General features: G+C 61.1%; 56 protein-coding genes, 1 tRNA gene and 3 riboswitches (1 of these 60 only partly in view). Of the genes, 32 read left to right on the forward strand and 25 right to left on the reverse strand.

What is annotated here, in order from left to right; all coding sequences use genetic code 11:
* Positions 1–1,100: 1,100 nt before the first annotated feature.
* Both IP76_RS15430 and IP76_RS15435 read right to left on the reverse strand, forming a co-directional pair.
* The gene (locus IP76_RS15430; RefSeq protein WP_054159126.1) at positions 1,101–1,307 is read right to left on the reverse strand and encodes a DUF1737 domain-containing protein; all 207 of its coding nucleotides are present in this window, start codon (positions 1,305–1,307) and stop codon (positions 1,101–1,103) included.
* A 1-nt stretch (position 1,308) separates the two neighbouring features.
* A complete protein-coding gene (locus tag IP76_RS15435; protein ID WP_054159127.1) occupies positions 1,309–2,223 on the reverse strand; it encodes a CoA ester lyase in 915 nt (304 codons plus the stop codon).
* Positions 2,224–2,333: 110 nt separating this feature from the next.
* Here IP76_RS15435 and IP76_RS15440 point away from each other — a divergent pair, with 110 nt between their 5' ends.
* The gene (locus IP76_RS15440; RefSeq protein ID WP_054159128.1) at positions 2,334–2,564 is read left to right on the forward strand and encodes a hypothetical protein; all 231 of its coding nucleotides are present in this window, start codon (positions 2,334–2,336) and stop codon (positions 2,562–2,564) included.
* A gap of 146 nt (positions 2,565–2,710) precedes the next feature.
* Complete coding sequence (leuD, locus tag IP76_RS15445; protein WP_054159129.1) at positions 2,711–3,316, forward strand: 3-isopropylmalate dehydratase small subunit; 606 nt, start codon at positions 2,711–2,713, stop codon at positions 3,314–3,316.
* Between the two features lie 150 nt (positions 3,317–3,466).
* Here leuD and IP76_RS15450 read toward each other — a convergent pair whose 3' ends face one another.
* Positions 3,467–4,012 (reverse strand): chloramphenicol phosphotransferase CPT family protein, encoded by a 546-nt coding sequence (locus IP76_RS15450; RefSeq protein WP_054159130.1) that lies wholly within the window; start codon positions 4,010–4,012, stop codon positions 3,467–3,469.
* Positions 4,013–4,143: 131 nt separating this feature from the next.
* Complete coding sequence (locus IP76_RS15455) at positions 4,144–5,076, reverse strand: pyridoxal-phosphate dependent enzyme (RefSeq protein ID WP_054159131.1); 933 nt, start codon at positions 5,074–5,076, stop codon at positions 4,144–4,146.
* 174 nt (positions 5,077–5,250) lie between these two features.
* On the opposite strand from IP76_RS15455, the gene leuB reads away from it, so the two are divergent.
* Together leuB and IP76_RS15465 are read left to right on the forward strand one after the other, a co-directional pair.
* The gene (gene leuB, locus IP76_RS15460) at positions 5,251–6,363 is read left to right on the forward strand and encodes a 3-isopropylmalate dehydrogenase (protein ID WP_054159132.1); all 1,113 of its coding nucleotides are present in this window, start codon (positions 5,251–5,253) and stop codon (positions 6,361–6,363) included.
* A gap of 340 nt (positions 6,364–6,703) precedes the next feature.
* Positions 6,704–7,573 (forward strand): RNA polymerase factor sigma-32, encoded by an 870-nt coding sequence (locus IP76_RS15465; RefSeq protein WP_054159133.1) that lies wholly within the window; start codon positions 6,704–6,706, stop codon positions 7,571–7,573.
* Positions 7,574–7,594: 21 nt separating this feature from the next.
* On the opposite strand, the gene IP76_RS15470 is transcribed toward IP76_RS15465, so the two are convergent.
* Positions 7,595–8,791 (reverse strand): MFS transporter, encoded by a 1,197-nt coding sequence (locus tag IP76_RS15470; RefSeq protein ID WP_197278357.1) that lies wholly within the window; start codon positions 8,789–8,791, stop codon positions 7,595–7,597.
* 108 nt (positions 8,792–8,899) lie between these two features.
* Here IP76_RS15470 and IP76_RS15475 point away from each other — a divergent pair, with 108 nt between their 5' ends.
* Positions 8,900–9,808, forward strand: a complete 909-nt coding sequence (locus IP76_RS15475; RefSeq protein WP_054159135.1) for a LysR family transcriptional regulator — start codon at positions 8,900–8,902, stop codon at positions 9,806–9,808.
* A 350-nt stretch (positions 9,809–10,158) separates the two neighbouring features.
* Positions 10,159–10,803 carry a glutathione S-transferase family protein gene (locus tag IP76_RS15485; RefSeq protein WP_054159137.1) on the forward strand — a complete coding sequence of 215 codons (645 nt, stop codon included), beginning with the start codon at positions 10,159–10,161 and terminating at the stop codon, positions 10,801–10,803.
* A gap of 61 nt (positions 10,804–10,864) precedes the next feature.
* Here the strand turns inward: IP76_RS15485 and IP76_RS15490 are convergent, their stop codons facing one another.
* From IP76_RS15490 to thiB, 4 genes are all read right to left on the reverse strand, one after another.
* Positions 10,865–12,391: a M48 family metalloprotease gene (locus IP76_RS15490; RefSeq protein WP_156318600.1), complete on the reverse strand. Its 1,527-nt coding sequence runs from the start codon at positions 12,389–12,391 to the stop codon at positions 10,865–10,867.
* Positions 12,392–12,610: 219 nt separating this feature from the next.
* On the reverse strand, positions 12,611–13,354 hold the full coding sequence (thiQ, locus tag IP76_RS15495; RefSeq protein WP_054159138.1) for a thiamine ABC transporter ATP-binding protein: 744 nt from the start codon (positions 13,352–13,354) through the stop codon (positions 12,611–12,613).
* A complete protein-coding gene (locus tag IP76_RS15500; RefSeq protein ID WP_054159139.1) occupies positions 13,344–15,002 on the reverse strand; it encodes a thiamine/thiamine pyrophosphate ABC transporter permease ThiP in 1,659 nt (552 codons plus the stop codon). The genes thiQ and IP76_RS15500 overlap by 11 nt, the downstream gene beginning before the upstream one ends.
* Before the next feature lie 6 nt (positions 15,003–15,008).
* Positions 15,009–16,037: a thiamine ABC transporter substrate binding subunit gene (gene thiB / locus IP76_RS15505; protein ID WP_054159140.1), complete on the reverse strand. Its 1,029-nt coding sequence runs from the start codon at positions 16,035–16,037 to the stop codon at positions 15,009–15,011.
* Positions 16,038–16,082: 45 nt separating this feature from the next.
* Positions 16,083–16,197, reverse strand: a riboswitch (TPP riboswitch).
* A gap of 122 nt (positions 16,198–16,319) precedes the next feature.
* Between thiB and IP76_RS15510 the strand changes: the two genes are divergently transcribed.
* Positions 16,320–18,140: an ABC transporter ATP-binding protein/permease gene (locus tag IP76_RS15510; RefSeq protein WP_156318601.1), complete on the forward strand. Its 1,821-nt coding sequence runs from the start codon at positions 16,320–16,322 to the stop codon at positions 18,138–18,140.
* Positions 18,137–18,310, forward strand: a complete 174-nt coding sequence (locus IP76_RS23140; protein ID WP_156318602.1) for a hypothetical protein — start codon at positions 18,137–18,139, stop codon at positions 18,308–18,310. The genes IP76_RS15510 and IP76_RS23140 overlap by 4 nt, the downstream gene beginning before the upstream one ends.
* 45 nt (positions 18,311–18,355) lie before the next feature.
* Here IP76_RS23140 and IP76_RS15515 read toward each other — a convergent pair whose 3' ends face one another.
* The 4 genes from IP76_RS15515 to IP76_RS15530 form a co-directional block, all read right to left on the reverse strand.
* Positions 18,356–20,188: an ABC-F family ATP-binding cassette domain-containing protein gene (locus IP76_RS15515; RefSeq protein ID WP_054159268.1), complete on the reverse strand. Its 1,833-nt coding sequence runs from the start codon at positions 20,186–20,188 to the stop codon at positions 18,356–18,358.
* 4 nt (positions 20,189–20,192) lie between these two features.
* The gene (locus tag IP76_RS15520) at positions 20,193–20,846 is read right to left on the reverse strand and encodes a thiamine diphosphokinase (protein WP_054159141.1); all 654 of its coding nucleotides are present in this window, start codon (positions 20,844–20,846) and stop codon (positions 20,193–20,195) included.
* 256 nt (positions 20,847–21,102) lie between these two features.
* Positions 21,103–21,240 carry a hypothetical protein gene (locus IP76_RS23315; RefSeq protein WP_197278358.1) on the reverse strand — a complete coding sequence of 46 codons (138 nt, stop codon included), beginning with the start codon at positions 21,238–21,240 and terminating at the stop codon, positions 21,103–21,105.
* Positions 21,204–21,491, reverse strand: coding sequence for a hypothetical protein (locus IP76_RS15530; protein ID WP_054159143.1), 288 nt, complete (start codon positions 21,489–21,491; stop codon positions 21,204–21,206). The genes IP76_RS23315 and IP76_RS15530 overlap by 37 nt, the downstream gene beginning before the upstream one ends.
* A gap of 412 nt (positions 21,492–21,903) precedes the next feature.
* Positions 21,904–21,981, forward strand: a riboswitch (SAM riboswitch).
* A gap of 88 nt (positions 21,982–22,069) precedes the next feature.
* Between IP76_RS15530 and metA the strand changes: the two genes are divergently transcribed.
* Together metA and IP76_RS15540 are read left to right on the forward strand one after the other, a co-directional pair.
* Entirely contained in the window at positions 22,070–22,999 is a 930-nt protein-coding gene (gene metA, locus IP76_RS15535; RefSeq protein ID WP_054159144.1) for a homoserine O-succinyltransferase, read from the forward strand.
* A gap of 130 nt (positions 23,000–23,129) precedes the next feature.
* On the forward strand, positions 23,130–24,140 hold the full coding sequence (locus IP76_RS15540) for an aldose epimerase family protein (RefSeq protein WP_054159269.1): 1,011 nt from the start codon (positions 23,130–23,132) through the stop codon (positions 24,138–24,140).
* A 124-nt stretch (positions 24,141–24,264) separates the two neighbouring features.
* On the opposite strand, the gene IP76_RS15545 is transcribed toward IP76_RS15540, so the two are convergent.
* A tRNA-Gly gene (locus IP76_RS15545) sits at positions 24,265–24,339 on the reverse strand.
* A gap of 268 nt (positions 24,340–24,607) precedes the next feature.
* Between IP76_RS15545 and IP76_RS15550 the strand changes: the two genes are divergently transcribed.
* The 4 genes from IP76_RS15550 to IP76_RS15565 all read left to right on the forward strand — a co-directional run bounded on the left by IP76_RS15550 (position 24,608) and on the right by IP76_RS15565 (position 27,155).
* Positions 24,608–25,129: a prolyl-tRNA synthetase associated domain-containing protein gene (locus tag IP76_RS15550; RefSeq protein ID WP_082352560.1), complete on the forward strand. Its 522-nt coding sequence runs from the start codon at positions 24,608–24,610 to the stop codon at positions 25,127–25,129.
* 67 nt (positions 25,130–25,196) lie between these two features.
* Complete coding sequence (trxA, locus tag IP76_RS15555; protein ID WP_054159145.1) at positions 25,197–26,183, forward strand: thioredoxin; 987 nt, start codon at positions 25,197–25,199, stop codon at positions 26,181–26,183.
* Positions 26,184–26,271: 88 nt separating this feature from the next.
* The gene (locus IP76_RS15560; RefSeq protein ID WP_054159146.1) at positions 26,272–26,949 is read left to right on the forward strand and encodes an LON peptidase substrate-binding domain-containing protein; all 678 of its coding nucleotides are present in this window, start codon (positions 26,272–26,274) and stop codon (positions 26,947–26,949) included.
* Positions 26,950–26,957: 8 nt separating this feature from the next.
* A complete protein-coding gene (locus IP76_RS15565) occupies positions 26,958–27,155 on the forward strand; it encodes a Trm112 family protein (protein ID WP_054159147.1) in 198 nt (65 codons plus the stop codon).
* A 36-nt stretch (positions 27,156–27,191) separates the two neighbouring features.
* Here the strand turns inward: IP76_RS15565 and IP76_RS15570 are convergent, their stop codons facing one another.
* Positions 27,192–28,433 carry a ubiquinone biosynthesis hydroxylase gene (locus IP76_RS15570; RefSeq protein ID WP_082352561.1) on the reverse strand — a complete coding sequence of 414 codons (1,242 nt, stop codon included), beginning with the start codon at positions 28,431–28,433 and terminating at the stop codon, positions 27,192–27,194.
* 56 nt (positions 28,434–28,489) lie between these two features.
* Between IP76_RS15570 and tesB the strand changes: the two genes are divergently transcribed.
* The 6 genes from tesB to IP76_RS15600 all read left to right on the forward strand — a co-directional run bounded on the left by tesB (position 28,490) and on the right by IP76_RS15600 (position 35,951).
* Positions 28,490–29,374, forward strand: a complete 885-nt coding sequence (tesB, locus tag IP76_RS15575) for an acyl-CoA thioesterase II (RefSeq protein WP_054159149.1) — start codon at positions 28,490–28,492, stop codon at positions 29,372–29,374.
* A gap of 227 nt (positions 29,375–29,601) precedes the next feature.
* Positions 29,602–29,940, forward strand: a complete 339-nt coding sequence (locus IP76_RS15580; protein ID WP_156318603.1) for a P-II family nitrogen regulator — start codon at positions 29,602–29,604, stop codon at positions 29,938–29,940.
* A gap of 27 nt (positions 29,941–29,967) precedes the next feature.
* Positions 29,968–31,401 (forward strand): ammonium transporter, encoded by a 1,434-nt coding sequence (locus IP76_RS15585; RefSeq protein WP_054159151.1) that lies wholly within the window; start codon positions 29,968–29,970, stop codon positions 31,399–31,401.
* Positions 31,402–31,613: 212 nt separating this feature from the next.
* Positions 31,614–34,250: a DNA translocase FtsK gene (locus tag IP76_RS15590; protein ID WP_054159152.1), complete on the forward strand. Its 2,637-nt coding sequence runs from the start codon at positions 31,614–31,616 to the stop codon at positions 34,248–34,250.
* A gap of 124 nt (positions 34,251–34,374) precedes the next feature.
* The gene (locus IP76_RS15595; protein ID WP_082352562.1) at positions 34,375–35,028 is read left to right on the forward strand and encodes an outer membrane lipoprotein carrier protein LolA; all 654 of its coding nucleotides are present in this window, start codon (positions 34,375–34,377) and stop codon (positions 35,026–35,028) included.
* 119 nt (positions 35,029–35,147) lie between these two features.
* Positions 35,148–35,951, forward strand: a complete 804-nt coding sequence (locus IP76_RS15600) for an exodeoxyribonuclease III (RefSeq protein WP_054159153.1) — start codon at positions 35,148–35,150, stop codon at positions 35,949–35,951.
* Positions 35,952–35,975: 24 nt separating this feature from the next.
* On the opposite strand, the gene IP76_RS15605 is transcribed toward IP76_RS15600, so the two are convergent.
* Complete coding sequence (locus tag IP76_RS15605; RefSeq protein ID WP_054159154.1) at positions 35,976–36,431, reverse strand: cyclic nucleotide-binding domain-containing protein; 456 nt, start codon at positions 36,429–36,431, stop codon at positions 35,976–35,978.
* Positions 36,432–36,575: 144 nt separating this feature from the next.
* A complete protein-coding gene (locus IP76_RS15610; RefSeq protein WP_054159155.1) occupies positions 36,576–37,259 on the reverse strand; it encodes a response regulator transcription factor in 684 nt (227 codons plus the stop codon).
* A gap of 124 nt (positions 37,260–37,383) precedes the next feature.
* Between IP76_RS15610 and IP76_RS15615 the strand changes: the two genes are divergently transcribed.
* The 4 genes from IP76_RS15615 (at position 37,384) to IP76_RS15630 (ending at position 40,717) form a co-directional block, all read left to right on the forward strand.
* Positions 37,384–37,941 carry a L,D-transpeptidase gene (locus tag IP76_RS15615; RefSeq protein ID WP_245281478.1) on the forward strand — a complete coding sequence of 186 codons (558 nt, stop codon included), beginning with the start codon at positions 37,384–37,386 and terminating at the stop codon, positions 37,939–37,941.
* Positions 37,942–38,101: 160 nt separating this feature from the next.
* Complete coding sequence (locus tag IP76_RS15620; RefSeq protein ID WP_054159273.1) at positions 38,102–38,932, forward strand: aldo/keto reductase; 831 nt, start codon at positions 38,102–38,104, stop codon at positions 38,930–38,932.
* Between the two features lie 125 nt (positions 38,933–39,057).
* On the forward strand, positions 39,058–39,855 hold the full coding sequence (locus IP76_RS15625) for a basic amino acid ABC transporter substrate-binding protein (protein ID WP_054159156.1): 798 nt from the start codon (positions 39,058–39,060) through the stop codon (positions 39,853–39,855).
* Between the two features lie 40 nt (positions 39,856–39,895).
* The gene (locus IP76_RS15630) at positions 39,896–40,717 is read left to right on the forward strand and encodes an amino acid ABC transporter permease (RefSeq protein WP_054159157.1); all 822 of its coding nucleotides are present in this window, start codon (positions 39,896–39,898) and stop codon (positions 40,715–40,717) included.
* 15 nt (positions 40,718–40,732) lie between these two features.
* Here IP76_RS15630 and ppk2 read toward each other — a convergent pair whose 3' ends face one another.
* Positions 40,733–41,626, reverse strand: a complete 894-nt coding sequence (gene ppk2 / locus IP76_RS15635; RefSeq protein ID WP_054159158.1) for a polyphosphate kinase 2 — start codon at positions 41,624–41,626, stop codon at positions 40,733–40,735.
* Between the two features lie 335 nt (positions 41,627–41,961).
* Between ppk2 and leuC the strand changes: the two genes are divergently transcribed.
* Complete coding sequence (gene leuC / locus IP76_RS15640; RefSeq protein ID WP_054159159.1) at positions 41,962–43,371, forward strand: 3-isopropylmalate dehydratase large subunit; 1,410 nt, start codon at positions 41,962–41,964, stop codon at positions 43,369–43,371.
* A 193-nt stretch (positions 43,372–43,564) separates the two neighbouring features.
* Positions 43,565–44,395, forward strand: a complete 831-nt coding sequence (locus tag IP76_RS15645) for an EamA family transporter (protein ID WP_054159274.1) — start codon at positions 43,565–43,567, stop codon at positions 44,393–44,395.
* Between the two features lie 109 nt (positions 44,396–44,504).
* On the opposite strand, the gene rplS is transcribed toward IP76_RS15645, so the two are convergent.
* Positions 44,505–45,041, reverse strand: a complete 537-nt coding sequence (gene rplS / locus IP76_RS15650) for a 50S ribosomal protein L19 (RefSeq protein WP_054159160.1) — start codon at positions 45,039–45,041, stop codon at positions 44,505–44,507.
* A 278-nt stretch (positions 45,042–45,319) separates the two neighbouring features.
* On the opposite strand from rplS, the gene IP76_RS15655 reads away from it, so the two are divergent.
* Positions 45,320–46,066, forward strand: coding sequence for a sulfite exporter TauE/SafE family protein (locus IP76_RS15655; RefSeq protein WP_054159161.1), 747 nt, complete (start codon positions 45,320–45,322; stop codon positions 46,064–46,066).
* On the opposite strand, the gene trmD is transcribed toward IP76_RS15655, so the two are convergent.
* The 6 genes from trmD to IP76_RS15685 form a co-directional block, all read right to left on the reverse strand.
* Positions 46,048–46,749 carry a tRNA (guanosine(37)-N1)-methyltransferase TrmD gene (trmD, locus tag IP76_RS15660; RefSeq protein WP_054159162.1) on the reverse strand — a complete coding sequence of 234 codons (702 nt, stop codon included), beginning with the start codon at positions 46,747–46,749 and terminating at the stop codon, positions 46,048–46,050. The two genes, IP76_RS15655 and trmD, sit on opposite strands and share 19 nt — an antisense overlap.
* Positions 46,750–46,755: 6 nt before the next feature.
* Complete coding sequence (gene rimM, locus IP76_RS15665; protein WP_054159163.1) at positions 46,756–47,334, reverse strand: ribosome maturation factor RimM; 579 nt, start codon at positions 47,332–47,334, stop codon at positions 46,756–46,758.
* A gap of 124 nt (positions 47,335–47,458) precedes the next feature.
* Entirely contained in the window at positions 47,459–47,833 is a 375-nt protein-coding gene (rpsP, locus tag IP76_RS15670) for a 30S ribosomal protein S16 (RefSeq protein ID WP_054159164.1), read from the reverse strand.
* Between the two features lie 64 nt (positions 47,834–47,897).
* Entirely contained in the window at positions 47,898–48,218 is a 321-nt protein-coding gene (locus IP76_RS15675; protein ID WP_054159165.1) for a chorismate mutase, read from the reverse strand.
* Between the two features lie 10 nt (positions 48,219–48,228).
* On the reverse strand, positions 48,229–49,806 hold the full coding sequence (gene ffh, locus IP76_RS15680; protein ID WP_054159166.1) for a signal recognition particle protein: 1,578 nt from the start codon (positions 49,804–49,806) through the stop codon (positions 48,229–48,231).
* 277 nt (positions 49,807–50,083) lie between these two features.
* Positions 50,084–50,668, reverse strand: a complete 585-nt coding sequence (locus IP76_RS15685) for a hypothetical protein (protein WP_054159167.1) — start codon at positions 50,666–50,668, stop codon at positions 50,084–50,086.
* A 99-nt stretch (positions 50,669–50,767) separates the two neighbouring features.
* Here IP76_RS15685 and IP76_RS15690 point away from each other — a divergent pair, with 99 nt between their 5' ends.
* The 5 genes from IP76_RS15690 to IP76_RS15710 all read left to right on the forward strand — a co-directional run.
* Entirely contained in the window at positions 50,768–51,850 is a 1,083-nt protein-coding gene (locus tag IP76_RS15690; RefSeq protein ID WP_082352563.1) for an MBL fold metallo-hydrolase, read from the forward strand.
* 76 nt (positions 51,851–51,926) lie between these two features.
* Positions 51,927–52,057: riboswitch (TPP riboswitch) on the forward strand.
* Between the two features lie 94 nt (positions 52,058–52,151).
* Entirely contained in the window at positions 52,152–53,990 is a 1,839-nt protein-coding gene (gene thiC / locus IP76_RS15695; RefSeq protein WP_054159169.1) for a phosphomethylpyrimidine synthase ThiC, read from the forward strand.
* A complete protein-coding gene (thiO, locus tag IP76_RS15700; protein ID WP_054159170.1) occupies positions 53,987–54,973 on the forward strand; it encodes a glycine oxidase ThiO in 987 nt (328 codons plus the stop codon). The genes thiC and thiO overlap by 4 nt, the downstream gene beginning before the upstream one ends.
* Positions 54,970–55,167: a sulfur carrier protein ThiS gene (thiS, locus tag IP76_RS15705; RefSeq protein ID WP_054159171.1), complete on the forward strand. Its 198-nt coding sequence runs from the start codon at positions 54,970–54,972 to the stop codon at positions 55,165–55,167. Before thiO ends, thiS begins: the two co-directional genes overlap by 4 nt.
* 1 nt (position 55,168) lies before the next feature.
* On the forward strand, positions 55,169–55,851 hold the 5' portion of the coding sequence (locus IP76_RS15710; protein ID WP_054159172.1) for a thiazole synthase. 94 nt of this gene lie beyond the right edge of the window; 683 of the gene's 777 nt are visible here — the first part of the coding sequence; it begins with the start codon at positions 55,169–55,171; its stop codon lies beyond the right edge, outside the window.

Consider the following 55,851-nt stretch of genomic DNA (forward strand, 5'->3'; position numbering starts at 1 on the left):
GGCGAGGCGGGATCGGCGCCGGGGCGATGTGCTGTCGCAGGCATAAAACCCCGGCCTGCTTGCAACGGTCTCCCTCCGGACGAGGGGGTGGAAGTGATGGCGGACGGTCGGATGCCTGACGCCGGAAACCCCCGATCGAAAGGACGTGCCTCAGAGGCACACAGACAAGGCGCCAGTGCTGTCGCAAACTCCAGACAGCGGGGCGAAACAAACGGCGGGGATTGGGGTCGGTCGCAAGACAGATCTCATCCCCCGGGCGAGGGTCCCGGTCGGATTGGTGCACCATCCGGCGGGAACCTCCCGGGCCACCGGCCAGGCTGAAGCGTCACACCCGTGATACCGACGCCGGACCCTTAGCCCGGTCAATCTTTGGGGAAACTCAAAGACCGTCGCCGCCTTGCCAGAGAGACGCATGCGAGCGGGACAAAACGCCGAACGGGGCGCCGGAAGGAGCCACATATTACTACTTAGACAGGCTGCTTCTGGCGCCCCGTCCGAGACAAGTTTCAAGCACACCCGGAGGGAGAGATCCCGACCGGCGGCGAAGCTTGGTTTTTTGACATTGATATATTTCCCCTCATTCTGAGGTGCCGGGCTTGCCTGGCCTCGAAGGGCGAGGCCACCCCGCCACCCCTCATGCCGAGGTGGGAGCGAATGCGACATCAGAAGCACGAGGCGAGCTCTGCGCCAGGTTATGAGGATGCTTCGAGGCCTGCGCTCTGCGCGTGCACCCCGGCATGAGGGCGTTGCGCAATGCGCGGAGCCCGTCTCACCTCCCCCCACTGTGGGGGAGGACGGAAAATCGAAGGCTTAGGCGAGCGCAAGCCGCCTAAACTTCAGATTTTCCTGGTGAGGGGATCGGTTCCGTTGCCACGACATAACGGCCCCTCACTTGCGATTTCTGATATTTACGCCGCTTGCGCTGGCCTCATTCATCGACATCGCTTTCTCCCCCGCTAGGGGCAGATGGACACTCCCGCCGCGCTCTGCGCGTGGACCCCCGGCATGAGGGCGTCGAGACGCGCTCACTCCGCAATCGCCCCCGCCAAGGGCGAGACGGCTCAGCGGTCTGAAGCCCATGGCATAGAGCGGCCGACGCTTTACTGTTCGCCGAGCTTCATCGCCGGGTCGTAGTCCTTGCCATGCACGGTCTTCACGACAGCCTGCCCGCAGTACATCTTGTTTTCCGCCGCATTGAAGGAGTGGCTCGGCGAGCCATGCAATTCCCAGCCCTTGTTCAGCGCGTCGGTCACGCGGTGGCAAAAGGCGGAATCGTCAGGGCCGGTGATAAAACGATAGACTTTCATCTCAAATGTCCTTTCGGGATTGGATTACGGCAAGCCGCTCGAGCAGGCGTGCGGCCTGATCCGCATGCAGGCGCTCGATCATGCGGCCATCGATATTGATGACGTTGAGCCCGGCATGGGCCGGGTCGGAGAAGGCCTCGACCACGAGCCGTGCTTCCGCCACCGCTTCGGCCGACGGGCCGAAATGCTGGTTGGCCCCAGCGATCTGCGCCGGATGGATCAGCATCTTGCCGTCAAAGCCCATCGCGGCCCCTTCGGCACACTCGGCTTCAAACGCGGCCAGGTCGCTGAAATCATTCGAGACGCTGTCGATGACGTCGAGCCCATAGGCACGGGCAGCGAGCAGCACCTGCATGAGATAGGGCACGACATAGCGCCGCGTGGGATCAGGCGGGATGCGCGTCGCCTTGCGCAGGTCGTTGAGACCGATGACGAAGGCATCGAGCCGCCCGGCGGAAGTGCGGCCGGATGACGCGATTGCGGCTGCATTCAGCACGCCGCGCGGCGTCTCGATCATCGCCCAGACCCTGAGACTTTCCGCCGCATCGCTTTCCGAGAGCACATCGACCACGCCCTGCACCTCAGTGGGGTCCTCGACCTTCGGCAGCAGCACGGCTTCCGGTGCAGCGGCAATCACCATTGCCACATCCTCGCGGTAGTGCATGCTGTCCGAACCATTCACCCGGACAATCCGCTCGCGCTTTCCGAGATCCGCTTCGCGCAGGAATTCCAAGAGCTTGCGCCGCGCCTCGGCCTTCACATCGGGCGCCACCGAATCCTCGAGATCGAAAATGATGGCATCGCAGTCGAGGCTCGCAATCTTGGCAAGCGCGCGTTCATTGACGGCCGGCACGGTCAGAACGGAGCGGCGCAGTCGGGACGGGTGGTTGAGATCGAGGGAGGACGAAAGGATCATGGCCGAGTTTTGGCAAGCTTTGGCCCCCTGCGCAAGATGACAAATCGGTGAAGGCCCCTTGCAATACAGGGTTCGAAGGATCACCTTTGCAGCGTGAAAGGACCATACTCATGCAGAATCTTCGCTCCGCCGTTCTCGCCCTTGCCGGCCTTGCCTTCGTCGGCATCGCAGCCGCTTTTGCGGTCTCGCTGACCCTGATCGTCGGAGCGCTTCTCAGCGTGACGCTCGCGGTGCGCATGCTGATGCCGCGTGCGAAGCGCCAGCCGGTTTATGCCCGCGCGAAACGCCGTGAAGACCTGCGCGTCTGGAATGACGGCAAGGGCACGATCATCGACCTCTGAGGCCGGAATGACGGCCGGAACGCCGGCCCGACATCGTCGATGACCCCGCTCCCTGCTGCCCGCCCAAGATTCTCCTTCAAATCCATGGCGATTTGCTCTATGGGCGAGACAACAGACGCTTTTTAGCCACATCGAAGGCAGGATTGATGGAAAAGTTCGTAAAGCTCACCGGCGTTGCCGCGCCGCTCCCGGTCGTCAACATCGACACGGACATGATCATCCCGAAGGATTACCTGAAGACCATCAAGCGCACCGGTCTCGGCGCTGGTCTCTTTGCCGAAGCCCGCTTCAAGGAAGATGGTTCGGAAAATCCGGATTTCGTTCTCAACAAGCCCGCCTATCGCAGCGCCCAGATCCTGGTCGCCGGCGACAATTTCGGCTGCGGCTCCTCGCGTGAACATGCGCCCTGGGCATTGCTGGACTTCGGCATCCGCTGCGTGATCTCCACGTCCTTTGCCGACATCTTTTACAACAACTGCTTCAAGAACGGCATCCTGCCGATCATCGTCAGCCCGGAAAACCTGGACAAGCTGATGGATGACGCCAGCCGCGGCTCGAATGCAGTCCTGACGGTTGACCTGGAATCCCAGGAAATCACCGGTCCGGACGGCGGCAAGATCACCTTCGAAATCGACGCTTTCAAGCGCCACTGCATGCTGAACGGCCTCGACGACATCGGCCTGACGCTGGAAAAAGCCTCGAGCATCACGACTTTCGAAACAGCCAACGCTGCACAGCGCCCCTGGGCGTGAGCGGCGGCAATGCTTGCATAAGGCCGGTCTGTCGTCTTCGGCCTTCACTTGGCACATAAAGCCGCCTGCAGCGCTAACGTTGCGGCGGTTTTTTTGTGTGATCAGACTGCACCGCATATGCCGGGCGGTGCGCGTGAACGGATACTGACCTCAAGCTGGCTTCAGTTCGACGAAACTTGAGGAGCGCCCGGCATTCCTCCATGCGACAAGTAGCTTTTCGACATTTGCCTCAGCGCCGTCCTCGGATTGCAAGTCGATGTCGTATATCTTCCCGACATGTATCGTCTCAAAATCCCGCTTGGAACTGCCCACCGGCCTGTCACCCCGCGAGGCTTCGCGCGCAATCAAAAGTTCGAGCGGGCAGTGAACAGCAACAAAAAAGACGTCGTGCTCTGCCAAAAGGCTGGCTAGTGCTTCTAGCCATCCGTTCGTATCGAGAATGTGCTCAAGAATAAGATCATTACCCGCATCCAGATAAGCCTTCAACGATCCGTGAAATCCATCGAAAAAGGCCGCCCGGGCATCAGCCCAGCGGAAATCACCATTCTTGAAGCGTTCCGTTGGAAGTACGCCAGCGTCACGCAGGTGATCGATCGATATATGCCAGAACGGTTTCTCGATGCGTTTTTGCAGTGCTCTCGCAATCGTTGATTTGCCGCTACTCGACGCTCCATGCAGAAAAATCACTTGTGCCATTCAATAGCCTCCCGGTTTGCGGCGGTGCGCTCGCGACTATTTGGGGCCGCAAACCAGCCATGCCGTCGCCAAGAATTAACGTGCGAAGAACCTTATCTTATTCAGCCCGCAGCCCGGCTTTTCTTTTGACGTCAGCAATACTGAGCCCGCCAGTTCTCCAGCATGGCAAGCGAAACGCCAATCCCGCCACAGACTTCGATCAGCGGCGCCTTGAACCGGGAGAGAAGCCCGGCATGCACATCTGCAACAGCAAGGGCTGCACCACAGGCCGGCTCCACCAGCACCCGATGCGCGTCGGCAAACTTCAGGCAGGCCCGGACGGCCTCGGCATCGGTCACGGTCACGCTTTCGATCGGATGATGATCGACCAGATCGAAAACATGGCGCGCCACCTGTCGCGCGCCAAGCGAATTGGCGATCGAGGTAATGGCCGGCAAGGTAACCCACGCCTTTGCGGCAATCGCGGCATTGAGCGAAGCCGCCCCTTCCGTCTCGACCGCGATCACCGGGATGGTCGAAAGCCCGTTGCGCTGCAAGCCTTCGACGATGCCGGCAAGCAACCCGCCACCGCCGACGCTGGTCACCACGCAGTCAAACTCGGCGCCCGCCCTGACCACTTCATCGATCAGCGTTGCATGGCCCTGCCACAGCAGCGGATGATCGTAAGGATGCACATAGGCGGCATTTTGCGCCGCCGCGAGCGAGACCGCATGGGCATTGGCCTCATCGAAGACCCTGCCATGCACCAGCACCTCGGCGCCGGTCGCCGCGATCCGGGCCCGCACCTCGGACGAGGTGGTTTCCGGCACGACAATCGTCACTGGCACCCCGAGGGAACGCCCGGCAAAGGCCGCGGCAATGCCGGCATTGCCGCCAGAGGCACAGAAGATTTGCCGGGCACCCTTCGCCACCTCATGCTGGCAGAGAAGACCGACGCCACGCAGCTTGAAGCTGCCGGACGGCTGCAGCGCATCGAGCTTCAGCCAGAGCGGCAGGCCGCTTTTGCTGTAGGTGGCAGAGGTCCGCAGGAGCGGCGTTTCAATGTGGAGCGGGGTAAGAGACATGGGGCGCGCATTCCGGTGGCAGGGACGATACTTCTGGACGTCCAGGCCTGTGCGGTCAACCACGCCTCTTGCCGAGCGAAACCCCGCAAACCGTACCGTTTCCGGCCCATCTCGCTTGAAAAGCCCAAACGCCCCGCGTAAGACACCGCAACTTTGAACGAGTGGAGGGTTTCCATGACTGCGCGCAATCTTCTCCTGCTGCCCGGCGACGGCATCGGCCCGGAGGCCATGGCCGAAGTCCGCAAGATCATCGCCTATATGAACGCCGAACACGGCGCTGGCTTCGTTACCGATGAAGGCCTGGTTGGCGGTTCCGCTTACGACGCGCATGGCGCAGCGATCTCGGAAGAAGACATGGCCAAGGCGCTTGCCGCCGATGCCGTTCTCTTCGGTGCCGTCGGCGGCCCGAAGTGGGATGACGTTCCGTACGAAGTCCGTCCTGAGGCCGGACTTCTGCGCCTCCGCAAAGATCTGGAACTCTTCGCCAACCTGCGGCCCGCGATCTGCTATCCGGCACTGGCCAATGCTTCGTCGCTCAAGCCGGAACTGGTCGAAGGCCTCGACATCCTGATCGTCCGCGAACTGACCGGCGGCGTCTATTTCGGCGAGCCGAAGACCATCACCGACCTCGGCAACGGCCAGAAACGCGCCGTCGACACCCAGGTTTATGACACCTACGAGATCGAGCGGATCTCGGCTGTCGCTTTCGAACTGGCCCGCACCCGCGGCAACCGCGTCTGCTCGATGGAAAAGCGCAACGTCATGAAGTCGGGCGTGTTGTGGAACCAGGTCGTGACCGCGACCCACAAGGAGAAGTTCTCCGACGTGACGCTGGAGCACATGCTGGCGGATGCCGGCGGCATGCAGCTCGTGCGCGCCCCGAAGCAGTTCGACGTGATCGTCACCGACAACCTGTTCGGCGACATGCTGTCGGACGTCGCCGCCATGCTGACCGGTTCGCTCGGCATGCTGCCGTCGGCCTCGCTCGGCGCACCTGATGGCAAGACCGGCAAGCGCAAGGCGCTCTACGAGCCCGTGCACGGCTCGGCCCCGGACATTGCCGGCAAGGGCATCGCCAACCCGATCGCCATGATCGCCTCGTTCGCCATGTGCCTGCGCTACTCCTTCGCCATGGTGAAGGAAGCCGACACGCTGGAAAAGGCGATCGCCAACGTGCTCGACCAGGGCATCCGCACCGGCGACATCATGGCCGAGGGCTGCCGCCAGGTCGGCACCGTCGAGATGGGCGACGCGATCCTCGCCGAGTTCAAGGCGCTGTCCGCCTGATCCGGTCAAACTGACAGGGGTCGACGGGCCCTCAAACGAACATGCAATGGCGCGGGGCAACCCGCGCCGTTCTGCATTCTGGCGTCCAGCCACGGCGGTGGACCTGCCTCTTTAAATCACGTCTTCGTGAGAACATGCTTTTAAACGTCCAGAGGTCACCGACCGGCAAACCGTCGGGCGAGAGCCTGCGTAATGCAAAGCGGAATTGATGAGGAAAATGGAACAAAAGGTGGCGCGAGCCCAGCCCGGTGGAACCGGAAGGGCGCTCGACCGTTGAGACTTCAATTGACGGATATAGGGCCCGTCGACGCGCGATCCACCCCGACCAGGAGAGATTCCGATGAAAGCCATGTCCGCCGACCGACACATTATCAGATACGCCATGGCGCAGCCCTACCTGGAGCGCGAGGAAGAACTCGACCTTGCGATCCGCTGGAAAGAGAATGATGACCAGGCTGCACGAAACCGCATCGCCCAGGCGCATATGCGCCTCGTCATTGCCATGGCCTCGAAGTTTCGCGGCTTCGGATTGCCACTCAATGATCTGATCCAGGAAGGATATATCGGCCTTCTGGAAGCAGCCGCCCGCTTCGATCCCGGCCGCGAAGTGCGGTTCTCGACCTATGCCGGCTGGTGGATCCGCGCCTCGATGCAGGATTATATCTTGCGCAACTGGTCGATTGTCCGTGGCGGTACAAGCTCAAGCCAGAAGGCACTGTTCTTCAACCTGCGCCGCCTGCGCGCCAAACTTGCTCAGGGTGACAACCGCCTTTCAGATCAGGCGATCCACCAGGAAATCGCCTCGGCCCTTGGTGTCAGCCTTTCCGACGTGCAGTCGATGGACGCGCGCCTTTCCGGCAATGATGCATCCCTGCAAACCCCGGTCGCCGGACGGCATGGCGAGGGCACGGAGCAGCTCGACATGCTGGAAAGTGGCGAAGCCCTGCCGGACGAACAGGTGACCTCGATCATTGACGGCGAACGCTGGACCGGTTGGCTGCGGGACGCCATGAATGGCCTCAACGAGCGTGAGAGCCGCATCATCAAAGCTCGCCGCCTGACGGAAGATGGAGCAACACTAGAAGAGCTCGGTATGGAGCTTGGCATCTCCAAGGAGCGTGTCCGCCAGATCGAGACACGGGCCCTGGAAAAGCTCAAGGTCGCACTCACCGACAAGGCGCCAGCATCGGCCCGTTACGAGATGGCGTGACGGCGGCTGACAGAGCCGCTATCACCTATCGCCCGACGGCCAAAGTCGGCGGATGATCATCGCGAGAGCTGCCGCAGAGATTGCAATCGCGGCGGCAACATAACCGACAAAAGCGAGATCCCAGTGCTTGATGGTCGCGCCGCCTATCAGCGCGCCAAGACCGATACCCGCATTTGCCATTGAAACATTGAGTGTTCCGGCAAGCGCCTGCGAGTGACTTGCCGCCTTCATGACCCTCACCTGGCAAATCGGATAGAGTGCGGTGTTGGCGATGCCCCATGCCCCCAGAGCCAGCATGAGAAGCCCGTGTGACGAGGCAAGATAGGGTGTTGCAGCCATCCCGGCAGCCAGAATCAGGGACGCAACACCAGTGGCGACAAGCGGGCCCCGCCCGACGAAATGACCACCAAGCCAATTGCCAACCATGCCCAGCAGCCCGAAACCCATCAACCACCAGCCGACTTGGGAAGGCGGGACCATCGCGACACGCTCGAGCACATCGGCCAGATAGGTATAGGCGGTGAACATGGCGGTGAACACCACGACGGAAAGGGCAATATTGGCGAGAAAGAAGGGATCTCTCAGGATAAGGGCCTGAGCCAGGGCGCTGACCTTTTTCGGCTGGACGATGATGGGCATGAAAAATGCGAGCAAGACGGCCATCATCAGTGACATGCCTGCCAGTAGCCAGAAAGTACCGCGCCAATCGATCGCGTCGGATGCCAGGGTGCCGATCGGTATCCCCAGGACCATCGCGGCGGCAATGCCCATATAGACTTGGGAAATAGCCTTGCTCGCATGCTTCGCACCGACAAGTTCTGCGGCGCTCTCGCTCGCTGTTCCCCAGAAGACAGGCAGTGCCAATGCTGGAACGAACCGAGCCAGCCCCAGAACCCAGATGTTCGGCGCCAAAGCGGCAAGCGCGTTCGACACGGCAAAAACGCCAAGAATGAAGATGAACAGTCGCCGGCGTTCCAGATGCGACAGCATTGCGGTCAGGAACGGGCCGGCAATCATGACAGTGAATGCAAACAGTGTCACGAGTTGCCCGGCTGTCGAGACCGAGACACCAAGATCGCGAGACAGCGAAGGCAGAAGCCCCACGATTATGAACTCGGTTGTCACGATGACAAATGCCGAAATGGTCAGCAACAAGACGGACAGACGCTGGCTCCGAGGCTTGATGAGCGTCGTCATAGACGGTGTATCGATTGTCACGAGAGGGCTCCGGTTGATCAGCCCGCAGCAGTAATATGGACGCCACTTCTCGTCACGCGGCAATAATTCCTATATTGCTGGAAAAAATTTCCATAATTGGCGAACGCAATGATCCCAACAGAACGGTTGAAAGGCATCGAGGCCTTTGTTCAGGCAGCGCAAACAGGAAGCTTCACTGCCGCCGCCGAGAAGCTAAACCTGACGAACTCCGCAATTGGCAAAAGTGTTGGGCGGCTGGAGGCACGGCTTGGCCGCAAGCTGTTCGAGCGCACGACACGAAGGCTTGTCCTGACGGATGCCGGAGCTGCATTCCATGCCGTTTGCGTGCGCGTTCTGGCGGATTTGGCGGATGCAGAAGCCATTCTCGCCGCAGGAGACACCGAACTTGCCGGCAGACTGCGGATAGATGTTCCAGTCGCCTTTGGCCATATGCAGGTCATGCCATTGATCCTGAACCTCGCACAACGCTTCCCCAAGCTGAAGCCTGAAATCAGCTTCACCGACCGCTTCGTCGATATCATCGAGGACCGCATCGACATTGCAGTCAGGATCAGCGCTCCCCAGGCCTGGCCGGACGCGCTCGGCTCGCGCTATCTTGGTCGAGAGCGCCTGATCATTTGCGCAGCGCCGGATTTCATCGAACGACATGGTCTCCCGACATCCGGCGATGATATTTCGCGATATGACAGCGTGATCTACGGAAGAAGCGACGGAAGCACGATCCCATGGCAACTGGTTCGACAGGATGGCCAGGTCGAGAGCCGAGCCATGAATGGGCGTATTCTGGTTGGAAGTGCAGAGGCGCAGCTCGCTGCCGTGCGTGCCGGCTTCGGCATTGCACAGCTCGCGACCTGGCTGGCCCATGACGATCTGGCCGCAGGCAGGCTGGTCGAGGTGTTTCCCGACATGGCCACCGACGGCCTGCCTCTGCATCTGATCTGGCCCCGAAGCCGGCACCTGAGTGCCAAGGTCGATGCAGCGCTCGCGGCACTCAGCGAAGGCCTGAGAATACGGTAGAGGCGGGAGATCAGGCCTGCACCGCTTGGCGGGGGCAGTCTTGCCCCGAGCGACACTTCGCTGCGAAACTCAGCGTGCCGGACGGCATGGCGAAGCGGCGGAAGAGCTCGATATGCTTAAAGAAGCGAGGCCCTGGCTGATTGGCTGCGAACACTGGACGGGCGGCATGAGAGACATGATGAAGGACCTCGACGAGCATTGGGGCACTATCCTGAGGCCAACTGCGGCATTTGCTCAAATGCCCCGATCGCGAGGCAGCGCTGGCAAACATCCGATCATTGGAAATCCAATTCATTGAACGGCGAAAGTCTGCGTGGTAGTGCAACTTTGAAGTGAGATCGGAGGGTGCCATGATATCCAGCCAAGCGACATATCATCTATACGGCGCGTCCGGTTGGGGATCCGTACTGGTGGAAGCGGCGCTGGTCCGCGCAAAACTTCCGTTTACGGTCGAGGATGTGACTGGCTTTGATACGCCGGGTGAAGCGCGGGACCGCCTGCTGGCTGTCAATCCTCTCGCACAGATACCCGTTCTTGTTCTGCCCGATGGAACGGCGATGGCCGAGAGTGCTGCCATTCTGCTCCATATCTCCGAAACCTGCCCCCAGGCAGGGCTTGCCCCCGCGGTCGGCGATCCAATGCGACCCGTGTTCCTGCATCGACTTGTGTGGCTTGTCGCTGCGGTCTACGCGACGTTCACCTATGCGGACTACCCTGAACGGTGGGCACCCAGCGCGCCAGAGGAGTTCAGGGATCGCGTGATGAACCGCCGCAAGGATTTATGGCGGCAGTGGGAACGGCAGGTCAGCGCGTCACCCTGGGCACTCGGTGAAAACTTCTCGGCCCTCGACATCTGCATTTGTGCCATGAGCCACTGGCGCCCGGGGCGTGACTGGATGAAACAGGAATGCCCGAAGCTCGCGACCATCGCGCTGAAAGTTGACGCGGAACCCGATCTACGCCCGGTCTGGCAGAGAAACTTCGGGAACGACTGAGCCATTGACGGGGCTGCAATCGTTGAACAGCCACTAAGGCCAGAGCGCCAACAAAAGTCGCTCACTCAGTGATGATCTTCACCCGCATGCCCGGCGCCACTGTCGAGGCCGGACCAAGTGCATTGATCAGGCGGAAAAGCTCGAGCTTGCGGTCGGTGCCCATCATCCGGGCCGACATGGTGCCGACATTATCTGACGGGCCGACGGTGACGACACGGACGCGCAGTGGCTTCAGCGAGCTTGCCTCCTGCGGTGTGATCCGGCGGAAGCTGGAGCGCAGCTGCGAGGCTGTCGGAGTCAGCTGCGGGCTGCTCTTAGGCACGGCGGTCAGGAAGCGAAAGATCTGCGGGCCGATGCGGATGACCGTAATGTCGAAATCCCAGCGATCGGCCGAGGCCCGCGCAGTTGCGGCCTCTAGACCGTTGACATTGATCGCCTGGATCGTGTCCGGCAGAAGACCGGTCACCCAGCCGCTGGAAATGTAATTGGCCAGCGTCATCTTCTTGTTGTCAGCCACGCCATCGAAGCGGATTGCAACATCGCCGGGACCCGTTGCCAGGACCGCCTCGACCTTGTTGTCGATGACGAAACCGGCCGGGACATCGAAGCGGATGCCAAGCTTGCCATGCAGGAAGGTCTGCCCGCGCACATAGCCCTCGTCCGGGCTGTCGCCATAGAGCAGGCCATCGATGCCATTCAGGTAATAGTCGCGACCCGTCTCGCCGTGGCTGCCTTCCGGCCCGAAGGCACGGGCATGACGCTTGGCGAATTCGACGCGCTGCGGCGCATTCGGGTGGCTCGACAGGAAGTCCAGGCTCTGGTCGGCATCAGGATCGACCGAGGTGAACTGGCTGTATTTGGCCATGGAATCGAGGAAACGGGCAGCGGCATAGGGATCGTAGCCCGCCTCACCCAGCGTTCTGACGCCGATCACGTCGGCCTGCAATTCCTGCTGACGCGAGAAGGCAGCCAGACGCAGCTTGCCGCGGGCAAGTGCCTGCTTGCCGGCGAGATCGCTGGACAGGACCTCCGCCACAACCCGGCTGGCAATCACTTCCGCCTCTTCGCGGCGCTGACGCTCGATGCCGTGGTTTGCCGTGACATGCGCCATTTCATGGCTGAGCACGGCTGCCACTTCCGACGCGTCATTCGCAAGCGCCAGAAGGCCGCGCGTGACATAGAGATACCCCCCCGGCAGCGCAAAGGCGTTGATCGCGGGGGAATTCAAAATGGTGATGCGGTAGGACTGGTTCGGATTTTCCGACACGGCCGTCAAAGCACCGGCAATGCGGGCGACAAGCCGCTCGGTCTTGGCGTCGGAATATTCACCGCCATAGGAGGCAACGATGCGGGGATGCTCGCGGGCCCCCATCTGCGCGCGCGGATCGCCCTTTTGCACTTCATCGACGATCTGCGGATTGCTCGATGGCGCGACAGAGGGCTCATAGGCCTGCTCGAAAACAGACTGGCAAGAGGACAGCACAAGGCCGGCAGAGACGAGCACTGCAACGCTCGATGCCAGCCGCAAGGGGCGGCGCTGCCGTCCCTTTTCGGCAGCCATCACGCTGATCCGGCTCAAAAACTGCATCCTGCCCCTTCACCCTTGCCCGAAAGACCCATGCAAGGATCCACTCGCCTTACCACGCACTGCCCGGCGAGAATCGTTCCGGACCGAATCCCTCACATTTTCCATAAAGCGAAAATGATCTGGGCTCCAGTCGGTAGATAGTGCCGCGCCTCGCTTCTACCAAGCCCAGCCGAGCCGGACTTTTTCCATTCCGGCGCATGCCAGCCCCGAACGACCAAATTAAGGCGAAAGACCCTCTGCCCGACCGTCGCCAACGAACTGTCGCACGGCTTCGACATCCGTGCGCATAAAGAATTCCGCAGATGGTACCGACAACAGCACGCGACCGTTTTCGATGAAGACGACATGTTTGGCAAGCCGTTCGATGTCTCGCGGATCATGGGTGACGAGCAGCAGCGTGGCTCTGGTTTCGGCCTGGAGATCGGCGATGAGTTCGACCATCGAACGGCGCAGGCCCGGATCAAGCGCCGCGAGCGGCTCATCGAGCAACAGGACGGGACGATGCCGCACCAGAGCCCGGGCAATGGCGGCGCGCTGTCGCTCACCGCCCGAAAGAGAGCCCGGCAATCGATGGTCGTAACCCCCAAGCCCAACCCGCTCAAGCGCATGCCAGATGGCTTCACGGTCCGCAGGCGACAACCTCAGTCCCGGATGAATGCCGAGCCCGATATTGGTGAAGAGATCGAGATGCGCGAAGAGGTTGTTGTCCTGGAAGACAAGGGAAACCGGACGCTCGGCCGGCGTCAGCCGCGTGACATCCTGCCCGTCGATCCGCACTGCACCGCTTTCCGGCTGCTCGAAGCCAGAGACAAGATTGAGCAGCGTCGACTTTCCCGAGCCGGATGGGCCGACAATGGCCGTAACCGCACCGCGCTCGAAACCACAGTCGAAATCGAAGTGGCTGGTGCCAAGCGTCAGGGTCACATGATCGAGTGTAACGGCGGCAGCGGTTTCAAGCGGCATCAACACGCTCCCTTGCAGTCGAACCCGGCGCGCCAAGCAGAGCCAAAAGCAGGCAGATCAGGCCAAGGATCAGCGCCAGCCCGTCGGCATCGTGGCTGCGATAGCTGCCCATGCTGGCATGGATCAGCGTTGGCAGCGTGGAAATATTCTCCGATCCGAACAAGGCCACAGCACCCAGGTCGCCGAGCGACAGGGCCATGGCGAAGGTCAGCGCGGCAAACAGCGGCCGGCGCAAAACCGGCCAGTCGATCAGCCGGAGGCGCTGCCACACGGAGAGGCCGAGGCTTTCGACAAGCCGGGCCGTGCGCTCGCGGTGGTCACGATAGGCCGGTTCCAGAACGCGCGTGGCAAAGGGCAGCGCCATCAGGCCATTGATGCCCGTCACGACGAAAGGGGCAAAAAGCGCGACATCCCCATACGGCCGCAGCATCAGGAACCAGCCGGTGGCGAGTACCGTCGTCGGCACGAGCAGAACCAGCGAAGAGACGCCGGCGAGGCCGAGAGAAAAAGCCTGCGTGACGGGCGCGGCAGACATTGTCCGATCGTGGCGGCCGGTCAACTGGCTGCGCGCCGCGACCACAGCATAGGCGCCAAGGGTGGCCAGAAGCCCGGCCGCGACCGCAACGATGAGACTGGTCAGTGCCGCCTGCTGAAACGCCGATTGCTGCATGAGGCGCCACAGATCGGATCGAAGCCCGGAGACCACGACCTGTCCGAGCGGCAGGATAAGGAAGAGGGCGCTCACGGCAAGCAGCAGCCCATCGGCTGTGCGAACCAGCGCAGCGCGTCCGTCGAAACGGGGAAAGCGGCGGCCGCTTGCCTGGCCCGCATCGCTGGCGCTTGGAAGAAGGCTCAAGGTCAGGAGCACGACAGCGGTCACGAGGATCTGCATCACGGCCAGCGAGACGGCGCGCTCCGGATTGAAGTCGAAGCGCAGGGCCTGATAGATCGCGACCTCGATCGTGGTCGCTGCCGGTCCTCCGCCGAAGATCAGAACAAGCGTGAAACTGGTGACGCAGAGCATGAAGATGAGGCCGGCCGCCCCCGGAATGACGCGAGCAAGCACCGGCCATTCGATGAACCGGAAGGTCGAGAGCGGCGAAAAGCCGAGGCTGGCGCCCATGCGCCAATATTCCGCCGGTACCCGCTCCAGCGCAGACAGCAGGAGCCGGGTGGCTAGTGGCAGGTTGAAGAAGACATGGGCGACCAGAATGCCGCCAAGACCATAGATCGAGAGTGACTGAGAGACGCCGAGGCCGACAAGCGCCGTGTTGACGATGCCATTGCGGCCGAAAATGCCGATCAGGCCAAGCGCGCCGATCAGAACGGGCAGCCCCATGGGCACGGCCATCAGCCGGATGAGCCAGACCCGACCCGGAAAGGATGGCTGGCGGGCAAGCGCACTGGCCACCAGGACAGCCAGGCCGACAGAGAGAAATGTCGAGAGCGCTGCCTGCCAGAGCGTAAACTGCAGGAGTGCCAGGATCACCGGATCGCCAAAGATGTTGAGCACGCCGGATCCTGTGCGCCCCGACAGCAGGGAAAAAAGTGCCGTGCCAACGAAACCGCCAATCGCCAGCAGAACGAACAGGCCGCCCACGAATGCGGGCAGCCTGTCACGCCAGGACTGATGGAGCGGTCTCGCCATCGACGCTCAGTTCAGCGTCATGGCCTTGAGCCACTCATCGATCCAGGCCTGACGATGCTCCGCCACCTCTTCGGGTGACTTCAGGAACGTGACCTCGGGTGTGACCAGCTTGCCAAAGGCCTCCGGCAGCGGATCGGTGGTGGCGGCAGCCGGCATCATCCAGTTGTTGGTCGGAATCGTGTCCTGGAAGGCAGGCGTCAGGGTGAAGGCGAGGAACTGACGGGCAAGCTCCTTTTCCGGCGCATTCTTCATCAGGCCGGCAACCTCGATCTGGATATAGTGCCCTTCAGAGAAGGCAGCGGCCTGATAGCGATCGGTTTCTTCCGCCACCATGTGATAGGCGGGGGACGTCGTGTAGGACAGAACCATCGGCGCCTCGCCCTTGGTGAACAGACCATAGGCTTCCGACCAGCCGGGAGTGACGGTCAGGACACGGTTCTTCAGCTTGGCCCATGCGGCCGGCGCTTCGTCGCCATAGACAGCCTTGACCCAGAGCAGCAGACCGAGACCCGGTGTCGAGGTGCGCGGATCCTGGATCACGATCTTCTCCGCCGGGTCGCCCTCGACAAGCTCCTTCAGGCTTTTCGGCGGGTTCTTGACGGTCTGCGTATCGTAGATGATGGCAAAATGCCCGTAGTCATAGGGGATGAAGGTATCATCCTTGAACCCGTCGCCCGGCAGGGTCAGGGCGGATGTATCGAGTCCATGCGCCTCGAACAGGCCGGTCTGCTTGGCCTCCGCCACCAGATTGGTATCGAGACCGAGCACGACATCAGCCTTTGAGGTCTCACCTTCGAGCTTCAACCGGGTGAGGAGGGCCACGCCATCGGCAACGCCGACGAAGTTGACCGTGCAGCCGCACGTCTTTTCGAAGGCTTCCTTGACCTTGGGGCCTGGACCCCATTCGGAAACGAAGCTCTCATAGGTATAAACGGTCAGCGTCTTTTCGGCCGCAAGCGCGGACGTGCCGAAGCCGAGACCAAGGATCGCGGCGGCCAGGCCGTGCAGGAACATGGATGTAATCTGGGGTCGCATGGCGCCCTCCTCCTTCAATATCGTTGCTGTCGGGATAGGGCGCCTGATCTCGTCGCGTCTAATCCCTCCGCCGGTGTTAACCGGATCAGGTTCCGCGGGTTGGCAAGACTGCCTCTCAGCCAAGGATCCAGATGGACCGAAGGCACCCCGTTAGAGCACTCAAGCAAATAGCGCGGCACTTGGCCGAGTGCAAGATGGGGACATTTCGCCCCAGGACGCCAAACGTCAGGAAATTGGCAAGTGCTGCGTGCTAGACCGGGGTGAAAGACGGGAATTGCACGCATGATGTCTCAGCAGTCGAAGACCAAGAACGATCCGAAGCGTGTCATTGCGGAGGTCGAGGCCAGTTTCAGCCGCCAGCTGCGCATAGCTCTCGACAGCTTCTGGAAATCGTCTGTCCGAAACCGCATCATCGCCTTTGCCGCTGCTCTCGTGGCCGTCATCCTTGCCACCGTCTACGGCACGGTGCTGATGAACCAGTGGAACGCCCCCTTCTTCAACGCGCTGGAAAAGCGCGACTTCACAGCCTTCATCAATGAACTCCAGACCTTTGCGATGATTGCCGGCGGGCTGCTCGTGTTGAACGTCGTACAGGCCTGGCTCAACCAGATGACGTCGCTCTATATGCGCGAAGGCCTGTCGCGCGACGTCGTCGATCAGTGGCTGACCGGCGCCCGTGCCTATCGTCTGTCGATCTCGAGCCCGCTCGGGGTGAACCCCGATCAGCGCCTGCACGAAGATGCCCGCAAGCTGGCGGAGATGACGACGTCACTGGCCATCGGCCTGTTCAACGCCACCATCATGCTGGTCAGCTTTATCGGCGTTCTCTGGGGACTTTCGAGCGAATTCACCTTCCACATCGGAGGAACCAGCTTCCAGATTCCGGGCTACATGGTCTGGGGCGCCATTCTCTACGCGCTTGCCGCCTCGCTGCTGAGCCAACTCGTCGGCCGCTCGCTCTCCAAGCTCAACGCAAACCGCTACGCCCGGGAAGCCGATCTGCGATTTTCGCTGATGCGGGCTAATGAGAACCTGGAGGCAATTGCTCTTTCCCGCGGCGAGGAAACCGAGCGACGGCATATCCACCAGGCGCTGGACGGCGTTCTCGGCACGCTTCGCCAGCTTGCCCTGTCGCTGACCAATCTCACCTGGGTCACCGCCGGCTTCGGCTGGCTGGCGATCATCGTGCCGATCCTGATTGCGTCACCGGCCTATTTCGCCGGAACGATCACCTTTGGTGGTCTGATGATGGCGGCAGCGGCCTTCACCCAGGTCTATTCGGCGCTTCGCTGGTATGTCGACAATTTCGGCGCGATCGCAGACTGGCGTGCTGCCCTGGAACGCGTCACGGTTCTGCGGGCCGCACTCACCAGCATGGAAGACAGCCATGGCGGGCCGGGCCGATTGACACTGGATCGCAGCGCGGATGGGCGTCTGAGGCTGGAGGACCTGGAGATCCATACCCGCAACGGCGATACCTATGAAAGCGCCTTCCGGCTGAAGGAAAGCGCCGTGGTGATCGAACCAGGTGACCGCGTGATGGTGAATGGCGACCAGGGCGTGAACCGGAGACTGTTGTTCAATGCCATGGCCGGCCTCTGGCCCTTTGGCGGCGGCAGGATTGCGCTGCCCGGCGACAACGCCATCGTCTTCATGCCGCAGGCGGGATACCTGCCGGAAGGGCGATTGCGCAGCCTGCTTGCCTATCCAGCCTCCTCGGCCAGTTTTGACGAAGCGGCAATGAAGGACGCACTCACCCGCGTTGGCCTTGGCGATTTTGCCAAAAGGCTCGACGAACGGGCGCGTTGGGACCGCCTTTTCGACAAGGATCAGCAAATGTCCCTGGCTTTCGCCAGCATTCTCCTGCGCAAGCCGCGCTGGCTTGTGCTGCAGGATGTTCTGGAAGGGCTGGAGCCGGAAACCGAAAGCCGGCTGACAAACATGCTGAAAGACATGCAAGGCACGACTCTGATCTATCTTGGCCGTTCCATGGCTTTTGCAACAGCGACGGGAGCCAGAGCCGTGCATCTGGAGAAGTTGCCGTCGACCACCGCAGCCTTATCAAAAAGCGACGAGGTGATCGCACCGCAGGAGAAAAAATGAGCGTGTGGCTCTTCTTCCTCTGGGCAGGCGGCACCTGGCTGATCAATGCCAAATATAAGCTTTACGACCGTAAAACAAACTGGTGGGCTGTGTCTACGAAGCAGAACGGGCCAGGCTTCGTCCTGTTAATGCTGCTGTGGGCGGTGCTGATCGCCCTCAGCTTCTTCTGAGCTGAGGCGATCCCTGCTTGAGGCCTGGCAAGCGAGAGGGGAGCCTTACCCCTCCAGCTCCTCGCGCAGCATTTCGAGCTCCAGCCATTCCTCTTCCATACGGGTGATATCGGCCCGCAGCTTTTCGAGCTCGGCAGCGAGCTTGTTGAAAGTTGCGGGGTCCTTGGTGAAGAGCTTGGGATCGGCCATCTTTGCCTCACGGGCAGCGATTTCCGTCTCGGCCTTCTCCATCTCCTTCGGCAGATTTTCGAGTGCGAACTTCTGCTTGAAGGACAGCTTACCCTTGGTTTTTCCGCCACCATCGGCAGGCTTTCCGCCGGAGGCTTCCTGCGCCTTGGCGCGCTCGGCCTTCTCCACCCGCTTACGTTCATCCTCCACGCCCTTGCGTTGGGCAAGCATGTCGGAATAACCGCCGGCATATTCGATCCAGCGACCATCGGGATTTTCCGGATTGGCCGGCGCAATGGTCGAGGTCACGGTGCGGTCAAGGAAATCGCGGTCATGGCTGACGAGGATGACGGTGCCGGAATAGCCGGCGACAATTTCCTGCAACAGATCGAGCGTCTCGATATCGAGGTCGTTGGTCGGTTCGTCGAGGATGAGGAGGTTCGAGGGCTTCGCCATCATCCGGGCCAGCATCAGGCGGGCACGTTCGCCGCCGGAGAGATTGCGGATCGGCGTGCGGGCCTGTTCGGGCGCGAACAGGAAGTCCTTCATATAGCCGGTAACGTGCTTCTGCTCGCCATTGACCAAAAGGTTTTCGCCACGCCCATCGGTCAGGTAATGCGCAAGCGTGTCCTCGGGGTTGAGGTCCTCACGCTTCTGGTCGAGCACGGCAATTTCGAGATTGGTGCCGAGCTTGACCACGCCCTCATCCGGGGCAAGCTGGCCGGTCAGCATCTTCAGAAGCGTCGTCTTGCCGGCACCGTTCGGACCAATCAGACCGATGCAGTCGCCGCGATGGACCCGGATCGAAAAGGGCGCAACAATCGGGCGGTCGCCATAGGTCTTGACGATCTTGTCAGCCTCGATGACCAGCTTGCCGCTTTCCTTGCCTTCGGTAATAGCGGCCGAAATCGTGCCCGTTGGGCCCTTGTGGCCGCGATATTGCGAGCGCAGATCCTGCAGATTGCCGAGGCGGCGCATATTGCGCTTGCGCCGCGCGGTCACGCCGTAGCGCAGCCAGTGCTCCTCGCGCTCGATCTGGCGGCCAAGCTTGTGCTGCTCGATCTCTTCCTCTTCGAGCACCTGATCACGCCATTCTTCGAAATGGCCAAAGCCACGGTTGAGGCGCCGCGACAGGCCGCGGTCAAGCCAGACGGTGGCGGTCGAGATCTTCTCCAGGAAACGTCGGTCATGGCTGATCAGAACAAGCGCGCTGCGGCTCTTGGAAAGCTCGCCTTCCAGCCATTCGATCGTCGGCAGATCCAGATGGTTGGTCGGCTCGTCGAGCATCAGGATATCAGGCTCAGGCGCCAAGACGCGGGCAAGCGCCGCACGGCGCGCTTCGCCACCGGAAAGCTGCTTCGGATCTTCCTGGCCTGTGAGGCCGAGATGCTCGAGCAGATAGGTCACGCGGTACGGATCGTCACTCGGTCCAAGCCCGGATTCGGCATAGGCCTGGACGGTAGAATAACCGTCGAAATCCGGTGCCTGCTCCAGATAGCGGATCGTCGAGGACGGATGGCGAAAGACCTCACCCGACTGCGCCTCGACCAGACCGGCTGCAATTTTCATCAGCGTGGACTTGCCCGAACCATTGCGGCCAACAAGGCAGATCCGGTCACCCGGTTCGACCTGCAGGCCGGCGCCGTCGAGCAGCGGCGTGCCGCCGAAGGAAAGCTTGATATCATCGAGTTTCAGAATGGGAGGCGCCAAGGCTTCAGGCTCCGGATAAATCATAGGGACGGGCGAGCAGGATGGCCCGACCGCGAGTGAGCGAGACGGAGATAGATCCGTCGGCGATGTTGGATATCGTGCGCGAGGACCCGAAGGCGAGGGAAAAATTCCTGAGCGGGTAGCGCGCATTGCGAATCGTCAGGCCGGTCAGCGCCGTGAAACCGAGCACGGAGAAAAGCGCGCCCTTGGGCAGTTCAAGCGCAAGCTCGCTTTCCTCGACAAAGGGATAGGCTTCTTCCTCGCCCGAGGTCAGCACCACCTCAAAACCGTCTTCGACGAGGCCGAGTGCATTGAGATAGTGCTGGAGGGCATGGTCCGACCGGTCGCCGCCGAGGGCCCCGACGAAGATCAGCCGTGTCGCGCCGCGCGCAATCGCCTCGGCAACGGCGATCTCGCCGTCCGTTGCCGCCTTGGCGGCGGGATAGCTGCGCCGCTCCACCCTGGCATAATGGGCAATCAGCGATGCATCGCTGCTGTCGAAATCCCCCACCCACAATTCCGGCGTCACCCCGAGCACCTCGGCATGGCGCATACCACCGTCGGCGGCAATCACGCGACTGCCGGCCGTCAACGCCTTGAGGCGCTCCGTGACGGTGAGCGTGCCACCGAGAAGGATGGTGAAGGAGGATGTGGTCATGGCAAGCCCTTAGCGCATCTTGGAGGGGAAGGGAAAGCGCTTCCGCATCGGGAAGCGGCCCTCCTATGCAGGCCCTGGCTGTCGCGAAGCCTGCGATGCGATCATGGAAGACCGACTGCCGTGCGCGAAGCTGGCAGATCTTCATGCAAAAGGGGAAATCCGACGGATGGAAAGAGACTGCCGCGAGAAGAGCGGGGCCGCGAAAGGCAGCCTCCGCCTCATCAACCGGCGCTCCTCACGCCAGCATCTGGTGTGATCAGCGCTTCTTCGGCGTTGCCGCCTCTGCACTCTTGATCTGCGTGCTGAAGGTGGAGACTGGCGCAGCCGACGGCTTTGCCTTGTCCTGCTTCGGCTTTCTTACTTCGCGGTTCGAACGCTGCTGGCCTTTAGCCATGATGTCTGCTCCTTCTTCAATGTGGATGTGGCAGGGGCGCGGGCGGATGCCTTGCTGCGGCTCGGATCGATATCGATTTCGGCAACGCAACGATCGAAGGTCTCCCCGTCGAAACGCACGCGGTATTGTCGGCTTCCACCTGTTTCCGGCAGGGTGGCGAGCACTTTGCAGGCACCACCTGCACGGGCGAGACGGACAGGACCGTCCTTCAGGACGATCATGTCGCCAATGGCGTATTTATGCTTGCTCATGGGTCTCCTCCGGGTCCGGCCGCGGTCACGATAAACTTCCGGCGGGCACGGGGCCGGCCGGATCAGATTTTTCCGTCGATTGATAAAGAGCCCGACTGTCGGTGCACCAAAAGCGCTGGCACAGGTTGTCGGATGGCAAAGTCTGGTAGAAGGCGAAGGTCGGTTGTGTCCGGCACCCGGGGATCCATCCTCGCAGGGATAGGGCGCTCACAATCGGACACATGAAGAAGAACGTTAGAAACAGCCTGTCAGATCCGGTTGGAAATACAAGCTTTATCTCGCATTTTAACCTGGGAGCGGCGAGATCACGCAGGGGCCAATGCGACCTGCATCGAGCGAAGGCGCAACTTCGCCATGACGGCTCGACCGCATAGCTCCCCATTGATTCGCCGCCTCGACAGGCGTAAATAGAATAAGGTTCCGTGGTGATTTGGCCGGCCGGCTTGCAGCCACGTAAAATAAGTCGCTAAAGGGCCGAGGGAGTTATCAAGACTTTCCGAGGACCGGTAGCGATCTGCGCTGCCGGTATTTTTGTTTCCGCGGCTGTGTCCGCCGTGACAAGGAAAGTCGAGAGTAACATGCCGATCAGGATTCCAGACACGCTGCCCGCCTTCGAAACCCTCGTGAATGAGGGCGTGCGGGTCATGACCGAGACCATGGCTGTCCGCCAGGACATCCGCCCGCTGCAGATCGGCCTGCTGAACCTCATGCCGAACAAGATCAAGACGGAGGTCCAGTTTGCCCGCCTGATCGGGGCATCGCCCCTGCAGGTCGACCTGACCCTGGTGCGCGTCGGTGGCCACAAGGCAAAGAATACCCCCGAAGAGCATCTTTTCTCGTTCTACCAGACCTGGGACGAAGTTAAGGACCGCAAGTTCGACGGTTTCATCATTACGGGCGCCCCGGTCGAAACACTGCCCTTCGAGGAGGTCACCTACTGGCCGGAACTCGCGGAGATCCTCGACTGGACCGAGACCAATGTGCATTCAACGATGAATGTCTGCTGGGGTGCCATGGCGGCGATCCACCATTTCCACAAAGTGCCGAAGCATGCGCTGAAGGAAAAGGCGTTCGGCGTCTATCGTCACCGCAACCTGGCGCCCTCGTCGGTCTATCTGAACGGCTTTTCCGACGACTTTCAGGTGCCGGTGTCGCGCTGGACCGAGGTTCGCCGCAAGGACATCGAACAGGTCAAGGACCTCAACATTCTGCTGGAATCAGACGAAATGGGTGTCTGCCTCGTCCAGGAGAAGCGGGCAAACCGCCTCTATATGTTCAACCACATCGAATATGATTCGACATCGCTGGGGGACGAGTACTTTCGCGACAAGGTGGCCGGCATCCCGATCAAGCTGCCGCACAATTATTTCCCGCACAATGACGACACGCTGACGCCGCTCAATCGCTGGCGCGGCCATGCCCATTTGCTGTTCGGCAACTGGATCAACGAGATCTACCAGATGACGCCTTATGACCTTGCCGAGATCGGCAAGGACCTTCAAGGTTGACGGTGGTCAGCGACCGCAACCGGAAGCGTTGAGGTCGCGATGCGGGCAATGCGCTCGTCTGCGGGTGGACCGAGACGGCAGCGAGGAAATCGGCACGCGTGCCGGAGATGAAAGACAAAGCGAGGAAGACATGACAAGGCAGGTATTCGGCGTGATGCCGACGGGCGAGGCTGTCGAGCAGGTGGTGCTCTCGGGCGGTGGGTTGACGGCATCGATCCTCACCTTCGGCGCCGTTTTGCAGGATCTTCGCCTTGAGGGTCATGACGCACCGCTGGTGCTCGGTTTCGAGGACCTCGCCGGCTATCTCGACCATTCGCCCTATTTCGGCGCGACACCCGGCCGCTGCGCCAACCGCATCGGCAATGGTCGCTTCTCGCTTGAAGGCACAGACTACCAGCTGGAACTCAATGAAAAAGGCGTCACGCACCTGCATGGCGGCTCCGACGGCATGGGCCGGCGGAACTGGACGATCCTCGAAACCACAGCTGATAGCGTGACCATGGAGATCGAGGATCCCGATGGCCGCGCCGGCTATCCCGGCACCACCCGCACGCGCGCGACCTTCGCCCTGAAGCCGGGCGGCATCTTCTCGGTGATCTATGAGACCGTGACCGACAAGCCGACCATCGCCAATGTCTGCCACCATGCCTATTTCAATCTTGACGGCAGGCTCGATATCCTCGGCCACGACCTGATGATTGCCGCCGATCACTACACCCCCGTCGACGAGCGCCTGATCCCGACCGGCGAGATCAAGTCCGTCGAGAACACGGCCTTCGATTTTCGCGAGATGCGGCCGATTCGCCTTGACGTGGACGGACAGCAATTCGGCTACGATCACAATTTCTGCTTTTCGAGCACCCGGATGGACAAACGCAGCGTGGCCCTTGCCCGCAGCGTCAATTCCGGCTTGACCATGGAAATCGCCACGACCGAACCGGGCGTGCAATTTTATGCCGGCGGCAAGGTCTCGCCTGCCGTGCCGGGATTGGAAGGCCGCCGTTACGGCGCCTTTGCCGGCTTCTGCATGGAGACGCAGATCTGGCCGGACGCGATCAACAAGCCGAACTTCCCGAACGCCGTGCTGCGGCCAGGCGAGATCCTGCGCCAGGAAACAGACTATATATTCTCGAAGAGCTGAGGATCGATATTGCCGGTTGCGGGTGTTGCCTGCAGCCGGCCTCGGTCAAACCCCGTAAGGGGCCGATAATGGCGGCTTCCCGGCGGTGCCGGTTTCATGCCTATCAGTCTTTGGAAGAAGAAAATGGAGCGGGTGAAGCGATTCGAACGCTCGACCCCAACCTTGGCAAGGTTGTGCTCTACCCCTGAGCTACACCCGCTCACAACCGCGATCCTGGGGTAGTGTCTGGATCGTGGGCCGTCCGTCTTGCGGCGACGGGCGGTATATGGCCCAACCGATTTTCAAATGCAACAGGGAAATTACAGTTCGAGGCGAAAAATTTTGAAAATGATCGCCGAGCCGGCGCAAACCACGGAAAATACGGGCTTTTTTGCCGTAAACGAGATTGCCAGATGTCGGCGTCCAGCCTATTTCTGGCATCAGTTCCGGCTAGACCAGTCAAATCGAGCCCGAAAAGAGGATTCTCCATGACCACCGAAATCGCTACCGCAGCACCAAAGACCGCTGAAGACCTTTTTCGCTTCCTCGACGGGCTCGGCATCGCGCACAAGACGAAATACCACCCGCCGGTGTTCACGGTGGCGGAATCCGTATCGCTGCGCGACGAGATCCCTGGCGGCCATACAAAGAACCTCTTCGTCAAGGACAAGAAGGACAACTACTTCCTTCTGACGGTGGAGGAGAATGCAGCCGTGGACCTAAAGACAGTCCACACGATCATTGGTGCCGCGAGCAAGGTATCCTTCGGCAAGCCAGAAAAGCTTCTGGAATATCTCGGCGTTGTACCGGGATCCGTGACGGCCTTCGGCGCAATCAACGACAGCGGAAACAACGTCACCTTCGTGCTTGACGCCGACCTGATGCAACACGAAGTGATCAACGGCCACCCGCTTTCCAACGACGCCACCACCTCGATCGGACGCGACGATCTGCTTCGCTTCATGGAAGCAACTGGCCACACGCCGCTTGTCTTGAAAGTAACGGGCTGACATACGATTTTAAGAGGATCTGCCGGCCTGAAGCGGGTGCTGGCAAACAAGGCGGGAGACGCGCGAGATGAGCGATTACGGAAACCCATACGGCGGATATGGAAACCAGACGATGACGGCCAGCGCCCAGCTGGGCGGCGCGCCGGCGCAACCGCAATCGCCGGCGCCGACGGCGGCCGAGCTGATCAAGGACACGACGACAGCGAACTTCGCCAAAGACGTGATGGAGGAATCGCGTAAACAGCCCGTTCTCGTCGATTTCTGGGCTCCTTGGTGCGGCCCCTGCCGGCAATTGACCCCGATCATCGAAAAGGCCGTTGCCGAAGCAGGCGGACGCGTCAAGCTCGTGAAGATGAACATCGACGATCACCCGGCGATCCCAGGGCAGCTTGGCATCCAGTCGATCCCGGCTGTTGTCGCCTTCGTGGATGGACGTCCGGCCGATGGCTTCATGGGCGCGTTGCCGGAGAGCCAGGTCAAGGCCTTCATCGACAAGATCGCAGGCCCCGCAGGTGCCGACCAGGCCGCAGAGATCGCAGCCGTCCTGGAAGAGGCCGCAATCCTGCTCGGCAATGGCGACATCGATCATGCAGCGCAGCTCTTCGCCGCAGTCATCCAGGCCGACCCTGACAATGGCAAGGCGCTTGCCGGCATGGCGGAATGCATGATTGTCGCCAACCAGCATCAGCGCGCCCGCGAATTGCTGAGCAACCTGCCGGCAGAAGTGGCAGCAGCCCCCGAGATCCAGGCACAGAACAAGCGGCTCGACCAGATTGAGGAAGCGCGCAAGCTTGGTGACCCGGTGGCGCTCGAACACACGCTCTCGCTGAACCCCGATGACCATGTCGCTCGAATGAACCTTGCAAAGATTCGCAATGTCGAGGGTCGCCGTGACGAAGCCGCCGAGCATTTGCTGCTGATCATGAAACGCGACAGGACATTCGAGGACGACGGCGCGCGAAAGCAGCTTTTGCAGTTCTTCGAGGTCTGGGGACCCAAGGAGCCGGCAACGATCATGGCACGTCGGAAGCTGTCTTCGATCCTCTTTTCATGAGGGGCTGCCGGACTTGAGTTTTATCCGGCGCGATCCACATAAGTGGGAAGTGGGCAGGCTTCTGCGCCTGCGAACGGGATGAACATCGATGCAAGTTGGAAATGCCAGATACCTGACTGGGGAAGACCTGCCGGACAAGCTGCCGGTCTTCCCGATCTCCGGCGTATTGCTCCTGCCGGGCGGCCAGCTGCCGCTCAACGTGTTTGAGCCACGCTACCTTGCCATGCTCGACGACGCACTGGCCGGAAATCGGCTGATCGGCATGATCCAGCCGGGAATGACCGAAGTACAGTCGGACATCCTGCCCGAGCGCACATCGCTCTCCCCTGTCGGCTGTATCGGGCGCATCACATCCTTTAGCGAGACAGGTGACGGTCGCTATATCGTTTCGCTGGCTGGCGTCTGCCGCTTTCGCCTGCTCAACGAGGTGAACAGCGGCAAACCCTACCGCAGTTTCTCAATTGCCCCGTTCATCTCCGATCTGACAAGCAGCGACGAAGAGACACAGGTGGACCGGGCCGGTCTTCTTGCGGCGTTTCGCGCCTATCTGGAGGCGAACAAGCTGGAAGCCGATTGGGAGAGCGTGGAGCGGGCCTCCAACATCACCCTGGTCAATTCGCTCTCGATGATGTCGCCTTTTGGTCCTGCGGAAAAGCAGGCCTTGCTGGAGGCGCCAGACCTGAAGACCCGCGCAGAAACACTGATTGCCATCACCGAGATCATCCTTGCCCGTACCTTCGGCGATGCCGACACGATGCTCCAATAGGCGACGTCATGGCTGACAACCCGGCAAGCATGGTCGACATCAAGATGCTCGAACTGCTGGTATGTCCGCTCACCCGCGGTAGCCTGAAGCTTGATCGCGAGAAGAACGAACTCGTTTCAGAAAAGGCGCGACTGGCTTATCCGATCCGTGACGGCATTCCGATCATGCTGGTTTCGGAGGCGCGCAAGCTCGAAATGCCCATTTGAGACGGGTGGGCCCGACTCACCCGCTTCCTGGCAGTCTCAGATCGACTGCCCGGCCAGAAGCCGCGGTGCATTCCCGGCAGACGTTCCGGCCGCCTCCCGAATGAAGTAGCCCTTGAGCGCTGGAATGCGATCAACGACGCCGAGCCCGAAGTCGCGCAGGACCCGGATCGGGGTAATGTCGTTGGAAAACAAGCGATTGAGCACGTCGGTGGTGACACCCATCCGGAACGTGTCGAACCGACGCCATGTCTGGTAACGCTCGAGCACATTGACCGAGCCAATGTCGAGGCCGAGCCTGTCGGCATCGACGACGGTTTCCGCAAGCGCCGCAACATCCTTGAAACCAAGATTGAGCCCTTGGCCGGAAATCGGATGAATGCCATGCGCCGCATCGCCCGCCAGCGCCAGACGCGGCGCGATGAAGGCACGGGCCAGGGTCAGACCAAGCGGAAAGGCGCGGCGATCCGCAGTCGCCCGGATCTGGCCAAGCTTATGGCCGAAACGCCGCTCCAGCTCTGCCTCGAAAAGGAGGTCGTCGGATGCGACGAGACGATCGGCATCCGCCGTGCGCTCCGTCCAGACAAGCGAGGAGCGATTGCCCTTGAGCGGCAAGATGGCGAACGGGCCGGCTGGAAGGAAATGCTCTTCCGCGACCCCATCATGCGGGCGTTCGTGCTCGACGGTGGTGACGATACCTGACTGACCATATTGCCAGGTAACGGTCTTGATCCCCGCGAGATCACGCAGTTTCGAGCGCACGCCATCACAGGCGACCACGAGGCGGCTCGAGACAATGCTGCCATCCGAAAGCGTCAGCTCGGCAGAGGGGCCGATGTCGCGGAACCCGGTCGCGCGCAGACCGTGGCGGATTGAAATGCCGCGCTCGGCGCAGGCGTCGCGCAAGGCGGCCACCATGCTGACATTGGGGATCATATGGGCGAAGGGGCGTCCATCCTCGACCGACCCGTCGAAGGTGAGGAAGACCGGACGCACCGGATCCGACGCTTTCGAATCAGTGACGATCATCCGGTTGATCGGCTGAGCGTCCGGCTCGATCCGGCCCCACAGGCCAAAGACATCGAGCATCTTCGTGGCAGCGGAAATAATTGCCGACGCACGCGGATCCTTTTTCCACGCCTCTTCCGGCGCAGCCTCGATCACCTCGATGGTGAGATGGGGCGCCGCCTGCTTGATCGCAACCGCGACAGAGAGACCGACATAACCACCGCCGACAACCAGCACATCCAGCATGGAGGGTTCCTTTGCACTTGTAGACATTCCTCACCCTATATAGATCAGGCTTCCACCAGTGCCTACACGCGGAGCCATGCATTATGTCGCAGCCACACGGACAGACCAAGGCCATGCAGGACCTGATCGATCGGCTCGATCTGGAAAAGCTGGAGGAAAACCTGTTTCGTGGCAGCAGCCCGCAAAATGGCTGGCAGCGCGTGTTCGGTGGCCTCGTAATTGCCCAGGCGCTGATGGCGGCGCAGCGTTGTGTCGAGGCTGACCGCATCGTTCATTCCCTGCATGCCTATTTTATGCGGCCCGGCGATCCGTCCATCCCGATCGTCTACCAGGTTGAACGCATCCGTGATGGTGCATCCTTCACCACGCGGCGCGTCGTCGCCATCCAGCACGGCAAGGCGATCTTTTCCATGTCGGCCTCCTTCCAGGTTGAGGAACCGGGCTTCGACCATCAGATCGGCCTGCCGAAGGTACCAGACCCTGAGACGCTGATGGGCGAGAAGGAGTTCCGCGAGGTCTTTCTGGCCAAGGCACCGGAGACGGTGAAGAAATACTGGGGCCGTGAGCGACCAATCGAGATTCGGCCCGTGTCGCTCACGCACTATCTCTCGGATGAGAAGCTCGACCCGGTGGCCCATATATGGGTTAAAGCCGCAGGGCTGGTGCCTGACGAACGGCACTATCAGTCAGCGATCTTGGCCTATCTTTCCGACATGACGCTGCTCGACACATCGCTTTATGCTCATGGCACATCCATATTCGACCCCGCGCTGCAAGTGGCAAGCCTGGACCACGCCATGTGGTTCCATCGCCCCTGCCGCCTGGATGACTGGCTCCTCTACACGCAGGACAGCCCCAGTGCCGCAGGTGCCCGCGGGATGACCCGCGGCAGCATTTTTTCGCGCGATGGCAGCCTCATTGCTTCCGTTGCGCAGGAAGGCCTGATCCGCAAACGGGCAAATGATTAAAAAAACATCATTGCGGCGAAAATGCGCACTATTTGTGCGCTTAATGGGCATTCATTTGCCCGTTTTATGGATACTCCAGACATAATCTTTATAATTCAATAACTTATGTAGCGCGTCGAATCTGGCACGCCTTTTGAATGTCTAACTTCGGTCGCTGAGCGAAACTTCCCGCTGGCGTCAAGGAGAGTCGGCCTTAAGCCGAGGACAAGCAAAGGATGGGAAACCAGATGAAAATTGTGATGGCTATCATTAAGCCGTTCAAGCTGGACGAGGTACGCGAGGCCCTGACGGCTGTGGGGATCCAGGGTCTGACCGTAACCGAGGTCAAGGGCTATGGCCGCCAGAAGGGACATACCGAAATCTACCGTGGCACCGAATATGCGGTGAGCTTTCTGCCGAAGCTGAAAATCGAGATCGCTGTATCGTCCGAACTGGCCGACAAGGCCGTCGAAGCCATCGCAGCTGCCGCGAAGACCGGCCAGATCGGCGACGGCAAGATCTTTGTCTATGCGATCGATCAGGCCGTGCGTATCCGCACCGGCGAAACCAATACCGAAGCTCTGTAAGAACGGCTGTTAGGGGAGTTGTTACTGATGTCACTTGCCAAGTTTAACACCAATCTCGTGCGCTTGGGCGCCGCATCGGCAGCCGTGCTGGCGCCGGTCGTCGCATTCGCCCAGGAAGCTGCACCAGCCGTTGCGGATGCAGCCGCCGCAGCAGCACCAGCCATGACAGTCGACAAGGGTGATACCACCTGGATGCTCGTTTCGGCCCTGCTGGTCCTCTTGATGACCGTGCCGGGCCTCGGCCTGTTCTACGGCGGCCTTGTCCGCGCCAAGAACATGCTGTCCGTGCTCATGCAGGTTACCACCATCGCTGCACTCGCCATGATCCTCTGGGTCGTCTACGGCTACTCGCTTGCCTTCACCAATGGCGGCGGCCTGAACTCCTATGTCGGCGGCTTCTCCAAGATGTTCCTGGCCGGCGTGGATGTCACGACCATGGCCGAGAGCTTCTCCAAGGGCGTTGCTATTCCGGAACTGGTCTTCGTCTGCTTCCAGATGACCTTTGCCGCCATCACCCCCGGCCTTATCATCGGCGCCTTCGCAGAACGCGTTAAGTTCTCGGCCGTCATCCTCTTCTCGGCTCTGTGGCTCACCTTCGTCTACTTCCCGATCGCCCATATGGTCTGGTTCTGGGGCGGCCCGAGCGCCTATGCCGATCCGTCGGGCCTGATCTTCGGCTTTGGCGCCATCGACTTCGCAGGCGGCACCGTCGTCCACATCAATGCCGGCATTGCAGGTCTCATTGGTGCAATCATGGTCGGCAAGCGTACCGGCTACGGCAAGGACATGATGGCTCCGCACTCGATGACCATGACGCTGATCGGCGCAGGCCTTCTGTGGGTAGGCTGGTTCGGCTTCAACGCCGGCTCGAACCTCGAAGCCAATGGTTATGCCGCACTCGCCATGATCAACACCTTCCTAGCAACCGCCGCAGCACTTCTGTCCTGGTCGCTGGTTGAAACCTTCGCCCGCGGCAAGGCCTCCATGCTCGGCGCCGTATCGGGCGCTGTTGCCGGCCTCGTCGTCGTTACCCCGGCTGCAGGCTTCGCCGGCCCGATGGGCGCGATCGTCATGGGCCTCATTGTCTCCCCGGTCTGCTACTTCTTCTGCTCGACCGTGAAGAACAAGTTCGGCTACGACGACACGGCTGACGTCTTCGGCATCCACGGCGTGGGTGGCATCGTCGGCGCGCTGCTGACCGGCGTCTTCGTCAACCCGGCCCTCGGCGGCGCCGGCATCGTCGATTACTCGACGGCCGACTTCGCAGCGACCTATGCCGGCACGGCAGCCCAGGTCTTCAACCAGCTGAAGGCTGTCGTCGTTACCATCCTGTGGTGCGGCATCATCTCGGCGATCCTCTACAAAATCGTCGACGTGGTCATCGGTCTGCGTGCGCCGATCGAAGCCGAGCGCGAAGGTCTCGATCTCGCCTCGCACGGCGAAGCCGCCTACCACAACTGATCACCGGCAAGATCTGCCGTTCAAATACGCAACAACGCCCGGATCGAAAGGTCCGGGCGCTTTGCTTTGTTTGGCGCACCTTCGTCACCCGGAGGCCACAGCGCATGGTTAAACGGCCATTAACCATGCCTCATGTAGGGTCTGCGCCACATCATGGCCAGATTCGGCCCCTGACATCCTCGCCAGGACCACCGGAAAGCAAGGCAGAGACAATGACACGAGGCAACGCCGCCATCGAGGATCAACCGACCCGTTTCGTGCTGACGACATTCGTCTGGCGGCAATTCCTCGCCTTGACCGGCTTCGGTCTGTTTCTGTTGCTCGTGGCCGCCGTCGCTGCCCTTGCGACATGGAACGTGTCCGACCCCAGCCTGTCCTATGCAACAGAAAATGCACCGACCAACATCATGGGGCTGAGCGGAGCCGTCTTTGCCGACCTGATGATGCAGTTCTTCGGCCTTGGCAGCCTGCTCGCGCTCCTGCCCGTGCTGGCATGGTCCTTTGCTCTGATCGGCGCACGGCGTTTCTCGCGCGTCCCAGCCAGGCTCTCGGCATGGCTTGTCGGTGCGCTGGTCAGCGCGGCCATGATCGGCTGCTTCCCGCCACCCGCAACATGGCCGCTGTCCAGCGGAACCGGCGGCGTGCTCGGCGACCTGATCCTGCGTTTCCCGGCCCTTTTCATCGGCGCCTACCCAACATCCACTTTTGCCATGGTTCTGGGCGGCATACTGGCGGTGCCTGCGATCTGGCTACTTCTCTTTGCCGCCAGCATCATCGGAAAGGCTCCAGCCGAGCCCGCCGAGCGCATTGAGCAGAAGCCCGCCGCGACGGCAACACAGACAAAGACTGTCGCGCGCGCCGCAGATGACGAGAGCGACGATGAAGAAAGCGAGGGTGCGATTGCCCTTGCCATCGGCGCCGCCACCCACAACTGGTATACGACCCGCGCCCGCATCCGCCGTCTCTTTGGCCTGAAGCCGAAGGATCGCAACCATCGCGACTTCGAACAGCCCTATGACTTCAACGATGATGAATTCAGCCTCCTGAACGAGCCAACCCGCGCCAAGTCCGTGCCATTCAGCGCCCGCGTCGAGCCCTCCCTGGACGGCCCGGCCCCTGGGCGCTCGATCGTGGCGGCTCCCTCCCTGCAGGGATCCAATTTCGACGACGACTTCGATCTTGACGACATGCCAAGGCCGGCGGGCATTCTTTCGGATGACGACGGCCGCGCAGCCCCATCCCGCAAACTTGGCGCTTCTGGCCGGGTGGCACCTTCGGCATCGCGTGCGAAACCCGGCCCCCGCGCTGACATTGGCAGCGCGCGCGTCGGGACGGACGGTTTCCAACTGCCCTCGATCCAGCTTCTGGCCGAACCCCGCGCCGTCACCCGCGATGCAACCCTTTCGGCGGAAGCCCTTGAGCACAATGCCCGCCTGCTGGAAGGCGTGCTCGACGATTTCGGTGTCAAGGGTGAGATCATCCACGTCCGCCCCGGGCCTGTCGTCACCCTCTACGAACTGGAACCGGCACCGGGCATCAAGTCGTCCCGCGTTATCGGCCTCGCCGATGACATTGCCCGCTCGATGAGCGCAATTGCCGCCCGCGTCGCTGTCGTTCCCGGCCGCAATGCAATCGGCATCGAACTTCCCAACCAGAAGCGCGAGACGGTCTATCTGCGTGAATTGATCGGCTCCAAGGATTTCGACAGCAACAAGGCGAAGCTCGCCATGGCGCTGGGCAAAACGATCGGCGGCGAACCGGTGACGGCCGACCTGGCCAAAATGCCCCATCTTCTCGTCGCCGGCACCACCGGCTCGGGTAAGTCAGTGGCGATCAACACCATGATCCTGTCGCTCCTCTACAAGATGACGCCGGAGCAGTGCCGCCTGATCATGATCGACCCGAAGATGCTGGAACTGTCTGTCTATGACGGCATCCCGCATCTGCTCTCGCCTGTTGTCACGGACCCCAAGAAAGCCGTCGTCGCGCTGAAATGGACCGTGCGCGAGATGGAAGAGCGCTACAAGAAGATGTCGAAGATCGGCGTGCGCAATATCGACGGTTTCAACACGCGCGTCGCCCAGGCCCTGGAAAAGGGTGAGGTTCTGACGCGCACCGTGCAGACCGGCTTCGATCGGCAATCCGGCGAGGCGGTCTACGAGACGGAAGAATTCGACCTGCAGCCCCTCCCCTACATCGTCGTGATCATCGACGAAATGGCAGACCTGATGATGGTGGCCGGCAAGGATATCGAAGGGGCCGTCCAACGCCTCGCGCAGATGGCGCGTGCGGCCGGCATTCATGTGATCATGGCAACCCAGCGCCCCTCGGTGGACGTCATCACCGGCACAATCAAGGCCAACTTCCCGACACGCATTTCCTTCCAGGTCACTTCCAAGATCGACAGCCGCACGATCCTGGGCGAGCAGGGAGCAGAACAGCTGCTTGGCATGGGCGACATGCTCTATATGGCGGGCGGCGGGCGCATCCAGCGCGTCCACGGCCCCTTCGTCTCCGACCAGGAAGTCGAAGAGATCGTGGCATACCTGAAGACGCAAGGGTCGCCGCAATATCTCGAAGCGATCACCATTGACGACGAGGACGGTGAAGAGGGTGGCGGTCCGGCCGGAACCTCCAATCTGGGCGAGTCCGACGATCCGTACGATCAGGCAGTGGCGATCGTTCTGCGCGATGGAAAGGCCTCAACGTCCTATGTTCAGCGCCGCCTCGGCATCGGCTATAACCGCGCCGCCTCGCTGATCGAGCGCATGGAAAAGGAAGGGATCATCGGCCCCGCCAACCACGCCGGCAAACGCGAAATCCTCGTGCCCACGGAAAACGACATGTGAGGGCGCGATTTTTCCCCGATGGAACAAGGCGGGCCCCGGACGAGTTGCCGCAGCAATGACGGCAATATGGCCATGAAGCCGCCGCGTTTTTGGGGGAAACCCTCAGCAATTCAAGGAGTACCACATGACACACAAGACTGATGCCCGGACGCCGGTGCTGGCCAGCCGCCGCCAGTTCGTGCTGGGTACCGCCGCCTTCATGGCCTGCGCTGCCCTGCCGCTGCCGGCTTTCGCGGCGACCACAGAGGCCGCTCAGCAAATCGCCGACCATTTCTCCGGCGTGAAAACGATGACGGGCGAGTTCGTTCAATTCGGCCCACGCGGCGAACAGACGGGCGGCAAGTTCTTCATCGAGCGACCGGGCAAGTTGCGCTTCAACTATGAAAAGCCATCGCCGATGCGGGTGATTTCAGACGGCAAGAACGTCGTCATCGGCAATTCCAAGCTGAAGACCTGGGACATCTATCCGCTCAGCAAGACACCGCTCAGCCTGCTGCTGGCCGACCGCATCGATCTGGGCAACAAGCTGGTGCGCGATGTAAAGCAGGAAGCGGATCTGACAACCATTGTCCTCGGCGACCGCACGATCTTCGGCGACTCCACCATCACACTGATGTTCGACCCGAAGAGCTTCGAACTGCGCCAGTGGACAATCACCGATGTCCAGAAGAAGGATACATCGGTCATGATCTTCAACGTCCAGAGCGGCGTTCAATTCGATCCGAGCGTCTTCGAGATCCCCTATGCCGAAGTGCACGGACAGAAGCGCGGCGGCTGATTGATCAGCGGCCAGCCCTGATCTGTGGAGAAAGGCGGCATGACCTCGGGGTCTGCCGCCTTTTCCTGTTCAGGGCCCATCAAATCCCCTAGAACCGCCGAGGCATCGGGGATTTTCACATGACGCTTTCCATCACCACCTGGAATATCAACTCGGTCCGGCTTCGCCTGCCGATCGTGAAAGACCTCCTGGCGCGCGTGAACCCGGACATCCTGTGCCTGCAGGAAATCAAGTGCCAGAATGACCAGTTTCCGATGGAGGACATCCAGGCCCTCGGCTATTCCAACATCGTCATCCATGGCCAGAAGGGCTATCACGGCGTGGCGATCTGCTCGAAGCTGCCGCTCGCCGAAGATCACCGCCAGGACTATTGCGGGGTTGGCGACAGCCGCCACATATCGGCAGTCTTTTCCTGGAACGGGCGGCGCATACGCCTGCACAATTTCTACGTTCCGGCCGGCGGCGACGAGCCCAATCGCGAGATCAATCCGAAGTTCGGCCACAAGCTGGATTTCGTCGAGGAGATGAAGGCGCTTTCGGCCGATGCAGAGCCCGGCACAGGCGCGATCCTTGTTGGCGACCTCAACATTGCACCGCTGGAGCACGACGTCTGGTCGCACAAGCAGATGCTGAAGATCATCAGCCATACACCTGTCGAAACCGAAGGCCTGACCGAAGTGATGCGCCAAGGCAATTGGGTCGACCTGATGCGCCAGCATGTGCCGGCCTCGGAAAAGCTCTACACTTGGTGGAGCTACAGAGCCAAGGATTGGGAAGCCGCCGATCGCGGCCGTCGCCTCGACCATATCTGGTCATCACGCGATCTGGCACCGCTCTTGTCGCGCGTCGATGTGCTGAAGGAAGCCCGGGGCTGGCAGCAACCCTCGGACCACGTGCCCGTCACGGCCCACTTCAAGGATTGATAGCAGGCGATATATAGCCAACGATCAATCAAATCGCGAGCCGAGCGCTGCAGCACCCTCGATGAGTTCGCCCAGTGTCTGCTTGATCCGGTCCTGAACCAGACGGGCCATGGGCGGATATTCCTCAAGCAGGCGATGAAAGATGGCGCGGGTCAGGCGCAGCACATCGGTTTCCGTGGCAGCGATGGCCGTGTACTTGCGCTCGACCATTGTCACAAGCGCCAGTTCCGACAGCATGACGCCAGGACCCGCAGAGGCCTGCTTGTAGGGCTGGTTCCCACGGCCCATCACGTAAAGGTCCAGCCTGCCGCGGGCGACGACATAGGCGCAGTCAGCCGGCGCTTTCTCGCGAAACAGCGCTTCACCTGGCCCCACCACGCGATGTTCCGCGCCAAAGGCGATGAGCTTGACCTGGTCCTTTTCCAGCGACGAAAAGAGCGGCAGCGCCGAAAGCAGCTCGATATCCTCGCTCAATGCCATGATGGACCCTCTTTTGCGCTCGTCGCGGCTGGCGTCATGCGCATGCCGGCTGCCCTTGAGCGACAGTCCTAACGCAAAACGGGGAGAGAAACGACCCTCGGTCGCATCTCATCCCCGTCTCAGTCGAAAGCCTGCCGGAACGGCTCAGGGAACGATCTTGTAGCCGCCGTTTTCCGTCACCAGGATTTCCGCATTCGAAGGATCGCGTTCGATCTTCTGGCGCAGGCGGTAGACATGGGTTTCGAGCGTATGCGTCGTCACGCCGGAATTGTAACCCCAGACCTCTTCGAGCAGCACATCGCGCGTGACCACCTTCTGGCCTGCCCGATAGAGATAACGGATAATCGCCGACTCCTTCTCCGTCAGCCGGATCTTTTTGCCCTCTTCGGTGGTCAGAAGCTTCTGGCTGGGCTTGAAGGTGTAGGGGCCGACGCCGAACGTGGCGTCTTCGCTCTGTTCGAACTGGCGCAGCTGGGCGCGAATACGTGCAAGCAACACGGCGAAACGGAACGGCTTGGTGACATAGTCATTCGCACCCGCCTCAAGGCCGAGAATCGTATCGGAATCGGTATCATGACCGGTCAGCATGATCACCGGCGCCTTGAAGCCGCCTTTGCGCAAGAGTTTCACGGCCTCGCGACCATCCATATCTGGCAGGCCGACATCCATGATCAGAAGATCGATCTGGCCTGTCTTCACGGCCTGCATGGCCGTGGTCGCCGTGCTTTCCTGGATCAGCGAAAACTCGTCGTAGAGCGAAAGCTGCTCGACGAGGATCTGCCTCAGGTCGTCGTCGTCATCCACGAGCAGAATGGTCCGCGTCGTCATCCATCATCCTTCCAGCTGACCTGTCGCCCGAGGTCTTGTTGCCCGGACGTGCGACATGTAAGTCTTCGCCCGGTCGTTTGAAGTGCTATGAATACAACATTCTTCACGAACAAGGCAAAAAGTCGTGAGCCAAACGCGGCAGACAAAGAAGAAACCCGGATCCAGACTGAAGCAGCTGCTGGTGCGGACCGCGCCCGGCAATCGCAGCCAGGGAATATTGCAGGCAGGCCCATTGCGCATTCGTACAGCATTGGGCCGCAGCGGCACCACGAGCCGCAAGCGCGAAGGCGACGGCGCAACCCCCATCGGCAGCATGCGCTTGCTCTATGGCTACCGGAAAGGACGCGGGACGGGTACTGCCAGAACAACACTGCCGGTGTCGGAAATGCGGGCCGATATGCTCTGGTGCGACGCGTCCCGCCATCCGGCCTACAATCGCCCCGTCCGTGCACCTTTTTCCGCAAGTCACGAACAGCTGTTGCGAGCGGACGAACTCTATGACCTTGTCATCGTCATGGACTGGAACATCCGCATGCGCAAACGCGGCTGCGGTTCGGCGATCTTCTTTCACATCGCCCGGACGGGCTACACACCCACTGAAGGCTGCGTCGCGATCCGTCCACGCGACATGCAGCGCCTACTGCCTTATCTGGGAACAGACACGCGACTTCAGGTTCTTTGACCGAAGCTTCAGCGGAATTGCGGACGCGCTGTCTTTTCATCGAAGACCGGCAGCCTAAGTAAGGCTATGGCCGCGCAGCAGAATTGCAGCGCCCTCACATGACCATTCCGCAATGCGCCCGGCCTCGGCCGCAGCTCAAGAATTCCGGGAGTTTCCACCCATGTCCGAACAGCTCTACATCGCCCTCAACGACGGCAACCGTATTCCCCAGGTGGGCCTCGGTGTGTGGCAGACACCGAATGACGGAGCCGCCCCTGCGGTTAAGGCCGCGCTCGATGCCGGTTATCGCCATGTTGACACGGCAGCCGTCTATGAAAACGAAGAAGGCGTTGGCGAAGGGATCCGCCGGTCTGGTCTTGCCCGAAGCGAGATCTTTCTCACCACCAAGCTCTGGAACACCGATCAGGGCTATGACCAGACGTTAAAGGCCTTTGAAGCGAGCCTGAAGAGGCTCGGCACCGACTATGTCGACCTTTACCTCATCCACTGGCCATCCGCCCATCGCGGCCTTTTCCTCGAAACCTGGAAAGCCTTCATCAAGCTGAAGGAAGAGGGTCGGGTGAAATCGATTGGCGTGTCCAACTTCTATCCCGAGCATCTGGAAAAGATCATCGGCGAGACGGGGGTGGTGCCTGTCATCAACCAGATTGAATTGCATCCTGATTTCCAGCAGCGCGAAGCGCGCGCCTTCCACGAGAAGCACAGGATCGCCACGCAATCCTGGAGCCCGCTTGGTCAGGGCAAGCTGCTTGATCACCCGGTGATCGGCAAGATCGCAGCGCGTCTTGACCGCACGCCGGCACAGGTGATCATCCGCTGGCATATCGACAACGGCCTCGTGGTCATCCCGAAATCGGTCACGCCGTCGCGCATTACCGAGAATTTCAACGTCTTCGACTTCAAGCTCTCGGCGGATGATCTCGAAGCCCTTGATGGGCTCGACACGTCAAGTGCACGGATCGGCCCCGACCCCAAGACCGCATCCTTCTGACGACCGGACCGGGGCCTCGGCACCGTGCCTTGGCCCCCTCCCCTGCATCACGACCAGAGCGCGCCTCCCTTGCCAGTACCGAACGAGATGTGACAGTGTGCACTGCCATATTTCGGGAGATCTTCATGCTGTTTCGCCGCACCATCCTCGCTGGTCTGTCGACCCTCGCGCTCTTGCCCTTCGCCGCCGTTGCCCAAGGCCTGCCGGACCTCGGCGGCAAGAACATTGTCGTGGTGACGGAAAATGCCTACCCGCCGCTGCAATTCGTAGACCCCAAGTCGGGCGAACAGATCGGCTGGGAATATGATGCGATGAACGAGATCGCCAAGCGGCTGAATGCCAAGATCGAGTACCAGAACACATCGTGGGATGCGATGATTCAGGCCGTCTCGGACGGCCAGTACAACATTGGCATGACCGGCATCACCATCAAGGAAGACCGCAAGGAAAAGGTCGACTTCTCCGACCCCTACATGCGCTCCGAGCAGTTCATGCTGGTGCGCGGCGACGAAAGCCGCTTTACCGACGCAAAGAGCCTTGGCGCATTCACCGACGGTCTTGTTGGCGCACAGCCCGGCACAACGCCATTCTACACGGCCGTTTATGAAATCCTTGATGGCAATGAGCAGAACCCACGCATCAAGCTGTTTGAGACCTTCGGTGCAACCGTTCAGGCGCTGAAGACCGGGGACGTGGACGTCGTTCTGACCGATGGTACGGCCGGCAAGGGCTATGTCGATACCTCGAATGGCGGCCTGAAGCTGATCGGCGGGCCGCTCGGTTCCGAGGACTTCGGCTTCATCTTCCCCAAGGGCTCCGATCTTGTTGCACCGGTCAACGCAGCCATCGCCGCGATGAAGGCGGACGGTACGTTCGATGCGCTGAACAAGAAGTGGTTCCTCGACTACAAGATGGGCCAATGAGATTCGCACAGGCCTGCGATCTCAGGGGCGGCATACCATCATGACATTCCAGACCCTGCCTGAGGGCAATCAGAAGGGCGACCGGCCATGGTGGCTGGTCGCCTTCGTCGTGCTGGCACTTGCCCTCGGCATCGTCATTTTCGTCAGTGAGCTTTATGCCCAGGTCTTTACCACCGTGGCGAAGGGCCTCGGCGTCACCGTCTTCGTGACCCTTGTCGGCTTTGCGCTGGCATCCAGCCTCGGCCTTGGCATCGCCCTTCTCGGCATGGCGGACAGTGTTGTGCTCCGCCAGGTTGCCCGCTTCTATGTCGAAGTGGTGCGCGGCATCCCGATCCTCGTTCTCTTGTTTTACATCGCCTTTGTCGGCGCGCCGGCCTTCGTCGCGCTCTATAATCTCATAACCACACCCCTGGTGTCCGCTGGCATTGCCGAGCCGATGGTGGTTCGCGACATCTCGCTGATGTGGCGCGCGATCATTGCCTTGACGATTGGTTATTCGGCCTTCATCGCCGAGATTTTCCGGGCCGGCATCCAGTCGATCGATAAAGGGCAGATCGAAGCGGCCAAGGCGCTCGGCCTTTCCCGCACGCAACGCTTTCGCCTGATTGTGCTGCCGCAGGCAATCCGGGTTGTCTTCCCGCCGCTATCGAACGACTTCGTCGCCATGGTGAAGGACTCGTCCCTCGTCTCGGTGCTTGGCGTGGCCGACATCACCCAGATGGCCAAGGTCTACGCCTCAGGCTCGTTCCGTTTTTTCGAAACCTATTCGATTGTGGCCTATGTCTACCTTGTACTGACCATCGGCCTGTCGCTCCTGCTACGCGGTTTCGAGAAACGCATGCGGTCCCGAAACCCGCACTAAGCCGACAGACCTCACTCAATATCTCTCCGGGACATACATCTCCTCAGGGACCGGGTGGCGGATATAATCCGCCCCGCGGACGCGAGCCGGCAACTCGATCGTTTCCTTCGGCACATGCTCGTAAGGGATCTGCGACAGGAGATGGGCGATCATGTTGAGCCGCGCCTTCTTCTTGTCGACGGCCTGTACCACCCACCAGGGGGCCTCGGGGATATGCGTGCGCTCCAGCATCTCTTCCTTGGCGCGGGTATAGTCTTCCCAATGGACGCGGCTTTCGAGATCCATGGGTGACAATTTCCACTGCTTCAAGGGATCGTTGATGCGCATCTGGAAGCGGAATTCCTGCTCCTCGTCGGTGATCGAGAACCAGTACTTCACGAGGATGATGCCGGAACGCACGAGCATGCGCTCAAATTCCGGTACGGAGCGAAAGAATTCCTCCAGTTCGTCGGGCGTGCAGAAACCCATGACCCGTTCGACACCGGCACGGTTGTACCAGGAGCGGTCGAACAGCACCATTTCGCCAGCTGTCGGCAGGTGCTGGACATAGCGCTGGAAATACCACTGGCTGCGCTCACGCTCGGTTGGCGCCGGAAGCGCCACGACCCGGCAGACGCGGGGGTTAAGACGCTGGGTGACGCGCTTGATGGCGCCGCCCTTGCCGGCGGAATCGCGGCCTTCGAAGAGCACGATCATCTTCAGCTTCTTGTACTGCACCCAATCCTGCAGCCGAACCAATTCATGCTGAAGACGAAACAGTTCGCGGAAGTAGATCCGGCGATCAATCGTCGGCTCGGACAGCCCGTCGGCAACCAGCTCGTCCAGCCGGTCTTCCTCCATCTGCTGCTCCAGCTCCTCGTCGAAGCTGTCGATGATCTCGTTCTTGATGCGATTGATCTCGTCATTCATGGCAGGCGGCGTTCCCAAACTATGCTTAAGCTCAACACGATGAAGCATGTTTGCGCGAATTCCATATGACAATTGTTTGTCATATGCCGGCAGCGGCCCGATTGCCGGAAAAACGGAGATCTGATAGAAAGCGTCTCATGGGATCGAAATTCGGATGCCTCGCGAACCAGTTTATCGTGCTGCAGGACCACAAGCGTCTGCCGGCACGGTTTTTTGCGCGCATCCAAGGGGCGCTTGCGAGCCTTCGCGGCTGAGCTCCTGCGACCGCATAAGCGGCGCCGATAAGACCTCACATAACAAAAATCCTGTTACCTCAGTCTGGATGGAACTCACCCATGAGCGCACCCCGCACCCTTTACGACAAGATCTGGGACGACCACGTTGTCGACCGCCAGGACGATGGCACCTGTCTTCTCTACATCGACCGTCACCTCGTGCATGAAGTGACGAGCCCGCAGGCCTTTGAAGGTTTGCGCATGGCCGGCCGCAAGGTTCGCGCGCCGCAGAAGACGCTGGCCGTTGTCGACCACAACGTGCCGACTTCGCCGGATCGCCATCTCGGCATCAAGAACGAGGAAAGCCGCATCCAGGTTGAAGCGCTCGCCAACAACGCTGCCGAATTCGGTGTCGAATATTATTCGGCTTCCGACAAGCGTCAGGGCATCGTGCACATCGTTGGCCCGGAACAGGGCTTCACCCTGCCCGGCATGACCATCGTTTGCGGTGACAGCCACACGTCGACGCATGGCGCCTTCGGTGCGCTGGCGCATGGCATCGGCACGTCCGAGGTCGAGCACGTGCTCGCCACCCAGACGCTGATCCAGCAGAAGGCCAAGAACATGCTGGTCCGCGTCGACGGCCAGCTGCCGGAAGGCGTGACCGCGAAGGACATCATCCTCGCCATCATCGGCGAGATCGGCACCGCAGGCGGCACGGGCCACGTCATCGAATTTGCCGGCGAAGCCATCCGCGCGCTGTCGATGGAAGGCCGCATGACCATCTGCAACATGACGATCGAAGGCGGCGCCCGCGCTGGCCTGATCGCGCCTGACGAAAAGACCTTCGAGTACATCAAGGGCAAGCCGCGCGCGCCGAAGGGCGAAGCACTGGAACAGGCGATCGCATACTGGAAGACACTGCAGACCGACGAAGGCGCACATTTCGATCGCGTCGTCGTGCTCGATGCGGCCAAGCTCCCGCCGATTGTCTCCTGGGGCTCTTCGCCGGAAGACGTCATCTCGGTTCAGGGCGTCGTGCCGAACCCGGATGACATTGCCGACGAAAACAAGCGCAGCTCGAAGTGGCGGGCACTTGATTACATGGGCCTGAAGCCAGGCACCAAGATCACTGACATCGCAATCGACCGCGTCTTCATCGGCTCCTGCACCAATGGGCGCATCGAAGACCTGCGCGAAGTCGCCAAGGTCGTGGAAGGCAAGAAAGTCGCATCCACCGTGTCGGCGATGATCGTTCCGGGCTCCGGCCTGGTCAAGGAACAGGCGGAAGCCGAGGGCCTCGACAAGATCTTCAAGGCAGCGGGCTTTGACTGGCGCGAGCCGGGCTGCTCCATGTGCCTTGCGATGAACGACGACCGCCTGAAGCCGGGCGAGCGCTGCGCCTCGACCTCGAACCGCAACTTCGAAGGCCGCCAGGGCTTCAAGGGCCGCACGCACCTTGTATCGCCCGCCATGGCCGCCGCTGCTGCTGTTGCAGGTCACTTCGTCGATATCCGCGACTGGCAGTAAGCCAATCCACTATCGAAGATAATTTTGGACCGCCCGCTCTCAAGCGGGCGGTTTCTTTTTGCCCGTCTTTGCGCCGTTGATTGCAAAGACCCGCGAAGCAGCTATCGTGCGGCGTCATAAAACTGTCATCCGTCACGCCGAGATCCTGAATGCCCCTCACCTCCATGCTTTCCTTGACCCATGGGCTGTGGGCGTGAGCGCCCTTGCCGTCGGCCTGGCGCTGCTCGCCGCCATACTTCACGCCAGCTGGAATGCCTTCCTGCGCACCGGAGCAGACCGACTGTGGTCGATTACCGTGATGAGTCTGGCCGGAAGCATCATCACGCTGCCATTTCTCTTCGCCGTGCCGCTGCCAGGCCCTGCTGCATGGCCCTACATCCTTCTCTCTTCCTGCCTGCAGGTCGGCTACAGCCTGTTTCTGGTCGCCGCTTATCGCCATGGAGAACTGGGCCAGGTCTACCCGATCGTGCGCGGCACGGTTCCCCTGCTGGTCACGCTTGGCGGTCTTCTGTTGTTTGGCGAAGTACTCGGCACCTGGCAGAGTCTGGGAGTACTGATGATCGCGGCCGGCATCATGAGCCTGTCGCTTGGCAAGACACGCGCGGCCACCTCGTCGATCCTCTTTGCGCTGACAACCGGCCTGATCATCGCTTGCTACTCGACAGTGGATTCGCGCGGCGTGAAGCTGGTGGATGAGCCCGCAGCTTATGCCTTATGGGTTCTGTTCATCTTCGGCCTGATGATCACACTTGCCTATGTAGTGAAGCGGCGCGGCCTTGTCGTCGATCCGAGATCTCCGGTGACCTGGAAAGCCGTCGGTGGCGGTGTGCTCGCCATGCTCGCCTATGGCCTCGTCGTGGTGGCCTATGCCTACGCGCCGGCCGGCCTGGTGACAGCCGTGCGCGAGACAAGCGTGGTTTTCGCCGTCCTGATCGGCGCGCTGGTGCTCGGTGAACAGTTGACGCTGCGGCGCGTACTTGCCTGCCTCATCGTTGCCGGTGGGGCAATCTGCATCAGCCTCTGAGAAAGGCATCGAACACAATCAATCTCACGGTATAACGCCCCAACGAAAAAAGGCCCCGCAAGCGGAGCCTTTGATCTTGATCTGCAGTCCGGCGAAAGCCGGGACCGGCTTATTCGGCCGAGGTCTCGGCAGCAGCTGCGGCTTCAGCGGCAGCGGCCTTTTCAGCGGCTTCGGCTGCTGCCTTTTCGGCGGCGAGAGCCTGTGCTGCTGCAACCTTTTCAGCTTCGATGCGTGCCTTTTCTTCGGCAACAGCAGCGCGCTCAGCGTCGTTGAGCTTGCGGGCGCGGGTGCCGGTGTTTTCGACGATACGAGCCGACTTGCCGCGACGATCGCGCAGGTAGTAGAGCTTGGCGCGACGGACCTTACCGCGGCGAACGATTTCGACGCCTTCGACCAGCGGCGAGTAGACCGGGAATACGCGCTCGACGCCTTCGCCGTAGGAGATCTTGCGAACCGTGAAGCTCTCGTTGATGCCGGCGCCCGAACGAGCGATGCATACGCCTTCATAGGCCTGTACGCGGGTACGGTTGCCTTCCTTGACGGTGACGTTCACACGGACGGTGTCGCCCGGGGAAAAGTCAGGAAGCTTGCGCTTGGCTTCGATCTTGGCGGCCTGTTCGGCTTCCAGCTGCTGAATGATGTTCATGTCTAACCTCAATTTCTTCTGAAACGGCCAGAGCGCTCAACGATCATCCTTCGGCCTCAGCCTCCGGATCTTGCCTCGAAAGGCGGGAGCGGATACGCGGTTCTTTGTTTTGGCAGACGGGCGAAACGCCCATTTCCGAGCCGGCCATTACAGCAATTGCTGGCTCTTGTCACCCCTTTGGCTTGAAAATTTGAAGCGGAGCGACACAGCCAAGCGCCTTGCGAGCTATCCTTTTCGCTTTTAAGACTTCGCCGCAAAGACGCACGGGGAAAATTCTGATGTCCATCGCCATGATTCTGCTGCTGATCGGGTCCGGCTTCGTGTCCGGCGCCGTGAACGCAATTGCCGGCGGCGGCACGTTCCTGACCTTTGGAGCGCTGACACTCGCCGGCTTGCCGCCGATCAGCGCCAATGCCACCTCGTCGATTACCCAGTTCCCGGGCTACATCACCTCAACACTCGCCTACCGCAACGAATTCAAGGACATGTGGCGCGGGGCGATTGTCCTGGCGCTGGTATCGGCCGTTGGTGCTGTCGGTGGCGCCCTGTTCCTGATCTCTCTGTCCAACCCCGCCTTTCGCTCCATGGTGCCCTGGCTGCTGCTCGGTGCTACCGCAATCTTCGCGGCCGGCCCCAAGCTGCGACCGAAAACCAAGGGAGAAACTCATCCCGCAAGCCCCCTCGGTCTGGCGCTGCAGGGTGCCACCTCCTTCTATGGCGGCTTCTTCGGCGCAGGCATGGGCATCATGATGCTGGCATCGCTGGGGCTTGCGAGCGGTGGCGACTATCATCGCCTGAATGCGCTGAAGAACTTCCTGTCGATCGTGATCGCCGCGGTCGCAATCATCATCTTCGCAAGCGCCGGCGCCATTTCCTGGCTGCATGCGGTGATCATGATCCCGGCTGTGGCGCTGGGCGGCTACGCAGGCGTTGCCATGGCAAAGAAGGTCCCGCAGAGCATCATGCGCTGGCTGGTGGTCGCAGCTGGCCTTGGGCTGGCCGTCTACTACTTCGTAACGGGCTGAGCTTTCGCGCCAACAAGAAGATCGGGACGACGCTGCCGCGTCAGCTTCAAGGCCTCGTCACGACGCCATTTCTCGATGGCTGCATGGTTTCCGGAGGTGAGGATCTCCGGAATCTCCTGGCCCTCGAAGACCTGCGGCCGCGTATAGTGCGGATGCTCAAGCAGGCCGCCCTCGAAACTTTCGTGCACGCCCGACAACTGGTTCCCCATCACGCCTGGCAGGATACGGACAACGGCATCGAGCAAGGTCAACGCGGCCGGCTCGCCGCCAGAGAGGATATAGTCGCCGATCGACACTTCTTCGAGCCGACGCGCATCGATGACACGCTGGTCGACACCTTCGAAACGGCCGCAGACAATGACCACACCTTCGCCCGAGGCAATCTCCCGAACACGGTCCTGCGTCAGCGGACGGCCTCGCGGGCTCATCAATAGGCGCGGCCTTCCATCGTCGGCTATCGAATCAATCGCACGCGCCAAAACGTCCGGCTTGAGAACCATGCCCGCTCCGCCGCCTGACGGCGTGTCGTCGACGCTGCGATGCTTGTCGAGAGCAAAATCACGGATCTGAACCGCATCGATAGACCAGTCGCCGCGCTCAAGTGCACGACCCGCCAGTGCCTGACCCAGATGGCCGGGAAACATGTCCGGATAAAGCGTGAGAATGGATGCTTTAAAAGACATCGGCGATCAGCGTTGACCATTCGGCCGGGGCGTGCCGCCGCCTGCCCCGTAAGGATCGGGTTCGCCATCGTCTTTCAGGCCAGCTGCAATCGGGTCGACCAGCAAACGTCCGCCCTCGAGGTCGATCTCGAGCACAGCCGCTTCGGTGAAAGGAATGAGCACCGGTCGTTTGCCCGGACCTTTCAGCTCAAGCAGATCGCCAGCGCCGAAATCATAGACGGCGGTGACTGCACCATAGTGATTGTTCTCGGCGTCATAGACGTCGAGGCCTTCCAGATCGGCATAGTAGAATTCGTCGTCATCGAGATCGTCATCCGGCAGTGCGTCACGGTCGACGAAAAGTTCCAGGCCATTCAGGGCTTCGGCCGCGTTCCGGTCGTTGATGCCCCGGAAACGAACGATGGCGACGGTCTTGCCGTCGCGGATCTCGAGGATCTCGAACTTGCGGCCATCCACGCTGTACAGGAAGCCGTAGTCGGCGAGACCCAGCATGTCTTCGGTGAACGACTTGACCCGCACTTCGCCGCGCAAGCCCTGTGCTGCGCCGATCACGGCCATGAGTATGGGGTTGTCGAGCTTGCTCATCAGTTGGGAGGTCCTGCGGGCTATATGACGGTTCCCTATCCTTTTAGGCGGAACCGACCGGAAAGAAAACGCAAAAACGGGCGGTGACAGAAGCCACCGCCCGTCTCATGCGGCATTGAGCCGATTATTCTGCGGAGCCTTCGGCAGCAGCGGCTGCAGCGTCAGCAGCCTTCTGAGCCTTCTCGGCAGCGCGCTCCTGGGCCTTCTTGCCTGGCTTTGCCTTGTCCGGGTTGCTGCGAACAGCGCGCTCGGCGATACCGGCTTCAGCCATGAAGCGCAGAACGCGGTCAGTCGGCTGGGCACCCTTGGCAACCCATTCCTTGATGCTCTCGACATTCAGCTCAACGCGCTTCTCGTTGTCCTTGCCGAGCATCGGGTTCCACGAGCCGACCTTGTCCAGGAAACGGCCGTCACGCGGCGAGCGGGCGTCGGCAACGACGATCTGGTAGTAAGGACGCTTCTTGGAACCGCCACGGGCGAGACGAATCTTGAGGGACATGTGTAACTCCTTGAGGTTTTGGACGGGGAGCCGCAGCGCACCCGCTTTCTTGTTGAGGCCGCCGTCAGACGGTCTTTTCGATGGCACCGCCATGTTCGGCGGCAATGGCTTCATGATGCCGGATGACTTCCTTGATGATGAAGTTCAGGAACTTCTCGGCGAAATCCGGATCCAGATGGGCGTCCTGAGCCAGGCGGCGCAGGCGTTCAATCTGGTATTCTTCGCGTGCCGGGTCCGCCGGCGGCAATTCGTGGTTGGCCTTGAGAACACCAACCGCCTTGGTACAGCGGAACCGTTCGGCCAGCATGTGAACAAGGGCCGCGTCGATATTGTCGATCGACTGGCGGTATCCCGCGAGCTGCTGCTTGATGGCTGGATCGATCACCTCAGCGCCCTCACTTCTTCTTCGGCAGGCCGGGAAGGCCGGGGAAACCACCACCAAGGCCCGGCAGCTTCGCACCGCCGAGGCCAGGAAGCCCGCCCAATCCACCTGTGCCACCCATGCCAGGCAGAGAGCCGGGCTTGATGCCGGCGGCTTCCGCCTGCTTGGCGAGCGCCTCAAGCTGTTTCGGATCCATTTTCGAGAGATCCGGCATGCCCATGCCGCCCATGCCACCGAGGCCCATCTTGCCGGCAAGGCCGCCCATCATCTGCTTCATCATGCCGCCGCCCTTCTTGCCGCCCATGGCCTTCATCATGTCGGCCATGCCGCGATGCATCTTGAGCAGCTTGTTGATTTCGGCGGCATCCGTGCCAGAACCGGCAGCGATGCGCTTCTTGCGGGAATGCTTTAGAAGATCGGGATTGGCACGCTCAGCCTTGGTCATCGAGGAGATGATGGCGAGCTGGCGATCAAAGACCTTGTCGCTCATGCCGGAGGCGGCAAGCTTCTCCTTCATGCCGGACATACCCGGCATCATGCCCATGATACCGCCCATGCCGCCAAGCGACTTCATCTGCTTGAGCTGTTCGGCCATGTCATTGAGGTCGAATTTGCCCTTGGCCATCTTCTCGGCCATCGCGCGGGCTTTTTCGACATCGATAGTCTCGGCAGCCTTCTCGACCAGCGAGACAATGTCGCCCATGCCGAGGATACGATCCGCGATACGGCGCGGATGGAACTCGTCGAGTTCCGACATCTTCTCGCCGACACCGATCAGCTTGATTGGCTTGCCGGTCACGGCACGCATGGAAAGGGCAGCACCACCACGGCCATCGCCGTCCATGCGGGTGAGCACGAGACCGGTAATGCCGACGCGCTGGTCGAAATTGCGGGCGAGATTGACGGCATCCTGACCGGTCAGCGAGTCCGCGACGAGCAGGATTTCATGCGGCTTCGAACGGGCCTTGATCTCGGCCATCTCGATCATCAGCGGCTCGTCGATATGCGTACGGCCGGCAGTATCGAGAATGACCACGTCATGACCGCCAAGCTTGGCAGCCTGCACGGCGCGCGCGGCGATATCGGTCGGCGACTGGCCGGCGATGACGGGCAGCGTATCGATGCCGGTCTGCACGCCAAGCTGGCGAAGCTGTTCCTGGGCGGCCGGTCGACGCGTGTCGAGCGAGGCCATCAGGACCTTCTTCTTCTCGCGCTCGGTCAACCGCTTGGCAATCTTGCCTGACGTCGTGGTCTTACCCGAACCCTGCAAACCGACCATCATGATGACGACGGGCGCTGCGGCATGCAGATCGATCGTCACACCCTCGGAACCGAGCATCTCGACGAGTTCGTCATGGACGATCTTGACGACCATCTGGCCGGGCTTGATCGACTTGAGAACAGCGGCACCGACAGCCTTTTCGCGCACCTTGTCGGTGAAGCTGCGAACCACTTCAAGCGCGACGTCAGCTTCAAGAAGAGCCCGACGCACCTCGCGCAGGGCAGCGGAGACATCCGCTTCCGACAGCGCGCCACGGCCGGTCAGTCCATTCAGGATGGAACCAAGGCGGTCCTGGAGGTTTTCAAACATCGGCTCTTCCTTGCATGGTTTCGGGATACCCAAAACCTCGGTCTTCTCGACGCCGAAAACAAGACGCAAAGCCAAAAAGCACCCGAGGGCGCATCGCGCTGTCGGGTGTTGACCTCCGGGATCTCTTTATACCTTTACGGGTCCCGGTCGGTGGCTTGGAGTGCTTGTCTCGTCGCAGATTGCGGGGATAAACAGGAAAAACCGCCGAAAGTCAACGCAAATTGCGAAATGCAACCCGGATCGACACCCACAGCGCCGCGCAGAGGACTGCCGCAACTTAAGGAGCTGGGTAGCGAGCCGAATATTCGGCCTTGCGGCGTGCCAGCGTTTCATTCCAGTTACGGATGGCTGCGCCATCTCCAGCGAGCGCTTGCTCCCGGAGTTTCTGCACCCAGTATCCGGCATCCTCGCTGAATTCGTAGACGGTCAATCCGTGCTCGGCGAGCACCGCCTGGGGATCAAAGCCTGGAGAGGATGCCGCAGCCTCCAGATGGCCCTGAACGCGGGCATAATCGTCGAAAGTCACCAATTTGCGCTCCCGCGCGATCGAGCCGGTTGTCTCGGCAAAAAGGGCGGCATCCGCCCTGGAGAAGGCTTCGCCATAGCGCGATGTGAGCTTCAGGTCCTTATCTTCACGCAGTGCTTCGAGGAAGCGCTCGTTGACCTCCTCGAACATCTGGTCATCGACCGACAAGCTCTGCAGCACCTGCTTGCGATCTTGATTGTTCGCGAGCCGCGCCGAGGCTTCCGCCCAGGCCTCGAAAGATACGCCATGCACCGGCGGGGGAATGTCGTCGGCAGCGGCAAGGGAAGGAGCGGCGACGAACATTATGGCAAGCAACAGACTTGAAAAGATCTTCATCGGTTCTCAAATGGCTCTGGGCAAAACAACGGCATTGGCAATGGATACCGCGCGGGAGCGCGACTTGAAGGGCCATACGTCACATTCTATGAAACGACGATGAAGAGACGTCAGTTTTTCAAATGGACGGGGATGGGTCTGGCGTTGCTGGGCGGCGGTCTCGCGGCAGGGAGAGCCATGGCGGGCAATCGCTATTATTCTGGACCGCTCTCGGACCACTTCGACGGTAAGGTCTTTTTCAATCCCGGCGGCGAGGAACCTCGCGGCTTCACCGATCTGTTGCGCTGGCAATTCGAAGGCGGGCGCATTGCATGGCCGAAGTCCGCAATGGCGGCCTCTCTTCCGGCAACGAAACCCGAGCAGCGCGTCGATGGCACCCGCCTTGTCGTCACGATGGTCGGCCATGCGACCCTGCTCATCCAGACGGCTGGGCTAAACATCCTGACGGACCCGGTCTGGTCGGAGCGCGCGAGCCCCGTATCCTTCGCCGGACCAAAACGCGCCACCCCACCTGGCATCGCCTTCGAGGACCTGCCGCCGATCGACATCGTCATCGTCACGCACAATCATTACGACCACCTCGATGTGGCGACCTTGAAACGGTTGGGTCAGGGGCATGATGCACGCATTATCACGCCTCTCGGCAATGACACGATCATTCATGCCGAACACCCGTTTACCGGCACTTCGGTAATGGACTGGGGTGATCGCCTAGATCTCGGCAACGGACTGGTGGTCCATTGCGAGCCCTGCCATCATTGGTCGGCACGCGGCATGGGCGACCGGCGCATGGCGCTTTGGGCGGCCTTCCTCATCGAAACGCCGGGCGGAAAGATCTACCATATCGGTGATACCGGTTATGCCGGGGGTCAGCACTACCGCGAGATCCGCGAGAAGCATGGCGATATTCGCCTCGCCATCCTGCCGATCGGCGCCTACGAGCCGCGATGGTTCATGAAGGCGCAGCACCAGAATCCGCAAGAAGCAATCGAGGGGTTTCACCTGAGCGGCGCCCAGTTCGGCATCGGCCATCACTTCGGCACCTTCCAGCTGACCAATGAGGGCATCGACGATCCGCCGAAGGCACTTACGACCGCAATGGCTGCAAAGGGTATCGGCACGGATCGCTTCAAAGGCCTGCGGCCTGGCCAGCAATTCGATGTGCGGATGCGGATTGCCTGACACGGGCCATTGGCACGAGAATTCTCCGGCAGCGCAATCGGCGATTGACACGCCGCATCGTTTTGATGAGACTTCACGCATTCACCAGGGGTGTCCCGTCAAGGGGCTGAGATTTCGCTACGCCAAACCGCAAGGGACAAGCAGCGCGATGACCCGTTGAACCTGATCCAGTTCATACTGGCGTAGGGACGGTGCGAGCGCTTGCGAAAACGACGATTCGGACATCCCGAATCCCGTGGCGTCTTTCCATCATTCCGGCTGACATGACTGGGTCTCCAACCTCAACACTTGGAGCTCCACGATGAACATTGCCCCCCAATTCAAAAAACCCGAAGTGACAACCGGGCCGCTTCCGGCCTCGACCAAGATCTTCCTTGAAGGCGAAATCTACCCGGCGATTCGTGTGCCGATGCGCCAGATCGCGCTGCATCCGACCTCCGGCGAGCCACCGGTGACGGTCTATGATTCCTCCGGCCCCTATACCGATTCGACCGCAGAGATCGCCATTGACCGCGGCCTGCCGCGCCACCGCCTCACCTATCTGGCGGCGAGCGGCGACCTGGAAACCTATGACGGCCGATCCTTGAAACCGGAGGACAACGGCCTCGTTTCCGACGAGAAGAAGACGCCCGAGTTTCCCGTGAAACATCGACCGCTCCGCGCTCGGAACGGCAAGGCCGTAACCCAGCTTGCCTATGCCCGGGCCGGCATCATCACCCCCGAAATGGAATTCGTCGCGATCCGCGAAAATCTCGGCCGCAAGGCGCTGAAGGAGGCACTTGTTCGAGATGGAGAGAGCTTTGGCGCCGAAATCCCCGACTATGTGACCCCGGAATTCGTCCGCCAGGAAGTGGCGTCCGGCCGGGCGATCATTCCCGCCAACATCAACCATCCCGAACTCGAGCCGATGGCAATCGGCCGAAACTTCGTGGTCAAGATCAACGCCAATATCGGCAACTCGGCAGTGACCTCCTCCATGGCCGAGGAGGTGGAGAAGATGGTCTGGGCGATCCGCTGGGGTGCCGATACGGTCATGGATCTCTCGACCGGGCGCAACATTCACAACATCCGCGACTGGATCATCCGCAATGCGCCAGTCCCGATCGGCACCGTGCCGCTCTATCAGGCGCTGGAAAAAGTCGGTGGCATTGCCGAGGATCTGACCTGGGAGGTTTATCGCGACACGCTGATCGAGCAGGCCGAACAGGGCGTCGACTATTTCACCATCCACGCCGGCGTGCGGCTGCATTACATCCCGCTCACCGTCAACCGCGTCACCGGCATCGTTTCGCGCGGTGGTTCGATCATGGCCAAGTGGTGTCTGCATCATCACAAGGAGAGCTTCCTCTACGAGCATTTCGAGGAAATCTGCGATATCTGCCGGGCATACGATATCTCCTTCTCACTGGGCGACGGCCTGCGCCCGGGCTCGATTGCCGATGCCAATGATGCAGCCCAGTTTGCCGAACTGGAGACGCTGGGAGAGCTGACCAAGATTGCCTGGGAGAAAGACTGCCAGGTGATGATCGAGGGGCCCGGCCATGTTCCCATGCACAAGATCAAGGAGAACATGGACAAGCAGCTGAAGACTTGCGGCGAGGCCCCCTTCTACACGCTGGGGCCACTGACGACGGATATTGCGCCAGGTTACGACCACATCACCTCCGGCATCGGGGCTGCCATGATCGGCTGGTTCGGCACGGCCATGCTCTGCTACGTCACGCCGAAGGAACATCTGGGCCTGCCGGACCGCGACGACGTGAAGACTGGCGTCATCACCTACAAGATTGCAGCCCATGCCGCCGATCTCGCCAAAGGGCATCCGGCCTCTCGCCTGCGCGACGACGCGCTCAGCCGCGCCCGGTTCGAATTCCGCTGGGAGGATCAGTTCAACCTCTCGCTCGACCCGGACACCGCACGATCCATGCATGACGAGACCCTGCCCAAGGAGGCACACAAGGTCGCCCATTTCTGCTCGATGTGCGGGCCAAAATTCTGCTCCATGCGGATTTCGCATGACATCCGCGCGGAAGCCCAGAAGGAGGGCCTGGCCGCCATGGCCGAGAAATACCGCGCAGGCGGCGACCTCTACATGACGGGCGACGAGATGGCGGCCCTTGATACGGGAGAGCGGCCATGACGGTTCGGGTCAACGGCGCTGGCGTCGCAGGCCTTGCTGTGGCGCTCGAACTGGCACGAAAGGGCATCGACGTGGAGGTGGTCGAGATGCGCGGCGAGTGCGGCCTTGGGGCCTCGCACTGGGCGGGCGGCATGCTTGCCCCCTATTGCGAGCGGGAAGCCGCCGAGGAGACCGTGCTGACATCAGGGCTTTCGGCCGCCGACTGGTGGGAGGAGGCCGTACCCGACCTCGTCTCCCGCCGGGGCACGCTGGTGGTCGCCAATCCCCGCGACCTGCCGGACCTCAGGCGCTTTGCGGCACGGACACGAGGTTATCGCTGGCTGGATCGGGCCGGCATCGCGGCGCTCGAACCAGGCCTCGCAGGCCGTTTCGAGACAGCCCTCTTCTTTCAACAGGAGGCCCATCTCGATCCCAGAAAGGCCATGCGCGGGCTTTACGAGACAGCCAGGAACCTGGGCGTCAGCTTTCGCTTCGGCGAATTGGCGCCCGGCGAAAGCCATGCCTGTTCGATGACTGTCGATTGCCGGGGACCGCAAGCGATCGGAGAGATCGAGGGGCTGCGCGGTGTGCGCGGCGAGATGCTCTACCTGGAAACGCTGGACGTCAGCCTTTCCAGACCGGTCCGGCTGCTCCATCCCCGTCATCCGATCTATATCGTCCCGCGCGGCGGCAACCGCTTCATGCTGGGTGCAACGATGATCGAGGCAGAGGATGACGGGCCAATCACCGCACGCACGATGATGGAACTCCTGAACACCGCCTATGCCCTCGATCCCGCCTTTGCCGAGGCCCGTATCGTCGAAACCGGCACCGGCATCCGCCCGGCATTTTCCGACAATGTACCGCGTGTCGTCGAAACCAAACAAGGACTGGCCTTGGCCGGCATGCATCGCCACGGCTTCCTTCTGGCGCCGGCTCTAGCCCGGGAAGCGGCTGAGCGCATCGCCGGACGTCTGAACGCCGCCCAAAGGAGGAGCGCATGAACCTCATCGTCAACGGAGAGGCCGTGGAAGCGGACATCCACACTCTCGCAGAGCTGCTCTCAAAGCTGGACTACGAAGGCGACTGGCTGGCGACCGCCGTCAATGGCGACCTCGTCCATCGCGAGGACCGGGCCTCATACATGCTGAAAATCGGCGACCGGATCGAGATCCTGTCGCCCAAGCAGGGAGGATGACATGACACTGGATCTCTATGGGAAGACGATCCCCTCGCGGCTGCTGCTGGGGACGGCACGCTATCCATCGCCTTCGATCCTTGCTGAAGCGGTGCGCCGCTCCGAAACCCGGATCGTGACCGTCTCGCTGCGGCGGGAAACCGCGGGCGGCAAGGCGGGCGGCGCCTTCTTCCAGCTGATCCGCGATCTCGGCGTGCATGTCCTGCCCAACACCGCCGGCTGCCACAGCGCCCGCGAGGCGGTGCTGACAGCGAAGATGGCGCGGGAGGTCTTTGCGACCCCGTGGGTCAAGCTCGAAGTGATTGGCCATCACGACACCCTGCAGCCGGATGTCTTCGAACTGGTCGAGGCGGCCAAGATCTTGAACGCTGAAGGTTTCGAGGTCTTTCCCTACACCACGGACGATCTGGTGGTTGGCGAGAAGCTTCTCGCCGCAGGCTGCCGTGTGCTGATGCCATGGTGCGCGCCGATTGGCAGCGCTATGGGGCCGCAGAACGTTTCCGCCTTGCGTGCGATGCGGGCGGAATTTCCCGATATACCCCTGATCGTCGATGCTGGTATCGGAAGACCATCCCATGCCACGGCCGTGATGGAACTCGGCTATGACGCCGTCTTGCTCAACACGGCGGTCGCGGGAGCCGGGGATCCGGCATCCATGGCCGAAGCCTTTGCCGGGGCGATCGA

It is taken from the genome of Rhizobium sp. AAP43 (genome assembly GCF_001296045.1).
In the GTDB taxonomy this organism is placed as follows: domain Bacteria; phylum Pseudomonadota; class Alphaproteobacteria; order Rhizobiales; family Rhizobiaceae; genus Allorhizobium.

What these genes read in the sequence shown, in the direction of transcription:
- IP76_RS15550 (WP_082352560.1), top strand. Translation starts at nt 24,608, where the DNA reads ATGACCACCGAAATCGCTACCGCAGCACCAAAGACCGCTGAAGACCTT.
- IP76_RS15570 (WP_082352561.1), bottom strand. Translation starts at nt 28,433, where the DNA reads ATGTCTACAAGTGCAAAGGAACCCTCCATGCTGGATGTGCTGGTTGTC.
- IP76_RS23140 (WP_156318602.1), top strand. Translation starts at nt 18,137, where the DNA reads ATGAGCGTGTGGCTCTTCTTCCTCTGGGCAGGCGGCACCTGGCTGATC.
- IP76_RS15595 (WP_082352562.1), top strand. Translation starts at nt 34,375, where the DNA reads ATGACACACAAGACTGATGCCCGGACGCCGGTGCTGGCCAGCCGCCGC.
- thiS (WP_054159171.1), top strand. Translation starts at nt 54,970, where the DNA reads ATGAACCTCATCGTCAACGGAGAGGCCGTGGAAGCGGACATCCACACT.
- ppk2 (WP_054159158.1), bottom strand. Translation starts at nt 41,626, where the DNA reads ATGAATGACGAGATCAATCGCATCAAGAACGAGATCATCGACAGCTTC.
- thiO (WP_054159170.1), top strand. Translation starts at nt 53,987, where the DNA reads ATGACGGTTCGGGTCAACGGCGCTGGCGTCGCAGGCCTTGCTGTGGCG.
- IP76_RS15510 (WP_156318601.1), top strand. Translation starts at nt 16,320, where the DNA reads ATGATGTCTCAGCAGTCGAAGACCAAGAACGATCCGAAGCGTGTCATT.
- IP76_RS15685 (WP_054159167.1), bottom strand. Translation starts at nt 50,668, where the DNA reads ATGAAGATCTTTTCAAGTCTGTTGCTTGCCATAATGTTCGTCGCCGCT.
- IP76_RS15600 (WP_054159153.1), top strand. Translation starts at nt 35,148, where the DNA reads ATGACGCTTTCCATCACCACCTGGAATATCAACTCGGTCCGGCTTCGC.
- rimM (WP_054159163.1), bottom strand. Translation starts at nt 47,334, where the DNA reads ATGAGCAAGCTCGACAACCCCATACTCATGGCCGTGATCGGCGCAGCA.
- IP76_RS15540 (WP_054159269.1), top strand. Translation starts at nt 23,130, where the DNA reads ATGACAAGGCAGGTATTCGGCGTGATGCCGACGGGCGAGGCTGTCGAG.
- IP76_RS15605 (WP_054159154.1), bottom strand. Translation starts at nt 36,431, where the DNA reads ATGGCATTGAGCGAGGATATCGAGCTGCTTTCGGCGCTGCCGCTCTTT.
- IP76_RS15475 (WP_054159135.1), top strand. Translation starts at nt 8,900, where the DNA reads ATGATCCCAACAGAACGGTTGAAAGGCATCGAGGCCTTTGTTCAGGCA.
- IP76_RS15630 (WP_054159157.1), top strand. Translation starts at nt 39,896, where the DNA reads ATGACATTCCAGACCCTGCCTGAGGGCAATCAGAAGGGCGACCGGCCA.
- IP76_RS15565 (WP_054159147.1), top strand. Translation starts at nt 26,958, where the DNA reads ATGGCTGACAACCCGGCAAGCATGGTCGACATCAAGATGCTCGAACTG.
- thiQ (WP_054159138.1), bottom strand. Translation starts at nt 13,354, where the DNA reads ATGCCGCTTGAAACCGCTGCCGCCGTTACACTCGATCATGTGACCCTG.
- trmD (WP_054159162.1), bottom strand. Translation starts at nt 46,749, where the DNA reads ATGTCTTTTAAAGCATCCATTCTCACGCTTTATCCGGACATGTTTCCC.
- IP76_RS15465 (WP_054159133.1), top strand. Translation starts at nt 6,704, where the DNA reads ATGAAAGCCATGTCCGCCGACCGACACATTATCAGATACGCCATGGCG.
- leuD (WP_054159129.1), top strand. Translation starts at nt 2,711, where the DNA reads ATGGAAAAGTTCGTAAAGCTCACCGGCGTTGCCGCGCCGCTCCCGGTC.
- IP76_RS15580 (WP_156318603.1), top strand. Translation starts at nt 29,602, where the DNA reads ATGAAAATTGTGATGGCTATCATTAAGCCGTTCAAGCTGGACGAGGTA.
- rplS (WP_054159160.1), bottom strand. Translation starts at nt 45,041, where the DNA reads ATGAACATCATTCAGCAGCTGGAAGCCGAACAGGCCGCCAAGATCGAA.
- IP76_RS15520 (WP_054159141.1), bottom strand. Translation starts at nt 20,846, where the DNA reads ATGACCACATCCTCCTTCACCATCCTTCTCGGTGGCACGCTCACCGTC.
- IP76_RS15490 (WP_156318600.1), bottom strand. Translation starts at nt 12,391, where the DNA reads ATGCAGTTTTTGAGCCGGATCAGCGTGATGGCTGCCGAAAAGGGACGG.
- thiB (WP_054159140.1), bottom strand. Translation starts at nt 16,037, where the DNA reads ATGCGACCCCAGATTACATCCATGTTCCTGCACGGCCTGGCCGCCGCG.
- IP76_RS15450 (WP_054159130.1), bottom strand. Translation starts at nt 4,012, where the DNA reads ATGGCACAAGTGATTTTTCTGCATGGAGCGTCGAGTAGCGGCAAATCA.
- IP76_RS15435 (WP_054159127.1), bottom strand. Translation starts at nt 2,223, where the DNA reads ATGATCCTTTCGTCCTCCCTCGATCTCAACCACCCGTCCCGACTGCGC.
- thiC (WP_054159169.1), top strand. Translation starts at nt 52,152, where the DNA reads ATGAACATTGCCCCCCAATTCAAAAAACCCGAAGTGACAACCGGGCCG.
- IP76_RS15655 (WP_054159161.1), top strand. Translation starts at nt 45,320, where the DNA reads ATGTCCATCGCCATGATTCTGCTGCTGATCGGGTCCGGCTTCGTGTCC.
- IP76_RS15610 (WP_054159155.1), bottom strand. Translation starts at nt 37,259, where the DNA reads ATGACGACGCGGACCATTCTGCTCGTGGATGACGACGACGACCTGAGG.
- IP76_RS15530 (WP_054159143.1), bottom strand. Translation starts at nt 21,491, where the DNA reads ATGAGCAAGCATAAATACGCCATTGGCGACATGATCGTCCTGAAGGAC.
- trxA (WP_054159145.1), top strand. Translation starts at nt 25,197, where the DNA reads ATGAGCGATTACGGAAACCCATACGGCGGATATGGAAACCAGACGATG.
- IP76_RS15585 (WP_054159151.1), top strand. Translation starts at nt 29,968, where the DNA reads ATGTCACTTGCCAAGTTTAACACCAATCTCGTGCGCTTGGGCGCCGCA.
- IP76_RS15625 (WP_054159156.1), top strand. Translation starts at nt 39,058, where the DNA reads ATGCTGTTTCGCCGCACCATCCTCGCTGGTCTGTCGACCCTCGCGCTC.
- IP76_RS15590 (WP_054159152.1), top strand. Translation starts at nt 31,614, where the DNA reads ATGACACGAGGCAACGCCGCCATCGAGGATCAACCGACCCGTTTCGTG.
- IP76_RS15430 (WP_054159126.1), bottom strand. Translation starts at nt 1,307, where the DNA reads ATGAAAGTCTATCGTTTTATCACCGGCCCTGACGATTCCGCCTTTTGC.
- IP76_RS15500 (WP_054159139.1), bottom strand. Translation starts at nt 15,002, where the DNA reads ATGGCGAGACCGCTCCATCAGTCCTGGCGTGACAGGCTGCCCGCATTC.
- leuB (WP_054159132.1), top strand. Translation starts at nt 5,251, where the DNA reads ATGACTGCGCGCAATCTTCTCCTGCTGCCCGGCGACGGCATCGGCCCG.
- IP76_RS15560 (WP_054159146.1), top strand. Translation starts at nt 26,272, where the DNA reads ATGCAAGTTGGAAATGCCAGATACCTGACTGGGGAAGACCTGCCGGAC.
- IP76_RS15485 (WP_054159137.1), top strand. Translation starts at nt 10,159, where the DNA reads ATGATATCCAGCCAAGCGACATATCATCTATACGGCGCGTCCGGTTGG.
- IP76_RS15690 (WP_082352563.1), top strand. Translation starts at nt 50,768, where the DNA reads ATGAAGAGACGTCAGTTTTTCAAATGGACGGGGATGGGTCTGGCGTTG.
- IP76_RS15620 (WP_054159273.1), top strand. Translation starts at nt 38,102, where the DNA reads ATGTCCGAACAGCTCTACATCGCCCTCAACGACGGCAACCGTATTCCC.
- metA (WP_054159144.1), top strand. Translation starts at nt 22,070, where the DNA reads ATGCCGATCAGGATTCCAGACACGCTGCCCGCCTTCGAAACCCTCGTG.
- tesB (WP_054159149.1), top strand. Translation starts at nt 28,490, where the DNA reads ATGTCGCAGCCACACGGACAGACCAAGGCCATGCAGGACCTGATCGAT.
- ffh (WP_054159166.1), bottom strand. Translation starts at nt 49,806, where the DNA reads ATGTTTGAAAACCTCCAGGACCGCCTTGGTTCCATCCTGAATGGACTG.
- rpsP (WP_054159164.1), bottom strand. Translation starts at nt 47,833, where the DNA reads ATGTCCCTCAAGATTCGTCTCGCCCGTGGCGGTTCCAAGAAGCGTCCT.
- leuC (WP_054159159.1), top strand. Translation starts at nt 41,962, where the DNA reads ATGAGCGCACCCCGCACCCTTTACGACAAGATCTGGGACGACCACGTT.
- IP76_RS15455 (WP_054159131.1), bottom strand. Translation starts at nt 5,076, where the DNA reads ATGTCTCTTACCCCGCTCCACATTGAAACGCCGCTCCTGCGGACCTCT.
- IP76_RS23315 (WP_197278358.1), bottom strand. Translation starts at nt 21,240, where the DNA reads ATGGCTAAAGGCCAGCAGCGTTCGAACCGCGAAGTAAGAAAGCCGAAG.
- IP76_RS15440 (WP_054159128.1), top strand. Translation starts at nt 2,334, where the DNA reads ATGCAGAATCTTCGCTCCGCCGTTCTCGCCCTTGCCGGCCTTGCCTTC.